General features: G+C 64.1%; 51 protein-coding genes (1 of these 51 only partly in view). 26 read left to right on the top strand and 25 right to left on the bottom strand.

What is annotated here, in order from left to right:
• From A9513_RS17220 to A9513_RS17200, 5 genes are all read right to left on the bottom strand, one after another.
• Positions 1–1,730 carry the 5' portion of a TonB-dependent receptor gene (locus A9513_RS17220; RefSeq protein WP_065327684.1) on the bottom strand. The gene continues 655 nt to the left of window position 1, outside the view, so 1,730 of the gene's 2,385 nt are visible here — the first part of the coding sequence; its start codon is at positions 1,728–1,730; the stop codon falls past the left edge of the window.
• A gap of 231 nt (positions 1,731–1,961) precedes the next feature.
• Positions 1,962–2,903, bottom strand: a complete 942-nt coding sequence (locus A9513_RS17215) for a FecR family protein (protein ID WP_065327683.1) — start codon at positions 2,901–2,903, stop codon at positions 1,962–1,964.
• On the bottom strand, positions 2,900–3,421 hold the full coding sequence (locus A9513_RS17210; protein WP_054907549.1) for a sigma-70 family RNA polymerase sigma factor: 522 nt from the start codon (positions 3,419–3,421) through the stop codon (positions 2,900–2,902). Before A9513_RS17210 ends, A9513_RS17215 begins: the two co-directional genes overlap by 4 nt.
• 103 nt (positions 3,422–3,524) lie before the next feature.
• Positions 3,525–3,863 carry a DOPA 4,5-dioxygenase family protein gene (locus tag A9513_RS17205; protein WP_024763665.1) on the bottom strand — a complete coding sequence of 113 codons (339 nt, stop codon included), beginning with the start codon at positions 3,861–3,863 and terminating at the stop codon, positions 3,525–3,527.
• Positions 3,860–4,771, bottom strand: coding sequence for a LysR family transcriptional regulator (locus tag A9513_RS17200; protein ID WP_065327682.1), 912 nt, complete (start codon positions 4,769–4,771; stop codon positions 3,860–3,862). Before A9513_RS17200 ends, A9513_RS17205 begins: the two co-directional genes overlap by 4 nt.
• A 114-nt stretch (positions 4,772–4,885) precedes the next feature.
• Between A9513_RS17200 and betC the strand changes: the two genes are divergently transcribed.
• From betC to A9513_RS17185, 3 genes are read left to right on the top strand one after another with little or no spacing between them, the layout of a single operon-like run.
• Entirely contained in the window at positions 4,886–6,397 is a 1,512-nt protein-coding gene (gene betC, locus A9513_RS17195) for a choline-sulfatase (protein WP_065327681.1), read from the top strand.
• A 30-nt stretch (positions 6,398–6,427) separates the two neighbouring features.
• Positions 6,428–7,363 carry a choline ABC transporter substrate-binding protein gene (locus A9513_RS17190; protein WP_065327680.1) on the top strand — a complete coding sequence of 312 codons (936 nt, stop codon included), beginning with the start codon at positions 6,428–6,430 and terminating at the stop codon, positions 7,361–7,363.
• 7 nt (positions 7,364–7,370) lie between these two features.
• A complete protein-coding gene (locus A9513_RS17185; RefSeq protein ID WP_065327679.1) occupies positions 7,371–8,930 on the top strand; it encodes a SulP family inorganic anion transporter in 1,560 nt (519 codons plus the stop codon).
• A 40-nt stretch (positions 8,931–8,970) separates the two neighbouring features.
• On the opposite strand, the gene aroE is transcribed toward A9513_RS17185, so the two are convergent.
• On the bottom strand, positions 8,971–9,792 hold the full coding sequence (gene aroE / locus A9513_RS17180; protein WP_065327678.1) for a shikimate dehydrogenase: 822 nt from the start codon (positions 9,790–9,792) through the stop codon (positions 8,971–8,973).
• Positions 9,793–9,950: 158 nt separating this feature from the next.
• A complete protein-coding gene (hemF, locus tag A9513_RS17175) occupies positions 9,951–10,865 on the bottom strand; it encodes an oxygen-dependent coproporphyrinogen oxidase (RefSeq protein WP_065327677.1) in 915 nt (304 codons plus the stop codon).
• 182 nt (positions 10,866–11,047) lie between these two features.
• On the opposite strand from hemF, the gene A9513_RS17170 reads away from it, so the two are divergent.
• Positions 11,048–12,025, top strand: a complete 978-nt coding sequence (locus A9513_RS17170; protein ID WP_065327676.1) for an NADPH:quinone reductase — start codon at positions 11,048–11,050, stop codon at positions 12,023–12,025.
• 117 nt (positions 12,026–12,142) lie between these two features.
• Here the strand turns inward: A9513_RS17170 and A9513_RS17165 are convergent, their stop codons facing one another.
• The 3 genes from A9513_RS17165 to A9513_RS17155 form a co-directional block, all read right to left on the bottom strand.
• The gene (locus A9513_RS17165) at positions 12,143–12,700 is read right to left on the bottom strand and encodes an L-threonylcarbamoyladenylate synthase (RefSeq protein ID WP_065327675.1); all 558 of its coding nucleotides are present in this window, start codon (positions 12,698–12,700) and stop codon (positions 12,143–12,145) included.
• 41 nt (positions 12,701–12,741) lie between these two features.
• Positions 12,742–13,842, bottom strand: coding sequence for a DNA-processing protein DprA (gene dprA, locus A9513_RS17160; RefSeq protein ID WP_065327674.1), 1,101 nt, complete (start codon positions 13,840–13,842; stop codon positions 12,742–12,744).
• 131 nt (positions 13,843–13,973) lie between these two features.
• On the bottom strand, positions 13,974–14,999 hold the full coding sequence (locus tag A9513_RS17155; protein ID WP_038803456.1) for a LysM peptidoglycan-binding domain-containing protein: 1,026 nt from the start codon (positions 14,997–14,999) through the stop codon (positions 13,974–13,976).
• A gap of 28 nt (positions 15,000–15,027) precedes the next feature.
• Here A9513_RS17155 and A9513_RS36555 point away from each other — a divergent pair, with 28 nt between their 5' ends.
• The 7 genes from A9513_RS36555 (at position 15,028) to A9513_RS17125 (ending at position 21,328) form a co-directional block, all read left to right on the top strand.
• Complete coding sequence (locus A9513_RS36555) at positions 15,028–15,150, top strand: hypothetical protein (RefSeq protein WP_255302870.1); 123 nt, start codon at positions 15,028–15,030, stop codon at positions 15,148–15,150.
• Positions 15,138–15,644: a peptide deformylase gene (gene def / locus A9513_RS17150; protein WP_024763655.1), complete on the top strand. Its 507-nt coding sequence runs from the start codon at positions 15,138–15,140 to the stop codon at positions 15,642–15,644. Before A9513_RS36555 ends, def begins: the two co-directional genes overlap by 13 nt.
• 54 nt (positions 15,645–15,698) lie before the next feature.
• Positions 15,699–16,658 carry a methionyl-tRNA formyltransferase gene (gene fmt / locus A9513_RS17145; protein WP_065327673.1) on the top strand — a complete coding sequence of 320 codons (960 nt, stop codon included), beginning with the start codon at positions 15,699–15,701 and terminating at the stop codon, positions 16,656–16,658.
• Entirely contained in the window at positions 16,655–17,965 is a 1,311-nt protein-coding gene (gene rsmB, locus A9513_RS17140; RefSeq protein WP_065327672.1) for a 16S rRNA (cytosine(967)-C(5))-methyltransferase RsmB, read from the top strand. The genes fmt and rsmB overlap by 4 nt, the downstream gene beginning before the upstream one ends.
• Positions 17,966–18,010: 45 nt before the next feature.
• Positions 18,011–19,384 (top strand): Trk system potassium transporter TrkA, encoded by a 1,374-nt coding sequence (trkA, locus tag A9513_RS17135; protein WP_024763653.1) that lies wholly within the window; start codon positions 18,011–18,013, stop codon positions 19,382–19,384.
• 127 nt (positions 19,385–19,511) lie between these two features.
• Positions 19,512–20,963, top strand: coding sequence for a TrkH family potassium uptake protein (locus A9513_RS17130; RefSeq protein ID WP_037016202.1), 1,452 nt, complete (start codon positions 19,512–19,514; stop codon positions 20,961–20,963).
• A 47-nt stretch (positions 20,964–21,010) separates the two neighbouring features.
• Positions 21,011–21,328 carry a tetratricopeptide repeat protein gene (locus A9513_RS17125; RefSeq protein ID WP_065327671.1) on the top strand — a complete coding sequence of 106 codons (318 nt, stop codon included), beginning with the start codon at positions 21,011–21,013 and terminating at the stop codon, positions 21,326–21,328.
• Between the two features lie 162 nt (positions 21,329–21,490).
• Here the strand turns inward: A9513_RS17125 and A9513_RS17120 are convergent, their stop codons facing one another.
• From A9513_RS17120 to A9513_RS17080, 9 genes are all read right to left on the bottom strand, one after another.
• Positions 21,491–22,870 (bottom strand): aspartate aminotransferase family protein, encoded by a 1,380-nt coding sequence (locus tag A9513_RS17120; RefSeq protein ID WP_065327670.1) that lies wholly within the window; start codon positions 22,868–22,870, stop codon positions 21,491–21,493.
• 16 nt (positions 22,871–22,886) lie between these two features.
• A complete protein-coding gene (locus A9513_RS17115; protein ID WP_065327669.1) occupies positions 22,887–24,344 on the bottom strand; it encodes an NAD-dependent succinate-semialdehyde dehydrogenase in 1,458 nt (485 codons plus the stop codon).
• Between the two features lie 134 nt (positions 24,345–24,478).
• Positions 24,479–25,126 carry a 7-cyano-7-deazaguanine/7-aminomethyl-7-deazaguanine transporter gene (locus A9513_RS17110; protein ID WP_054907568.1) on the bottom strand — a complete coding sequence of 216 codons (648 nt, stop codon included), beginning with the start codon at positions 25,124–25,126 and terminating at the stop codon, positions 24,479–24,481.
• 259 nt (positions 25,127–25,385) lie between these two features.
• Entirely contained in the window at positions 25,386–25,874 is a 489-nt protein-coding gene (locus A9513_RS17105; RefSeq protein WP_054907569.1) for an Lrp/AsnC family transcriptional regulator, read from the bottom strand.
• A gap of 13 nt (positions 25,875–25,887) precedes the next feature.
• Entirely contained in the window at positions 25,888–26,904 is a 1,017-nt protein-coding gene (gene doeB / locus A9513_RS17100) for a N(2)-acetyl-L-2,4-diaminobutanoate deacetylase DoeB (protein ID WP_065327668.1), read from the bottom strand.
• A gap of 4 nt (positions 26,905–26,908) precedes the next feature.
• Positions 26,909–28,099 (bottom strand): ectoine hydrolase DoeA, encoded by a 1,191-nt coding sequence (doeA, locus tag A9513_RS17095; protein ID WP_065327667.1) that lies wholly within the window; start codon positions 28,097–28,099, stop codon positions 26,909–26,911.
• A 212-nt stretch (positions 28,100–28,311) separates the two neighbouring features.
• On the bottom strand, positions 28,312–29,304 hold the full coding sequence (locus A9513_RS17090; RefSeq protein WP_065327666.1) for a cyclodeaminase: 993 nt from the start codon (positions 29,302–29,304) through the stop codon (positions 28,312–28,314).
• Complete coding sequence (gene eutB, locus A9513_RS17085; RefSeq protein WP_024765023.1) at positions 29,297–30,271, bottom strand: hydroxyectoine utilization dehydratase EutB; 975 nt, start codon at positions 30,269–30,271, stop codon at positions 29,297–29,299. Before eutB ends, A9513_RS17090 begins: the two co-directional genes overlap by 8 nt.
• Positions 30,272–30,470: 199 nt before the next feature.
• Positions 30,471–31,865: a PLP-dependent aminotransferase family protein gene (locus tag A9513_RS17080; RefSeq protein ID WP_065327665.1), complete on the bottom strand. Its 1,395-nt coding sequence runs from the start codon at positions 31,863–31,865 to the stop codon at positions 30,471–30,473.
• Between the two features lie 407 nt (positions 31,866–32,272).
• Between A9513_RS17080 and ehuB the strand changes: the two genes are divergently transcribed.
• From ehuB to ehuA, 4 genes are all read left to right on the top strand, one after another.
• Positions 32,273–33,127 carry an ectoine/hydroxyectoine ABC transporter substrate-binding protein EhuB gene (gene ehuB / locus A9513_RS17075; RefSeq protein ID WP_065327664.1) on the top strand — a complete coding sequence of 285 codons (855 nt, stop codon included), beginning with the start codon at positions 32,273–32,275 and terminating at the stop codon, positions 33,125–33,127.
• Between the two features lie 77 nt (positions 33,128–33,204).
• Positions 33,205–33,861 carry an ectoine/hydroxyectoine ABC transporter permease subunit EhuC gene (gene ehuC, locus A9513_RS17070; protein WP_024765020.1) on the top strand — a complete coding sequence of 219 codons (657 nt, stop codon included), beginning with the start codon at positions 33,205–33,207 and terminating at the stop codon, positions 33,859–33,861.
• The gene (ehuD, locus tag A9513_RS17065) at positions 33,861–34,517 is read left to right on the top strand and encodes an ectoine/hydroxyectoine ABC transporter permease subunit EhuD (RefSeq protein ID WP_024765019.1); all 657 of its coding nucleotides are present in this window, start codon (positions 33,861–33,863) and stop codon (positions 34,515–34,517) included. Before ehuC ends, ehuD begins: the two co-directional genes overlap by 1 nt.
• Before the next feature lie 56 nt (positions 34,518–34,573).
• Complete coding sequence (gene ehuA / locus A9513_RS17060) at positions 34,574–35,398, top strand: ectoine/hydroxyectoine ABC transporter ATP-binding protein EhuA (protein WP_051445661.1); 825 nt, start codon at positions 34,574–34,576, stop codon at positions 35,396–35,398.
• Positions 35,399–35,474: 76 nt separating this feature from the next.
• Here the strand turns inward: ehuA and A9513_RS17055 are convergent, their stop codons facing one another.
• The 3 genes from A9513_RS17055 to A9513_RS17045 all read right to left on the bottom strand — a co-directional run bounded on the left by A9513_RS17055 (position 35,475) and on the right by A9513_RS17045 (position 38,094).
• Entirely contained in the window at positions 35,475–35,741 is a 267-nt protein-coding gene (locus A9513_RS17055; RefSeq protein WP_024765017.1) for a PilZ domain-containing protein, read from the bottom strand.
• Positions 35,742–35,798: 57 nt separating this feature from the next.
• Positions 35,799–37,109: an Nramp family divalent metal transporter gene (locus A9513_RS17050; protein WP_065327663.1), complete on the bottom strand. Its 1,311-nt coding sequence runs from the start codon at positions 37,107–37,109 to the stop codon at positions 35,799–35,801.
• Positions 37,110–37,206: 97 nt separating this feature from the next.
• Positions 37,207–38,094 (bottom strand): lysophospholipid acyltransferase, encoded by an 888-nt coding sequence (locus A9513_RS17045; protein WP_024765015.1) that lies wholly within the window; start codon positions 38,092–38,094, stop codon positions 37,207–37,209.
• 159 nt (positions 38,095–38,253) lie between these two features.
• Between A9513_RS17045 and A9513_RS36115 the strand changes: the two genes are divergently transcribed.
• Positions 38,254–38,415, top strand: coding sequence for a hypothetical protein (locus A9513_RS36115; RefSeq protein WP_176707259.1), 162 nt, complete (start codon positions 38,254–38,256; stop codon positions 38,413–38,415).
• Between the two features lie 336 nt (positions 38,416–38,751).
• Here the strand turns inward: A9513_RS36115 and A9513_RS17040 are convergent, their stop codons facing one another.
• Positions 38,752–39,306, bottom strand: a complete 555-nt coding sequence (locus A9513_RS17040) for a DNA-3-methyladenine glycosylase I (RefSeq protein ID WP_065327662.1) — start codon at positions 39,304–39,306, stop codon at positions 38,752–38,754.
• A 189-nt stretch (positions 39,307–39,495) separates the two neighbouring features.
• Between A9513_RS17040 and glyQ the strand changes: the two genes are divergently transcribed.
• From glyQ to A9513_RS17020, 4 genes are all read left to right on the top strand, one after another.
• A complete protein-coding gene (gene glyQ, locus A9513_RS17035; RefSeq protein ID WP_015474809.1) occupies positions 39,496–40,443 on the top strand; it encodes a glycine--tRNA ligase subunit alpha in 948 nt (315 codons plus the stop codon).
• Complete coding sequence (glyS, locus tag A9513_RS17030; protein WP_065327661.1) at positions 40,443–42,497, top strand: glycine--tRNA ligase subunit beta; 2,055 nt, start codon at positions 40,443–40,445, stop codon at positions 42,495–42,497. The genes glyQ and glyS overlap by 1 nt, the downstream gene beginning before the upstream one ends.
• Before the next feature lie 101 nt (positions 42,498–42,598).
• Positions 42,599–43,129 carry a D-glycero-beta-D-manno-heptose 1,7-bisphosphate 7-phosphatase gene (gene gmhB, locus A9513_RS17025; protein ID WP_065327660.1) on the top strand — a complete coding sequence of 177 codons (531 nt, stop codon included), beginning with the start codon at positions 42,599–42,601 and terminating at the stop codon, positions 43,127–43,129.
• 13 nt (positions 43,130–43,142) lie between these two features.
• Positions 43,143–43,916, top strand: a complete 774-nt coding sequence (locus tag A9513_RS17020; protein ID WP_065327659.1) for a 1-acyl-sn-glycerol-3-phosphate acyltransferase — start codon at positions 43,143–43,145, stop codon at positions 43,914–43,916.
• Between the two features lie 210 nt (positions 43,917–44,126).
• Here A9513_RS17020 and A9513_RS17015 read toward each other — a convergent pair whose 3' ends face one another.
• Positions 44,127–45,203, bottom strand: coding sequence for a sel1 repeat family protein (locus tag A9513_RS17015; protein WP_065327658.1), 1,077 nt, complete (start codon positions 45,201–45,203; stop codon positions 44,127–44,129).
• Between the two features lie 302 nt (positions 45,204–45,505).
• On the opposite strand from A9513_RS17015, the gene A9513_RS17010 reads away from it, so the two are divergent.
• The 6 genes from A9513_RS17010 (at position 45,506) to A9513_RS16980 (ending at position 55,278) form a co-directional block, all read left to right on the top strand.
• Complete coding sequence (locus tag A9513_RS17010; protein WP_065327657.1) at positions 45,506–46,138, top strand: hypothetical protein; 633 nt, start codon at positions 45,506–45,508, stop codon at positions 46,136–46,138.
• Between the two features lie 366 nt (positions 46,139–46,504).
• The gene (locus A9513_RS36550; RefSeq protein ID WP_065327655.1) at positions 46,505–47,290 is read left to right on the top strand and encodes a hypothetical protein; all 786 of its coding nucleotides are present in this window, start codon (positions 46,505–46,507) and stop codon (positions 47,288–47,290) included.
• 431 nt (positions 47,291–47,721) lie between these two features.
• Positions 47,722–49,950 carry a hypothetical protein gene (locus A9513_RS35620; protein ID WP_141678449.1) on the top strand — a complete coding sequence of 743 codons (2,229 nt, stop codon included), beginning with the start codon at positions 47,722–47,724 and terminating at the stop codon, positions 49,948–49,950.
• 457 nt (positions 49,951–50,407) lie between these two features.
• Positions 50,408–52,813, top strand: coding sequence for a DEAD/DEAH box helicase (locus A9513_RS16990; protein ID WP_065327725.1), 2,406 nt, complete (start codon positions 50,408–50,410; stop codon positions 52,811–52,813).
• 74 nt (positions 52,814–52,887) lie between these two features.
• Complete coding sequence (locus tag A9513_RS16985; RefSeq protein WP_065327654.1) at positions 52,888–54,684, top strand: DUF262 domain-containing protein; 1,797 nt, start codon at positions 52,888–52,890, stop codon at positions 54,682–54,684.
• A gap of 18 nt (positions 54,685–54,702) precedes the next feature.
• Positions 54,703–55,278, top strand: a complete 576-nt coding sequence (locus A9513_RS16980; protein WP_065327653.1) for a hypothetical protein — start codon at positions 54,703–54,705, stop codon at positions 55,276–55,278.
• A 158-nt stretch (positions 55,279–55,436) separates the two neighbouring features.
• Here A9513_RS16980 and A9513_RS16975 read toward each other — a convergent pair whose 3' ends face one another.
• The gene (locus tag A9513_RS16975; protein ID WP_065327652.1) at positions 55,437–56,051 is read right to left on the bottom strand and encodes a hypothetical protein; all 615 of its coding nucleotides are present in this window, start codon (positions 56,049–56,051) and stop codon (positions 55,437–55,439) included.
• Positions 56,052–56,361: the final 310 nt, after the last annotated feature.

The following is a 56,361-nucleotide window of genomic DNA, read 5'->3' as shown; positions in this document are numbered from 1 at the left end:
GGGTCGGGCAGGTCGAAGCCTTCGCTGTAGTTGGTCCAGACCTGATGGCCGTTCTTGAAGTCGTAGATCGCGCCGAGGTTGAACAGGTTGACCTGGTAGTCGTTGCTGCCGCCGGGCACGCCTTTGAAGTCATCCACCTCGACGTCCATCTTCTGGTGGCGCGCGCCGCCGGAGAGGGTCAGGTTGTCGGTGACCTTCCAGTCCAGCTGGCCGTAGAAGGACAGGCCATCGACGACGTAGCTCGGATAGCGCGGAGCGCTGCTGGCGGTTTCCAGGTTCAGGCCGCCGCTCTCGGAGGACAGACGCTGGTCGAAGACCTTCTGCTCGGCGTTGAAGCGCTCGTGGTCGAGGTCCACGCCGTAGGTGAACTTCAACGCATCCCACTGCTTGCTGAACAGGCCCTTCAGGCCGCTGACCTCGAAGTTCTGCTGCGAGCCGGCGAAGTACACACCCTTGGAGCCGGTCGGCTTGCCGGTGTTGTAGTAGGGGAACGGATAGAAGTTGTCGTCTTCCTTGCGGTAGTACGCCTGCAGGTAGAAGTCCTGCTCCAGCAGGTTGCTGTGGTGGTAGTTGGCGTTGAGCAGCACACGGCGCGAGCGCGGCTCCAGGTCGGTGTCCAGGCCGCTGCGGATTTCCGCATCTTCCAGGTTCGACGGGCCCTGGTACTTCAGGTTGGGGAAGTAGATGCCGGTGCTGCCGTCGTTGCCCGAATCGTAGTACTGCGCCAGCAGGTCGAGGCTCTGCTCGTCGGTGAACTGCGCGGTGAGGTTGCCCATCACGTCGACGGTGCGGTTGTACTGCAGGTCGGTCTGGGTGTTGTCGATGAAGATCTGGTTGCCGCCGCCATCGTAGAAGGCTTCGTTCTTCTCCGCTGAAATCCCCAGGCGGCCGGCCACGCGGTCATTGCCGCCGCTGACGGACTGCGCGGCGCGAGTGGACAGGTCATCGCTGTTGTTGAAGCCGCTGGTGGCGCCCAGTTGCGTCTCGAAGCGCGTATCACCGGCCGCGCCCTTCTTGGTGATGATGTTGATGATGCCGCCGGTGGCGCCGCCGCCGTAGATCGCGCTGGCGCCGGAGAGCACCTCGATGCGCTCGACGTTGAACGGCGATATGCTGTCGAACTGGCGCGACAGGCCGCGCGAACTGTTCTGGCTGACGCCGTCGATCATCACCAGCACGTTGCGCCCGCGCATGTTCTGGCCGTAGTTGGTGCGGCCCTCGGGCGCCAGGTCAAGACCGGGAACCAGCTTTCCCACGGCCTCCTTCAGGCTGACGCCGGTATCGAGCTGTTCGCGCAGCTGGGTCTGGTCGACCACCCAGACGGTGCCGGGGATCGAGCTGATATCGGTGGGCGTGCGCGCCGCCACGCTGATCTGCATCGGCGCCAGGCTCAGGGCAGCGGAGTCGTCCTTCTCGCGCTTGAGCAGCACGGTGCGCTCGTCGGTGAAGCGCCAGCTCACACCGCTACCGGAAAGCAGTTGGTTGAGCGCTTCCTCGGTGGTGTAGGTGCCGTCTAGCCCTTCGCTCTGCAGGCCCTGGATGTCCTCGGAATTGAACAGCAGGTGCAGCCCGGCCTGGTCGGCGAACTGGGTCAGCGCACTGTCCAGGCTGCGCGGGGCGATATGCAGCTCGACGGCGGCAGCGTTCGCGGCATGGACGACGGGCGCGGCGGCGCCAAGCAGGGAAGCGAGCAGGATCGCGCGGTGCAGCGGGGAAGGACGGTAATGCATGCGGGTGAAATCCGTTCTTGTGTGGGCAGGGTCGCGTATTGAGAATTTTTCGCGTTCCTGCCTACGACGAAACGGTCATGCAAACCTTGCAGTGCTGAATGAAAAATATTTTCATTTTCTTGTCACAGAACGAGACTTCACCTGTAGGAGCGAGCTTGCTCGCGAACCGCCCTGCCTCGGAGTCGCCGGGAAATCCGTTCGCGAGCAAGCTCGCTCCTACACGAAGAACGGTCAGGTTTTTGGGGCGGGGCGGATCAGCACCAGCCAGGGCATATGGGTGACCTTCACCGGCTGCAAGCGCTCCAGGGTCTTGAGCAAGGCGCCGGGGTCCTGCAGGTCGAACACGCCGCTGACCTTGTGCTGGCGCAGCGCGCTGTCGGTCAGCACGATGCGGCCCGGCACGTAGCGCTCCAGCTCGTCCAGCACCTCGCCCAGCGGGCGCTGGTTGAAGATCAGCTTGCCGCGCTGCCAGGCGCTGGCACTGGACAGGTCCAGCGGCTGCGCCGGCTCGGGCGCGGCGCGCTCGCGGTAACTCAGGCGCTCGCCGGCGGACAGCCGCACCGGCGCGCTGCCGGCGCTGTTCACCTGCACCACGCCTTCGGTCACGTCGACGCGCACCTGCGGCCCACGGCTGTCCACATCGAAGCGCGTACCCACGGCGCGCACCTCGCCGCCCCTGGCCTCGACGATGAAGGGCCGCGCGGCATCCTTCGCCACCTCGAACAAGGCTTCGCCGGTGTGCAGGCGCAGGCGCCGCTGCTGCGGGCTGAAGTCGACGGACAAGGCGCTGTCACTGTTCAGCCACACGCGGCTGCCATCGGCCAGCTGCAGCATCCGCCGCTCACCCGTGCGGGTCGCGTAGTCGGAATACAGCCCGGCCAGCGGCTCGGGCAGTGCGATGGTGACGGCGATTGCCGCGACACAGGCGGCAGCGGCCAGCGCCAGCCAGCGACGCGGGCGCCGGGCGCGGCGGCGGTAATCCTCGGCGTGGCGGGTTTCCGGCAAGGCCCCCCACAGCGCCTCGGCCTCGCGAGCAGCACGCTCGTGTTCCGGGCTCTGCCCGCGCCAGCGCAGGAACTCCATGCGCTCGCCAGCACCGGCGCTGCCCGCATGCAGCTGCACCAGGCGCTCGATGGCTTCATCGCCCAGCAGGTTCTGTTCGACGCGGCTCATGGCGCGTCTCCCTGGCGCTGCGCCCAGTCGCGGCAATGGCGCATGGCCTGGACGATGTACTTGCCCACCATGCTCTCGGAAACGCCCAGGCGCTGGGCGATCTGCGCGTGGGTGAGGCCGTCGAGGCGGTTCATCAGCAACGCCTGGCGGGCATTGGCGGGCAATTGGTCGAGGGCGGCGTCGAGGTGCTCCAGCGCCTCATGGGCGAGCAGGCGGTGCTCCAGCCCGGACGCGGGATCGCTGAGGTCATCCGCGGCGGCTTCATCGACATGCAGCTCGGCCAGCCGGCCCTCGCGGCGCAGGTTGTCGATGGCGATGTTGCCGGCGACGCGGAACAGGTAGGCGCGCGGGTCCTGCACCTCGGCTTCGGCAGGGTGGTCGGCCAGGCGCAACCAGGTGTCCTGAGCCACGTCTGCCGCGCGCTGGTTATCGCCCAACCGCCGCGCAAGGAAGCGCATCAGGTCCGCGTAATGCGCCTGGAAGCTCTGCAGCAGGGAGGAGGAGGCGAAGCGCCGCATGATGGCCGAAATACCCCGAAAAACCGGCCAACGTCTGTCAGACCGATGCGAAGGGACGGCAGCATACACCGAATCGAGAATTATTATCGAATGCAAAAACGTGTCAGCTCGTGAACGGCGAGAGGTCCAGCGGACGTACTTCGCCCATCCATAGACCGTGATCGCGGTGATCGCGCAGGTCATCGCCCGTGTTGGGGTGGACGAAGATCACCAGGCCATCGCGATTCAGCGCCAGCCACGGCACCAGGGTGGCGAAGGTGGCGTTGTCGAAGGCCAGCTGGCAGCTCCAGTCCGGATGCGGCCCCACCGGGCGCTCGTGCACCCGGCCCATCTTCGCGCCGAAGCGGCTGGCCGCCTCTTCGCACAGGGCGCGGGCACGCGCGAGGCTGCTCGCGTCGAAATAGACGTGGGCGTGGAAATCCTTGATCGGGGTGTCGTTCATCGGTCCTGCTCCAGTTCCGCCTGCAGCCAGTCGACGAAGCGCTGCACCAGGCGCATGCGCCGTTTGCGTTCGGGCAGCACGGCGTAATAGCCGAATCGCGATTGCAGCGACCCGGCGATGGGCCGGCACAGTAACCCCTGTTCCAGCAGTTCGTCGACCAGGTGCCGCCAGCCGATGGCCACGCCCTGCCCGGCGATGGCCGCCTGGATCAGCAGCGTGTAGTTGTCGAAGCGCAACCCGGCCGGGCCCGGCGCCGAGTCGATGGCCAGTTCGCGATAAACGCCAGTCCAGTCGAACCACCGACTGGAGGCTTCGGGTTTCAGGTGCAGCGTCGGCAAGGCCGTGAGCGCCTGGGGCGACAGCGGCAGTTCGCGGCCTGCCACCAGGCGCGGGCTGCACACCGGGAATACTTCCTCGCTGAACAGCCGCAGCGCTTCGCCATGCTTGAAGCGCCCGTCACCGAAGGCAATGGCGACATCGATGTCGCTGCGCAGGGAAATCGGGCTGCGATCACTGCTGATCAGGCCGACATCCAGCTCCGGGTGTGCCTGGCGGAAGCGCGGCAGGCGCGGCATCAGCCAGTAGGCGGCGAAGGCGAAGTCGGTGGCGACCTGCAGCACTTCGTGGGGGTTTTTCGCGGTCACCGCAGCGATGCCGGCGTCGATGCTCTCCAACCCCGCCTGAACGTGCTGCTGCAGCACCTGCCCACTTTCGGTCAAGGCGATGCCGCGGTGGATGCGGTCGAACAGGCGCACTGCCAGCAGCTTCTCCAGGCGCTTGATCTGCTGGCTGACCGCCGGCTGGGTGGTGCCCAGCTCACCGGCGGCGGCGGTGAAGCTCAGCAGCCGGGCCGCGGACTCGAACACGCGCAGCAGTTCCAGCGGCACGCTCAAGACGGGCTCACACATAAGTGGACGTTATCCGAAGCATGCCGTGCCATGCGCTTTACCCCGTATTCAGCAGGAAACAGACTCATGACCAATAGCATCCCATAACAGCGCCAACAGGATAAGCCCAACGCCATGAAGCGCCCGAACATCCTCTTCATCATGGCCGACCAGATGGCCGCGCCGCTCCTGCCCTTCTACGACGCCCAGTCGCCGATCAAGCTGCCCCACCTCTCGCGCCTCGCCGGTGAAGGCGTGGTGTTCGACTCGGCCTACTGCAACAGCCCGCTCTGCGCGCCCTCGCGCTTCACCCTGGTCAGCGGCCAGTTGCCGACCAAAATCGGCGCCTGGGACAACGCCGCCGATTTTGCCGCCGACATCCCCACCTACGCGCACTACCTGCGCCGCCTGGGCTACCGCACCGCGCTGTCGGGCAAGATGCACTTCTGCGGTCCGGACCAGTTGCACGGCTACGAAGAACGCCTGACCAGCGACATCTACCCCGCCGACTACGGCTGGGCGGTGAACTGGGACGAGCCGGATGTGCGCCCGAGCTGGTATCACAACATGTCCTCGGTGCTACAGGCCGGCCCGTGCGTGCGCACCAACCAGCTCGACTTCGACGAGGAAGTGGTGTTCAAGGCGCGCCAGTACCTCTACGACCATGTGCGCGAACACCCCGAGCAGCCGTTCTGCCTCACCGTGTCCATGACCCACCCGCACGACCCCTACACCATCCCGCGCGAGTACTGGGACCTGTACCGCGACGAGGACATCCCGCTGCCCTCGGTAGAGATCGCCCAGGGCGAGCAGGACCCGCACTCGCAGCGGCTGCTCAAGGTGATCGACCTGTGGGGCCAGAAGATGCCCGAGGAGAAGGTACGCGCCGCCCGCCGCGCCTACTTCGGCGCGTGCAGCTATGTCGATGCGCAGATCGGCGCGCTGCTGCGCACCCTGGAGGATTGCAACCTGAGCGATGACACCCTGATCGTGTTCTCCGGCGACCACGGCGACATGCTGGGCGAGCGCGGCCTCTGGTACAAAATGCACTGGTTCGAGATGGCCGCCCGTGTGCCGCTGCTGGTGCACGCGCCCAGGCGCTTCGCCCCGCGCCGGGTCGGCGAATCAGTGTCCACCGTCGACCTGCTGCCAACCCTCGTCGAGCTGGCCGGCGGGCAGGTCGAGCCCGGCGTCGACCTCGACGGCCGCTCGCTGCTGCCACACCTGCAAGGCGTTGGCGGCCACGACGAGGTGATCGGCGAATACACCGCCGAAGGCACCGTCAGCCCGCTGATGATGATCCGCCGCGGCGACTTCAAGTTCATCTACTCCGAGCAGGACCCGTGCCTGCTGTTCGACGTGAAGAACGACCCACGCGAACTGGAAAACCTCATGGATTCGCCGGCCCACGCCAATCGGGTACGCGACCTGCTGGGTGAAGCCCGCGCGCGCTGGGACGTGCCGGCCATCACCCGGCAAGTGCTGGCCAGCCAACGCCGTCGCCGGCTGGTGGCCGACGCGCTGACCCATGGCACGCTGAAAAGCTGGGACCACCAACCCATGGTCGACGCCAGCCAGCAGTACATGCGCAACCACATCGACCTCGACGATCTGGAGCGCCGCGCGCGCTATCCGCAACCGAAATAACAACCACAACACGCCGAAGGGGAAGGGAGCATGAAGAACACCGTACGAAGAGCATCGACGCTGTTGCTGGCCGGCGCACTCGCGCTGGGCGGCCCGCTGGCCCGGGCCGAAGATGAAGCCTGCAGTACGGTGAAACTGGCCGATCCGGGCTGGACCGACATCGCCGTCACCAACGGCATCGCCGCCTTCCTCCTCGAAGGCCTGGGCTACCAGGTGAAGATCGACACTCTCTCGGTGCCCATCACCTACGGCGGCCTGCGCGACGGCCAGGTGGACGCCTTCCTCGGCAACTGGATGCCGGCGCAGCAGGGCTTCTTTGATCAGTTCATCGCCAGCAAGCAGGTCACCCAGTTGGCGAAGAACCTACAGGGCACCGAGTTCACCCTGGCCGTACCGACCTACGTGTGGAACGCAGGCGTGAAAACCTTCGCCGACCTGGGCCAGCACGCTGACCAGTTCAACAAGAAGATCTACGGCATCGGCTCCGGCGCGCCAGCCAACCAGTCGATCCAGAAGATGATCAGCGGCGACGAGTTCGGCCTGGGCGGCTGGAAGCTGGTGGAGTCCAGCGAACAGGCGATGCTCGCCGAGGTGGGCCGCGCGGTGAAGCGTGATCGCTGGGTGGTGTTCCTCGGCTGGACGCCGCACCCGATGAACGTCAAATACGACATGAAATACCTCACCGGCGGCGAGAAGTACTTCGGCAGCACCGGCAGCGTGTTCACCGTCACCCGCAACGGCTACGCCGAGCAGTGCCCGAACAGCGGCAAGTTGCTGGCCAACCTGTCCTTCGACCTGAAGATGGAGAACGCCATCATGGCCGAGGTGCTGGAGAAGAACGTGAAGAACCCCGACGCGGTGAAGGCCTGGATCAAAGCCAATCCGCAGAGCCTGGACACCTGGCTGCAAGGCGTGAAGACCCGCGACGGCGGTGACGCGCTGGCCGCCGTGAAGGCCAAGCTGTAGGCCTTCGATGGAACGTCTGATCCGCCTGTTGCCCTTCATTGCCTGGTTGCCGCAGGTCACGGGGCGCGATGTGCGCCGTGACCTGGGCGTCGGCCTTTCCGGTGCAGTGCTCGCCCTGCCGCAGTCCATGGCCTATGCGCTGATCGCCGGGCTGCCGGCGGAGTACGGCTTGTACGCAGCGATGCTGCCGGTGCTGATCGCCTGCCTGTGGGGCTCGTCGAAGCACATGGTCGGCGGGCCGACGGCGGCGATCTCGGTGGTACTGTTCACCGCCATCGCCCCGCTGGCGCCGCCGGGCAGCGCGCAGTTCATCCAGTACGCGCTGCTGCTGACCTTCCTCGCCGGATTGTTCCAGTGGTTGCTGGGCATGCTGCGCTTCGGCGTGCTGGTGAACTTCGTCTCGCACTCGGTGCTGCTGGGCTTCACCTGCGGCGCCGCGCTGGTGATCGTCATCGGCCAATTGCCCTATCTGCTCGGCATCACCACGGGCGGGCAGGGCACGGCGCTGACCAGTGCCGCCGCGCTGTGGTGGAAGCTGGCGGATTTCCACGGGCCTTCGTTGCTGGTCGGCCTGCTCAGCCTCGCACTGAGCCTGCTGATGAAGCGCTTGTGGCGGCGCGGACCGGCGCTGCTGGTCGGCCTGATCGGCGCCAGCACACTGGTCTGGACGATGCCGGCGACCTTTGCCGGTGTCGCCAGGGTCGCCGCCTTCCGCAGCGCACTGCCGCCATTCAGCCCGTTGCCGTTCGACCTGTCGGCGATTGCCCAGTTGCTCCCCGCCGCCGTGGCCTGCGGCATGCTCGGGCTGGTGACCAGCCTATCGATTGCCCGCGCACTGGCGACCCGCTCGCATCAGCCGCTGGATGCCAATCAGGAGGTGCGTGCACAGGGGTTGTCCAACCTGATCGGGCCGTGGCTGTCCGGCACGCTGTCCGCTGGCTCCTTCACCCGCTCCGGGCTGAACCAGGATGCCGGCGCGCGCACGCCGCTGGCCGGGGTCTTCTCGGCACTGTGGGTGGCGCTGCTGGCGGTGGCGGGCGCTGGATTGATCACGCACATTCCGTTGCCGGCCATGGCCGCCGGCATCCTGCTGATCTGCTGGAATCTGGTTGATCGCCCGGCTTTGCGCGCCTTGTGGAAAGGCAGCCGCGCGGAATCCCTGGTGATGCTGCTGACCCTCGGCGCCACGCTGCTGCTGCCGCTGCAGAATGCCATCTACGCGGGCGTGCTGGCCTCGCTGTTCTTCTACCTCAAGCGCACCTCGCAGCCGCGCGTGCAGCACTGGGAGCGCGAGGACGAGGAGGTGCTGCGCATCGAAGGCTCGATCTTCTTCGGCGCCTGCGACTACCTGCAGAAACGGATGCAGCACAGCCGCAGCGAACGCCTCGTGCTGGACGCCCACCACGTCAACTTCATCGATTTCGCCGGCGCGCAGATGCTTCAGCAGGAGGCTCGGCGCCTCGCGAGCGAAGGCCGCTGTCTGGTACTGCGCAACGCCCGGCCACGGGTGCGCGCGGAGCTGGAAAGGCAGATGGGGAAGGGCGCAGTGTTGCAGGTCGAGGAATAGAGCCGGCAGCCACTGTCGGAGCCCACTCCCAAATCGGTGTTCAGCCCTTGAGCTGCGCCCTCAGCTCATCCAGCACCGGCGCCGAATCCGGCCGTACGCCGCGCCACAGCAGGAAGGCTTCCGCCGCCTGTTCCACCAGCATGCCCAGCCCGTCGATGCAGCGCGCCGCACCGTGTTCGGCAGCCCAGCGGTTGAAGGCGGTCACGTCCTTGCCGTACATCATGTCGTAGCAGACGGTGTGGCCCGGCTCGATCAAAGCGGGAGCAATGGGCGGCAGCTCGCCGGCAAGGGAAGCCGAGGTGCCGTTGACGATCAGGTCGAAGGGCTCGGCGCGCAGATCGAATCCGCCGCCGCGCACATTACCCAGGTCCTTGAACTCCTCGGCCAGTTGCTCAGCCTTGAACGCGGTGCGGTTGGCAATGACGATGCAGGCCGGCTGCTCGGCGAGGAAGGGTTCGAGAATGCCGCGTACCGCGCCGCCGGCGCCCAGCACCAGGATGCGCGCGCCGCGCAGTACGACCCCGTGATTCACTGTCAGGTCGCGGGTCAGCCCGGCGCCATCGGTGTTGTCACCCAGCAGGCCGCCGCCTTCCAGCTTCTTCAGGGTATTCACCGCACCGGCCCGGCGCGCGCGTTCGCTCAGCTCGGTGGCCAGGCGGTAGGCGTCTTCCTTGAACGGCACGGTGACGTTGCCGCCCAGGCCCTCAACGAAGAACTCGCGGGCGTTCCCGGCGAAGTCATTCAGCGGCGCCAAGCGCGTGTCATAGCTCAGCACCTGGCCGGTCTGCTCGGCGAACAGGCGGTGAATCTGCGGCGACTTGCTGTGGCCGATGGGATTGCCGAAGACGCAGTAGCGGTCCATGGGAAGTCCTGGAGCGAGAAGATTGGAAAGGGCAGGAGCTTGCCGGGTTTTCTATCGGGGTGCCAGACCAGGTTCGCGAGCAACCTCGTTCCTACTGGCAGCTCCGAAGCCGCTCTTGTAGGAGCGAGCCTGCTCGCGAACGCCCCGAAAGATGACGGTCAGGCCTGCGCTAACCAGTCCCGATCCGTGAGGAAGTACTCGGTCAGGCGCGCTTCCTCGCTGCCCGGTTCCGGCTTCCAGTCGTAGCCCCAACGTACCTGCGGCGGCAGGGACATGAGGATCGATTCGGTGCGCCCGCCCGACTGCAGGCCGAACAGGGTGCCGCGGTCGTAGACCAGGTTGAATTCGACGTAGCGGCCGCGGCGGAAGGCCTGGAACTCGCGCTGCTGCTCGGTGTACGGGGTGTTCTTGCGCTTGCGCACGATGGGCAGGTAGGCGGAGAGGTAGGCGTCGCCGATGGCCCGCAGGAAGGCGAAGCTGGTGTCGAAGTCCCACTGGTTCAGGTCGTCGAAGAACAGGCCACCCACACCGCGCGGCTCGTTGCGGTGCTTGATGTGGAAGTAGCGGTCGCACCATTCCTTGTAGCGCGGGTAGACGTCCTCGCCGAAGGGCGCGCAGGCGTCGCGGGCGACCCGGTGCCAGAGCACGCAGTCTTCTTCGTGGGCGTAGTAGGGCGTCAGGTCGAAACCGCCACCGAACCACCACACGGCCTCTTCCCCTGCCTTCTCGGCGATGAAGAAGCGCACGTTGGCGTGGGAGGTCGGCACGTGCGGGTTGGTCGGGTGGATCACCAGCGACACGCCCAGCGCCTGGAAGCCGCGGCCGGCCAATTCGCGCCGGTGTGCGCTGGCGGACGGCGGCAAACCGCTGCCGAATACATGGGAGAAATTCACCCCGCCTTTCTCGATCAGGGCACCGTCGCCGATCACCCGCGTACGACCGCCGCCGCCGGCCGGACGCTGCCAGGCGTCTTCGACGAAGCGTGCGCTGCCGTCCTCGGCTTCGAGTGCGGCGCAGATGCGGTCTTGCAGGTCGAGCAGGTAGGCCTTCACGGCCTCGATGCGGTCGGTCACGAGAATCACCTTGGAGCGGGAAAGCCACGCGTGGCGCGGGCCGGAGCGGGATTTAAGAGCGAAAACGGGCGCAAGCATACCATCGCCGCCGGCAAAGCTGGTCTTGACGGCCGTCAAGCTGGCGGCTTGGATGAAAGTCTTTTCCCCGGCGAGGCAGAGCCTCGCGCCATCAGGAGAGCGACATGGCCAAGCGTGTTCAATTCGCCAAGACCGGCGGTCCGGAAGTCCTCGAAATCGTCGACTACACCCCCGCCGAGCCCGGTCCCAACGAGGTGCGGGTGCGCAACCGCGCCATCGGCCTGAATTTCATCGACACCTACTACCGTAGCGGCCTGTATCCCGCACCGGCGATGCCGTCCGGGGTTGGCACCGAAGGCGCCGGCGAGGTGGAGGCGGTGGGCAGCGCGGTGACCAACGTGAAGGTCGGCGACCGCGTCGGCTACGCCACCGGCCCGCTGGGCGCCTACAGCGAGCAGCACACGCTGCCGGCCGCCAGCGTGGTGAAGCTGCCCGATGCGATCACCTTCGAGCAGGCCGCCGCCGTCATGCTCAAGGGCCTGACCGTGCAGTACCTGCTGCGCCAGACCTACAACGTGCAGCCGGGCCAGACCATCCTCTGGCACGCGGCCGCCGGCGGCGTCGGGCTGATCGCCTGCCAGTGGGCCAAGGCCATCGGCGCACACCTGATCGGCACCGTCAGCTCGGCGGCCAAGGCGGCGCTGGCGAAATCCCACGGTGCCTGGCAGACCATCGACTACAGCCACGAGAACGTGGTCGAGCGCGTGCTGGCGCTGACCGACGGCAAGAAGTGCCCGGTGGTCTACGACTCGGTGGGCAAGGATACCTGGCTGACTTCGCTGGACTGCACCGCGCCGCGCGGCCTGGTAGTGAGCTTTGGCAACGCCTCCGGCCCGGTGGACGGGGTGAACCTGGGCATCCTCTCGCAGAAGGGCTCGCTCTACGTCACCCGCCCGACGCTGTTCGGCTACGCCAGCACGCCGGAGCGCCTGCAAGCCATGGCGGACGACCTGTTCGACATGATCACCAGCGGCAAGGTGAAGGTGGAGATCAACCAGCGCTTCAGTCTGGCCGAGGCGGCCAGGGCGCAGACGGAGCTGGCGGCGCGGCGTACTACCGGCTCGACCATTCTGCTGCCCTGACCGGAACAGCGCTCGCGAGCAAGGGCTAGGCGCCCCCTCGGTCCTACAGGGTGCGGCGGTATCGCTTTTTGTAGGAGCGAGCTTGCTCGCGAACCGGGTCGCGTCGTGGTGACCGGCTTACGACGGGCGAACGGTCTCGCCGGTGCGCAGGTCGCGGATCAGGCTGGGATTGCGGCGCCCGCCCAGGGCGCCGCCGAGCACGCCGTCCAATTCGCCCCGGAAGTACTGCTCGACGCGCAGGCGGCTGCGCGCGGCGGGGCGGCCGGCGGGGTTGGCCGATGTGGAGATCAGCGGGCCGGTGTAGCGGCACAGTTCGCGCACCAGCGGATGATCGGTGACGCGCAGGGCAACGGTCTCGTGCTCGCCGGTCACCCACTCGGGCAGGCGCCCCTGGTGCGGCACCAGCCAGGTGTTGGGGCCGGGCCAACTGGCGGCGAGCTTGTCCTGCCAGGCTCCGGGCAAGTCGTCGAGGAGGAAGTCGAACTGGCGGATATCGCCGGCCACCACGATCATGCCTTTTTCCACCGGCCGCGCCTTGATCGCCAGCAGGCGGTACACGGCGTCGGCGTTCCACGGGTCGCAGCCCAGGCCCCAGACGGCTTCGGTCGGATAAGCGATCACACCGCCATCGCGCACGACCTGAGCCATGCGCTGGGTACGCCAGTTGCTGTACATCGGGAACTCCTCGGATCTGCGATGCGCGGCAGTTTACGTGCTCAGGGAGCGCGATGCACCCAGACCCCAGCTTCGCAGGTAACCCGTCCCTCCAGCTCCAGTTCGGTCAACGCCACCAGTACGTCAGGCAACGCCAGGCCGCTGCGCAATGCCAGCTGCTCGCTGCTGTGTGGCGCGGCGCGGAGCAGGTCGACCAGCGGGTGGGGCGGCAGAGCCGGCGCGCGCTCCAGCGCCGACGCGCTGCGTGTCCAACCCTGCAGGCCGTCGAGGATGTCCTCGACTGTCTCCACCAGCGTCGCGCCCTGGCGGATCAGTTCGTGGCAGCCACGGGCGCCGGGATGATGGATCGAGCCGGGAATCGCATACACCTCGCGGCCCTGCTCAGCGGCCAGGCGCGCCGTGATCAGGGAACCGCTGGACGGGCTGGCCTCCACCACCAGGGTGCCCAACGACAGGCCACTGATGATCCGGTTGCGCCGGGGGAAGTTCGAAGCCTGGGGCGCGCTGTTCAACGGCAGCTCGGAAATCACGGCGCCGCCTTGCTCGACGATGCGTTTCGCCAGCCCGAGATGACGACGCGGATAGAGGCGCTCCAGGCCTGTACCCAGTACGGCGACGGTCTTTCCGCCGGCCTCCAGCGCACCTTCATGGGCTGCACCATCGATCCCCAGGGCCAGCCCACTGGTGATCACGAAACCGCCGCCGGCCAGGCTGCGAGCGAAGGCTCGCGCCGTATCCAGCCCCGGTTTGCTGGCCCGGCGGCTCCCGACCATCGCCAGTTGCGGCCGCTCCAGCAGGTTCGGCTCGCCGGCCAGGAACAGCAGCGGCGGCGCATCGCCCAGCTCGGCGAGCAGGGCGGGGTAGCCGGGTGCATCCCACATGACCAGATGATGCTCGGCGGCCTCCAGCCAGTGCAGCACCTCTGCTGCCTGCTCGCGGATGGACGCATCGCGGCGCGGTTCGGCGCAGGCGGCCGGCAACCCGAGCGAACGCCAGGCGGCCGCCGGCGCACTGAGTGCAGCGGACGCCGAACCGAAGGCCTCCAGCAGACGATGAAAACGACGCGGTCCCAGCTCGGGCAGGGCGTGCAGGCGCAGCCGCGCTTCGAGCTCCGCGGGTGAAAGGGTCGGGGCAACGGGCATGGCGCAATCCTTGGCGTGCGGAAGACCCCCGGACTATGCCGCGCCGGCCTGGGCCTTCGCTGTCGGACCCTTCCGGATCACCCCCAACAAAAAACCCCGCCGGAGCGGGGTTTCTTCAAGTCACTTGCGCATCAGGGGTTCAGGACGCGGTCGTTGACTTCCAGCGAGCGGGTAGCGGTCAGCACCAGCCCGTAGCTCAGGCGGTTGTAGGTGCGGAAGACCATCACCAGGCCCGAGCGCTCGTCCGGGATCTTCACCATTTCGTCGGTGACACGATCGCGGACGGTCTCGCCCAGCTTGTAGATGGCCAGCACGTTGCCTTCGGCCAGGCCGTCGCGGGTGCCCTTGTCGATGGTCACCACATCGTACTTGCCGATCTGGGTCACGCCGCGCGGCACATCGATGATGGTGCCCTTGATCGGGGTGCTCGGCTCGCTGGGCATGAAGGTGGAGGTGATCGCGCGCTCCTCGGTGGGGAACAGTCGATCGCCCGAACGGACTTCCTGGGTGGTGCGGGTCAGCATCAGGGTGGCGACGTCGCCTTCCTTGGCCGTGACGTTGGCACCGCCTACGTCCATGGCGTCAATGCCCAGGACTTCGTTGGTCTCCGGGTCGGTGTAGACCTTGGCCTGGCGGAAGATGCCATAGCTGTTCTCTTCCGACAGCGAGTTACCGCGAGCGTAGGCACGGTCGCCGGCGCCGCTGATCACGCTCTCCTGGTCGCCAGCGACCACGTAGGGGGCGTTGGAGAAGTCAGCGTCGCTATCGACGATGCGGTTGGAAAGCAGGAAGGCGTTGATCTTGTCCAGCGGGATGGTCGGGATCGCCTCGGCGATCGGGGTGCTGCGCACCCGCGGCGACAGCTTGATGGTCCCGCGCGACTCGCCGCGATTGAGCATCAGGCGCGGCTGGCCATCGATGTACACCAGGCTCAGCACGTCACCCGGGTAGATCAGGTGCGGGTTCTGAATCTGCGGATTCACCTGCCAGATTTCCGGCCACTTCCACGGCTTGCTGAGGAACTTGCCGGAGATGTCCCAGAGGGTGTCGCCCTTCACTACGGTATAACGATCCGGATGGCCGTCCTTGAGCTGCACGGCAGCCTGCGCCACCCCGCCTGCGGCGAGCAGCAGCAGGGCGAGTAGTGTTTTCCTCATGCGGTGAATCCCTTTATTATGTGTACACATGAAACGCCTGGAAGCCGCCCCTACCGCGCTTTCCAGCCGTTTTTCGATGCTGCTCAGCATATTAGCAGCCGATTTTGACTTTATTCCACAAGTGCATCACAAACGCATATGGCCATTCTGAACATTCTCGAATTCCCCGATCCGCGCCTGCGGACCATCGCCAAGCCGGTCACGGTCTTCGATGACGCCCTGCGCACGCTGATCGACGATATGTTCGAGACCATGTACGAAGCGCCCGGCATCGGTCTGGCGGCGACGCAGGTCAACGTGCACAAGCGGGTCGTGGTGATGGACCTGTCCGAAGACAAGTCCGAGCCCCGGGTCTACATCAACCCCGAGTTCGACTACCTCACCGAGGAAATGGACCAGTACCAGGAAGGTTGCCTGTCGGTGCCCGGCTTCTACGAAAATGTAGACCGCCCGCAGAAGGTGCGGATCAAGGCCCAGGACCGCGACGGCAATTCGTTCGAGGAAGAGGCCGAGGGCCTGCTCGCCGTGTGCATCCAGCACGAATGCGATCACCTGAACGGCAAGCTGTTCGTCGACTACCTGTCCAACCTCAAGCGCGACCGCATCCGCAAGAAGCTGGAAAAGCAGCACCGGCAACAGGCGTGACCCCATCTCCCAAAGGCTTGCCCCGGCAAGCCTTTTCTTTTTGAAGAGCCCGATATGAGCCAAGCACTGCGCATCGTCTTCGCCGGCACCCCGGAATTCGCCGCCGAGCACCTCAAGGCCCTGCTGGATACGCCGCACGAGATCGTCGCCGTCTACACCCAGCCGGACCGCCCGGCCGGCCGCGGCCAGAAGCTGATGCCCAGCCCGGTCAAGCAGCTTGCCGTGGACCATTGCCTGCCGGTTCTGCAGCCGCCGACCCTGCGCGACCCAGCCGCCCAGGCAGAGCTGGCCGCGCTCAAGCCGGACCTGATGGTGGTGGTTGCCTACGGGCTGATCCTGCCGCAGGCGGTGCTGGATATCCCGCGCCTGGGCTGCATCAACAGCCACGCCTCGCTGCTGCCGCGCTGGCGCGGCGCAGCGCCGATCCAGCGCGCGGTGGAAGCCGGCGACGCCGAGAGCGGCGTGACCGTGATGCAGATGGAAGCCGGCCTGGACACCGGGCCGATGCTGCTCAAGGTCGGCACGCCGATTTCAGCCGAGGATACTGGCGGCAGCCTGCACGACCGCCTCGCCGAGCTGGGCCCGAAGGCGGTGGTCGAGGCCATCGCCGGCCTCGCCGCCGGTACGCTCAGGGGCGAGGTGCAGGACGATACCCTGGCCACCTACGCACACAAGTTGAACAAGGAAGAGGCACGCATCGACTGGTCGCGCCCGGCCGACGAGCTGGAGCGCCGCATCCGTGCCTTCACGCCGTGGCCGGTTTGCCACACCACGCTCGGTGACGCCGCGCTGAAAGTACTTGGCGCCAAGCCCGCGCCGGGCAAGGGCGAACCGGGCAAGATCCTCGACGCCAGCCGCGACGGCCTGCTGGTCGCCTGCGGGGAAGGCGCGCTGCTGCTGACCCGCCTGCAATTGCCTGGCGGCAAGCCGCTGGCCTTCGCCGACCTGTTCAACAGCCGCCGCGAACAGTTTGCCGCTGGCCAGACGCTTGGCCGGCAAGGGCCGGACGCATGAGTACCAATCCTCGCCTGGCGGCGGCCCGCGCGCTGGCCGCCGTGCTGGCCGGCCGCGCCTCGCTGGGCAGTTCGCTGCCGACCCAACTGGAGAACGTCGAGCCGCGCGACCGTGGCCTGGTGCAGGAGCTGGCCTTCGGCAGCGCCCGCTGGCAGCCGCGCCTGTCCACCCTCGCCGCGCGCCTGCTGCAGAAGCCGTTCAAGGCCGGCGACCGTGACGTCGAGGCGCTGCTGCTGGTCGGCCTGTACCAGCTGCTCTACACCCGCATTCCACCGCACGCGGCCATTGGCGAGACCGTCGGCTGCGCGGACAAGCTGAAGAAGCCCTGGGCCAAGGGCCTGCTCAACGCCGTGCTGCGCCGCGCCCAGCGCGAGAGCGAAGCCCTGCTGGCCGAGGTCGACAAGGACCCGGCTGCACGCCTGGCGCATCCACGCTGGCTGCAGAAAGCGCTGAAGAAATCCTGGCCGGAGCAGTACGAGGCCATCTGCGCCGCGAACAACGCCCACCCGCCGATGACCCTGCGGGTGAACCGCCGCCACGGCAGCCGCGATGCCTACCTGGAAGAGTTGAACCGCGTCGGCTTCGAAGCGACCGCCTGCGAGTTCAGCCGTGACGGCATCAACCTCGTGCAGCCCTGCGACGTGCGCGAACTGCCCGGCTTCGCCGAAGGCCGCGTCAGCGTGCAGGACGAAGCCGCACAGCTGGCCGCCGACCTGCTCGAGCTGGCGCCGAACCAGCGCGTGCTGGACGCCTGCTGCGCTCCCGGCGGCAAGACCTGCCACCTGATGGAGGCCGAGCCCGCACTGGCTGGCGTGGTCGCCGTGGACCTGGAAGAAAGCCGCCTGGTGCGCGTGCGCGAGAACCTCGCACGCCTGCAACTCGATGCCCAACTGTTCGCCGCCGACGCCCGCGACACGGCCAAATGGTGGGACGGCAAGCCGTTCCAGCGCATCCTGCTGGATGCACCCTGCTCCGCCACCGGGGTGATTCGCCGCCATCCGGACATCAAGCTGACCCGCACCGCCGAGGACATCGAGGCGCTGGCGAAATTGCAGGGCGAATTGCTCGACGCGCTGTGGGCGACCCTCGAAGTCGGCGGCGTGATGGTCTACGCGACCTGCTCGGTGATGCCACAGGAAAACAGCGAGCAGATCGCCGCGTTCCTTGGTCGCACCCCCGGTGCCCGCGAGCTGGACCTGTCCGGGCCGTGGGGCCTGAAGCAGCCCCATGGCCGCCAGTTGCTGCCGCAGCAAGGCGGGCATGACGGGTTCTACTATGCCAAGCTGATCAAGATTTCGGCCAAGTAACAGGCGCCGACTCCCAACGGATCGAAACGGAAAGCACCCCGCTCCATGAAGATCATCATCCTCGGTGCCGGCCAGGTCGGCGGCACTCTGGCCGAGCATCTGGCCAGCGAAGCCAACGACATCACCGTGGTCGACACCGACGGCGAACGCCTGCGTGACCTCAACGATCGCCTGGACATCCGCACCGTCCAGGGCAAGGCCTCGTTCCCCACCGTGCTGCGCCAGGCCGGCGCCGACGACGCCGACATGCTGGTGGCGGTGACCAACAGCGACGAGGTGAACATGGTCGCCTGCCAGGTCGCCTACACCCTGTTCAACACCCCGACGCGGATTGCCCGCGTGCGCGAGGCGGCCTACCTGACCCGCGCGGGGCTGTTCGACAACGAAGCGATCCCGGTCGATGTGCTGATCAGCCCCGAACAGGTGGTGACCAACTACATCAAGCGCCTGGTGGAATACCCCGGCGCCCTGCAGGTGATCGACTTCGCCGAGGGCAAGGCACAGCTGGTGGGTATCCGTGCCTATTACGGCGGCCCGCTGGTGGGCCAGGAGCTGCGCCAGCTGCGCGAGCACATGCCCAATGCCGATACCCGCGTGGCAGCGATATACCGGCGCAACCGGCCGATCATCCCCCAGGGCGACACCGTGATCGAGGCCGACGACGAGGTGTTCTTCATCGCCGCCAAAGCCCATATCCGCGCGGTGATGGGCGAGATGCGCCGCCTGGAGGACAGCTACAAGCGGATCATCATCGCCGGTGGCGGCAACATCGGCGAGCGCCTGGCCGAGGCCATCGAGAGCCGTTACCAGGTGAAGATCATCGAGATGAACCCGGCACGCTGCCGACACCTCTCGGACAACCTCGACAGCGCCATCGTGCTCCAGGGCAGCGCCTCCGACCGCGACCTGCTGCTGGAAGAGAACATCGGCGATACCGACCTGTTCCTCGCCCTGACCAACGACGACGAGGCCAACATCATGTCCTCGCTGCTGGCCAAGCGCCTGGGCGCGCGCAAGGTGATGACGCTGATCAACAACCCCGCCTACGTGGACCTGGTGCAGGGCGGCGAGATCGACATCGCCATCAGCCCGCAACTGGCCACCATCGGCACCCTGCTGACCCACGTGCGCCGCGGCGACATCGAGAGCGTGCACTCCCTGCGCCGTGGCGCCGCCGAGGCCATCGAGGTGGTCGCCCATGGCGACGCCAAGTCGAGCAAGGTGATCGGCCGCAGGATCAACGAAGTGCAGCTGCCGCCGGGCACCACCATCGGCGCGGTGATTCGCGACGACGACGTGCTGATCGCCCACGGCGAGACGAAGATCGAGTCCGGCGACCACGTGATCCTCTTCGTGGTGGACAAGAAGCGCATCCGCGACGTCGAGCGGCTGTTCCAGGCCGGCCTGACCTTCTTCTGATCGACCCGGGGCCGCCACAAGGCGGCCCTGCCAGCTAATTCCGAGGCTCTTTCAGACAGGTCCTACTGCGCCAGCCAGCCTCCCTTGTCACCCTGCGCGGCCTGTTCCTGCTTGTCTGCCTCGGGTCATGCGCTACTCCTCCATCGGTCGAATCCTCGGCGTACTGCTGATGCTGTTCAGCGTTACGCACCTGCCGCCACTGCTCGTGGACCTGCACTACGCCGAGCGCTCCTGGCAGCCCTTCGCGCTGTCGTTCCTGGTCACCCTGCTGACCGGCTTCACCCTCTGGTGGCCATGCCGCCAGCACAAGCAGGACCTGCGCATTCGCGATGGCTACCTGGTTACGGCGCTGTTCTGGATCGTCCTGGGGTCGTTCGGCGCCTTGCCCTTCGCGTTGTCCGACGCACCGCACATGGGCCTGGTCGACTCGCTGTTCGAGTCCTTCTCGGGCCTCTCCACCACCGGTGCAACCGTGCTCACCGGCCTCGATGCATTGCCCCATGCCATCCTCTACTACCGTCAGCAGCTGCAGTGGCTGGGCGGCATGGGCATCGTGGTGCTGGCGGTGGCGGTGATGCCGATGCTCGGCATCGGCGGCATGCAGTTGTACCGCGCGGAGATGCCCGGGCCGCTCAAGGACCACAAGCTCTCGCCGCGTATCGCCGATACCGCCAAGACCCTCTGGCTGATCTACTGCGGCCTGACCCTCGCCTGCGCTCTGGCCTACTGGGCTGCGGGAATGAACCTGTTCGACGCCGTCGGCCACAGCTTCTCCACCATCGCCATCGGTGGCTTCTCCACCCACGATGCGAGCATCGGCTACTTCGACAGTCCGCTGATCGAGCTGATCTGCATGACCTTCCTGGTGGTTTCCGGGATCAACTTCAGCCTGCACTTCCTCGCCTGGCGCCAGCGCAAGGTCAGCCACTACCTGAAGGACCCGGAATGCCGGGCCTACCTGGGCATCCTGCTGGTGCTGTTCCTGATCACCGCGGCAACGCTGATCCTCAAACACCACTACGACTCGCCCTTACAGGCGATCCGCTACGCGGCGTTCATGGTGATTTCGGTGGCGACCACCACCGGCTTCGGTCTCGCCGACTTCAGCACCTGGCCGACCCTGCTGCCGTATCTGCTGCTCTACAGCACCTTCATCGGCGCCTGCGCCGGCTCCACCGGCGGCGGCATGAAAGTGATGCGCATGCTGCTGGTGTACCGCCAGGGTATGCGCGAATTCCTGCGCCTGCTGCATCCCAACGGGGTATTCCTGGTCAAGCTGGGGCGGCGCACGGTGTCCGACCGGGTGGTGGAGTCGGTGTGGGCGTTCTTCTCCATCTACCTGCTGACCTTCGTGACCCTGATGCTGGTGCTGCTGGCCCTGGGCGTGGACCAGCTCACGGCGTTCTCCACGCTCGCCTCCTGCCTGAACAACCTGGGCCCGGCGCTGGGCGAAGCGGCCGTGCATTACGGCCATCTGCCGGGCAGCGCCAAGCTGGTGCTGAGCCTGGCGATGGTACTGGGGCGGCTGGAGGTATTCTCGCTGCTGATCCTGCTGACGCCCGCCTTCTGGCGCACATGAGGCACTGATCTTGGGGCAGAATGGCGACCTGCTGACGGAGGCCCGCCATGATCGATTCACTGGAAAAGATGCTCGCCAAGGGCGTGGACAACTCGCTGCTGCGCTTCGGCCTGGGCAAGGGCTACCTGGATGCCGGCGACGCGGCGAAGGCCGCCGAGCACCTGCGCCGCTGCGTGGAGCAGGACCCGAAGTACTCCGCCGCCTGGAAGCTGCTGGGCAAGGCGCTGCAGGCCGAGGGAGACCTGGACGGCGCCCGCACCGCCTGGACCGACGGGCTGGCTGCCGCCCAGGCCCATGGCGATAAGCAGGCAGAGAAGGAAATGACGGTGTTCCTGCGCAAGCTGGAAAAGGCAAAGGGCGCCTAAGCGCCCTGTTCGGTGCCGCCACGCAATCTGGTGCGGGATACCTGCAGGACCGAGGGGAGCGCCTAGCCCCTGCTCGCGAACGGACCTCTCGGCGGCTAGGGTGCCAAGCCCGTTCGCGAGCAAGCTCGCTGCTACAAAGAGCAATGCTCCTACGCAAAGTCTCTACAGCACCTCGGCAGCCACCGCATCCACTGCCGACCTGGCGATGCCGACAATCTCGTCCGCCTCGGCGCGAGTGAGCACCAGCGGCGGAGCGAAGCCGAGGATGTCGCCATGGGGCATGGCGCGGGCGATCATGCCGCGTTCCAGGCACGCGGCGGACACCTTCGGGCCGACCTTCAGCGCCGGGTCGAAGGGCGTGCGCGCCTCGCGGTCGGCCATGAACTCCAGCGCGGCCAGCATGCCGTCGCCGCGCACTTCACCCACCAGCGGGTGGCCCTCGAAAGTCTGGCGCAGTTGCTGGTTCAGGTAGCCGCCGATCTCCGCGGCGTTGGCGGTGATGTTCTCCCGCTCGAGGATGTTCAGGTTGGCCAGCGCCGCCGCGGCGCAGATCGGGTGGCCGGAGTAGGTCCAGCCGTGGCCCATGGCGCCTTCGCGGCTGGACGCGCTATCGATCACGTCCCAGACCTTCTCGCCGACGATCACCGCCGACAGTGGCGCATAGGCGCTGGTCAGGCCCTTGGCCGTGGTGATCAGGTCCGGGCGCATGCCGTAGCGCTGGCTGCCCATCTTGTCGCCGACGCGACCGAAGGCGCAGACCACCTCGTCGGCGATCAGCAGCACGTCGTACTTCGCCAGCACCGCCTGGATCGCCTCCCAGTAGCCCTTGGGCGGGACGATGATGCCGCCGGTGCCCATCACCGGCTCGCCGATGAAGGCGGCCACCGTATCCGGGCCTTCGGCGAGGATCAGGTTTTCCAACTCCTGGGCGCAGTGGCGGACAAAGCTCACCTCGTCCATGCCCGCCGGCGCCTTGTAGAAGTGCGGGCAGAGAGTGTGCTTCACACCTTCCACCGGCAGGTCGAAGTGCTGGTGGAAGCTCGGCAGCCCCGTCAGGCTGCCGGTGACGATGCCCGAGCCGTGGTAGCCGCGCTGGCGCGAGATGATCTTTTTCTTCTGCGGCCGGCCCAGCACGTTGTTGTAGTAGCGCACCAGCTTGACCTGGGTTTCGTTGGCGTCGGAGCCGGAGAGGCCGTAGTAGACCTTCTTCATGCCGGACGGCGCCCAGTCGCGGATGATCCGCGCGGACAGCTCGATGATCGCCTCTGAAGAATGCCCCACGTAGGTGTGGTAGTAGGCCAGCTGCGTGGCCTGTGCATGGATGGCGTCGGCGACTTCGGTGCGGCCGTAGCCAATGTTCACGCAGTACAGGCCGGCAAAGGCATCGAGCAGCTCGCGACCCTGGTGGTCGCGGATGCGCACGCCGGAGGCACCGGTGATGATCCGCCCCGGCAGCGAGCCGCTGGCGTGATCGTGGGCGTGGGTCGAGGGGTGCATGAAGTGCGCGCGGTCCTCGATGAACAGCTTGGCGTAGTCGGTCATGGCGGTGTTCTCCCGGTCAGATGGCGCCGTGGTGCAAGGCGAAGTACTTGGTTTCGACGAAGGGCTCGAAGCCCTCGCTGCCGCCTTCGCGGCCCAGGCCAGAGGCCTTCATGCCGCCGAAGGGAATGGGGTGGCCGGTGAACTTGGCGCCGTTGACCGCCACCATGGCGAACTCCAGGCGCCGCATCAGCGGCCAGATGTGATCCAGACGTTGTCCACAAAGGTAGGCAGCCAGGCCGTACTCGGTGTCGTTGGCCTGCCGGACGGCTTCGTCCAGGTCGTCGTAAGCGCTCACACCGGCAATCGGCGCGAAGTTTTCCTCACGCCAGATACGCATCTGCGGGGTGACGTCGGCCAGCACGGTTGGCTGGTGGAACCAGCCGCCGAGTGCATGGGGTTCGCCGCCGGCGAGCAGGCGTGCGCCCTGGTCGATGGCGTCCCGCACGCGCTCGCAGGTCACGTCGAAGGCGCCCTGGTGCATCAGCGGGCCGATCTGGCTGCGCGCATCGCTGGCCGGGCCGACGCGCAGCTCACGCACGGCGCGGGCGAAACGCTGCAGGAAGGGCTCATAGAGTTCGCGAGCAACCAGGATGCGGTTGGCCGCGCAGCAGTCCTGCCCGGAGGTCTGGAATTTGGCGTCGATGGCGAACTTCACCGCCTGCTCCAGATCGGCGTCCGGCAGGACGATGAAGGGCGCGTTGCCGCCCAGCTCCAGGGCGACTTTCTTCACGTCGCGGGCGGCGGCTTGCAGCACCAGCTTCCCCACGCGGGTCGAGCCGGTGAAGCTCACGGCGCGCACGCGGCTGTCGCCGACCAGGGTTTCCATGGCCATCTGCGGCTCACCCAGCACCACGTTGAACACGCCGGCGGGGAAGCCGGCTTCTTCGGCCAGCTGAGCCAGGGCGAACGCGGAATAAGGCGTTTCGTGTGCCGGTTTGACCACCACGCTGCAACCGGCGGCGAGGGCGGCGGCGGCCTTGCGGGTGATCATCGCCGAGGGGAAGTTCCACGGCGTCAGCAACGCGGCGACGCCCACCGGCTCGACCACCGTGCCCAGGTGCGCATTGGGGATGTGGCTGGGGATGTTGCGGCCGTTCAGCCGGCGAGCCTCTTCGGCGAACCAGGGGATGAAGCTGGCGGCGTAGTCGATCTCGCCAAGGGCCTCGGCCAGCGGCTTGCCCTGTTCCAGGCTGAGGATCTGCGCAAGGTCGTCGCGGTGCAGGAGGATCAGTTCGGCCCAGCGGCGCAGCAGGGCGCCACGCTCATCCAGGCTGCGCGCTCGCCAGGCCGGGAAGGCCGCGGCGGCGGCGTCAATGGCACCGACGATCTGTTCGCGGTCGAGCAGCGGCACGTGGCCGATGGCTTCGCGGGTTGCGGGGTTGTCGACGGCGATGCTGGCGCCGCTGGCGCTGTGCAGCCAATGGCCGTTCACGTAGCAGAGCGACTTGAACAGCAGGGGATGGGCGTAGGACATGGCGGCGGCTCCTTGGCGGATGGCATGGGAACCATCCTAGGGGCCGCGGGCGCGCGGTTTTTTCCTAAGCGGGGGACGGCGGCGGCAAATCTTTTTGCAGTTCTGCCGCCGCTGTTGGGCTTTTTCGGGTGGCGTCAGGCCGTTGCGGCGCGACGCAGGTTGCGGGTGATGGCGCTGAGCAGCATGCCGTAGAGCGGTACGAAGAGCATCAGCATGACCGCGAGCTTCACACCGTAGTCGACCCAGGCGATCTCCACCCAGTGCTCGGCCATGAAGGCGTTGTCGCTGTGCCAGAAGGCGATGGAGAAGAAGGTGAAGGTGTCCAGCAGGTTGCCGAACAGCGTCGAGACCACCGGGGCGATCCACCACTGGCGCATGCGGCGCAGGCGATCGAATACCTGGATGTCGAGGATCTGCCCGAACACGTAGGCCAGGAAGCTGGCCAGGGAAATCCGCGCCACGAAGGTGTTGAATTCGCCCAGCGAGGCGAAGCCTCTGAAGGCGCCTTCCTGAAAGATCACCGAAATGACGTAGGAAGCCAGCAGCGCCGGGATCATCACCCGCGCGATGACCAGCCGTGCCGGGCGCTTGCCGAGCAGGCGGACGGTGAGGTCGGTGGCCAGGAAGATGAACGGGAAGCTGAACGCGCCCCAGGTGGTGTGCCAGCCAAAGAGGGTCATTGGCAGCTGCACCAGGTAGTTGCTGGCGATGATGATCAGGATGTGGAACGCGACCAGGCCGGCGAGTGCGCCGCGCCGTGCCGCCGGAAGGGATGCCGACATGCTTGGGCCTTTTTCGTCGATGGGGTGAGGGAACCCATGCCCGGCACCATGCCGAGCGGCGCGCATTGTATACGATCCGGACCTCAAAGTCAGGTTTTGTTGTGCAATTTTTGTTCAGCTGAATTTAGGTGCACGGGGCCTTCTTCGCCCCAGCCCTCTCCCGCGGGTCAGCGGTCTTTGGTTTTGTAGGAGCGAGCTTGCTCGCGAACGGATTCACCGGCCGCGCTGGAGCTGGGCGGGTTCGCGAGCAAGCTCGCTCCTACAGGGAACCTGCCTCTAGCGCCTCGGCGGGAATCGCCGCCTCCTGGGTCTTGATCACCTTGGTGACGATATAGGTGAAGTAGCGCTCGATCCCCACGTCCTCCAGCAACAGCTGGTCGATGAAGCGCTGGTAGTGGTCGATGTCGCGCGCCTGGATCATCGCGATGTAATCCACCCCGCCACCGGTGGCGTAGCAGAAGCCGACCTCCGGCGACTGCTGCAGGCGCTGCTCGAAACGCCTCATGTCCTGCGCGGTATGCCGCGCCAGGGTGATCTCCACCAGCACCTGCTGCTGCTTGAACAGCGCCGGCCAGTCGATCTGCGCGCGGTAGCCCTTGATCAACCCGGCTTCCTCCAGCTTGCGCACGCGCTCCCAAGCGGGGCTGACCGAGAGGTTGATCGCCTCGGCCAGGCTCGACTTGGTGATGCGCCCGTCGCCAGCGAGGATGCGCAGGATCTTCAGGTCGTAGCGGTCGAGCTTGATCATGACGGGCTCCCGTTCAGTCCAGTACCTCGGCGACCACCGCCAGGGTGTCGCCACTCTGCACCAGGCCGGGGAAATGCCGCGCGGCGAGGATGCCGCTGCGCTTGGCGCGGTACTCCACCGGCGCGGCGCCGGTGCGCAGCACGTCGTGCACCCGCGCCAGCACTTCGCCACGCTCGACATGCTCGCCCAGGTCGCGGCACATCTCCAGCAGGCCGCCGTGCTCGCTGGCGACGAAACAGTCACCGTCGGGCATGTCGAGCATCGCCGAATTCGCCGGCTCGATCTCGCCGCGCAAAATGCCAGCCTCAACCAGCAGGTTGCGCACACCCCGCCGGGCGATGGCCACAGTGCGCGCGCTGCTGGTGCCACCGCCACCCAGTTCGGTGGTGACGAACAGCTTGCCCTGTTCCTCGGCGGCGCTGTCGTACATGCCCACCGCATCCAGCTCCAGCATGCGCATGGCGTAGGGCGCGGCGAAGGCGCGCATCAGCGCCTCGCTGGCTTCCTGCTGGGCCTTGTCCGGCAGCACGTGGCAGGCGGCGAAGGGCAGGAAATCCAGGGTCCGGCCGCCGGAGTGGATGTCCAGCACCACGTCCGCCAGCGGCAACAGGGTGCGCTGGAAGTAGTCGGCGATCTTCTGCGTCACCGTGCCGTCCGGGCGGCCGGGAAAGCTGCGGTTGAGATTGCCGGCATCGATGGGCGAGGTGCGCTTGCCGGCGTGGAACGCCGGGGTGTTCATGAACGGCACGATGATCACCCGGCCGCGCACGTCCTCGGCACGCAGCTCCTGGGCCAGGCGGCTGAGCGCCACCGGGCCTTCGTATTCGTCGCCGTGGTTGCCGCCGGTGAGCAGCGCGGTGGGGCCGTCGCCGTTCTTCACCACGCAGACCGGGATCATCACTGCGCCCCAGGCCGAATCGTCCCGCGAGTAGGGCAGCTTGAGGTGGCCGTGCTGCACGCCGTCGCGCTGGAAATCGACGCTGGCGGCGATGGGGTTTTCGCGCAGCGCTTTATCGAGGGACTGTGTCATCGCCTCACTCCTTCACGAACAGCTGGCGCGGGTAGTCGCAGAAGGTCTCCACGCCGCGCTCGGTGATGAGGATGCTCTCGGTGATCTCCAGACCCCAATCATCCATCCACAGGCCCGGCATGAAGTGGAAGGTCATGCCCGGTTCCAGCACGCTGTTGTCGCTCGGGCGCAGGCTCATGGTGCGTTCGCCCCAGTCCGGCGGATAGCTGATGCCGATGGGATAGCCGCAGCGGCTGTCCTTGTGGATGCCGAACTTCTCCAGCACGCCGAAGAAGGCGCGGGCGATGTCGCCGGTGGTGTTGCCCGGCTTCGCTGCGTCGAGGCCCGCGGCGATGCCTTCGACCACGGCTTTTTCCGCATCGAGGAAATGCTGCGGCGGCTTGCCGAGGAACACCGTGCGCGACAGCGGGCAGTGGTAGCGCTTGTAGCAGCCGGCGATCTCGAAGAAGGTGCCGGCGCCGCGCTCGAAGGGCGTGTCGTCCCAGGTCAGGTGCGGCGCGCTGGCGTCGGCACCGGTGGGCAGCAGCGGGACGATAGCGGGGTAGTCGCCGCCGTGGCCGTCGGCGCCGAGGATGCCGGTGCTGTAGATCTCGGCGACCAGCTCGTTCTTGCGCATACCCGGCTCGATGCGCTCGACGATGTGCGCATGCATCTTCTCGACGATGCGCGCGGCGACGCGCATGTACTCGATCTCGCGCGGCGACTTCACCGCGCGCTGCCAGTTCACCAGGGCCGTGGCGTCGACGAACCTGGCGTTCGGCAGGTTCGCCTGCAGCGAGCGGAAGGCGGCAGCGCTGAAGTAGTAATTGTCCATCTCCACGCCGATGGTCTTGTTCGCCCAGCCGCGCGCCGCGATGACCTCACGGGACAGGTAATCCATCGGATGGCGTTCGGTGGACTGCACGTAGTGGTCGGGGTAGCCGACGATGTTGTCCGCCTGCATGAACACGGTGCGCCGCGCGCCGTTGGCGTCCTGGCCGCGGCCGAACCAGACCGGCTCGCCGTCCAGCGCCAGCAGCACGCACTGGTGCACGTAGAAGGACCAGCCGTCGTAGCCGGTCAGCCAGGCCATGTTCGATGGATCGGTAACCAGCAGCAGTTCAATGCCGCGCTGTTGCATGCTGGCGCGGACCTTGGCGATCCGCTGGGCATACTCCTCCCGGCTGAAGGGGAGGTTGACGACGATTTCGGACATGCGGAAATCCTCTTGGGGGAATCGTTGTCGGGCTTCGTCGGGATAGCCCGAGACTTTTGGTTCCCCTCACCCCAACCCTCTCCCAGAGGGAGAGGGGGCAGTCCGAGCCGGCTGACGCCGCGGCTTCATCCTGCACCTGACGGTCCCCTCTCCGGCTTGCGGGAGAGGGTTAGGGCGAGGGCGCTCTTCCCGCGAAGCGGGACGAAAAATTCTCAGCTGCTGAAACGGAATCCCTTGCCCATCCGCTGTGCCCGCTGGAAGGCAAGGCCGGCGATGGCCGTGTCCTGGGCGCCGGTGCCGGTGAGGTCGCAGAGGGTGATGTCCTCGGCGCGCTCACGGCCCTGGCGCAGCCCGGCGATCACCTGGCCGAGCTCGGCGAAATCGGCGTCGAGGCTGACCTCGCCGGCCGCTACCGCGTGGTGCATCTCGCCCAGCACGAGGGTCTGGCTGAGGCGGTCGGCGACGTAGTGGTCGACGGCGGCCAGCGCTTGGGCGGCGATCTCGTTCTTGTGCTCGGCGTCGGAACCCATGGCGGTGATGTGCAGGCCGGGGCGCAAGTGTTTTTTCTGGATCAGCGGTTCGCGGCTGGGCGTGGTGGTGATGGCGATGTCGGCGCCTTCCAGCGCTTCGTCGACGCTGGCGCAAGGCGTGACCGCAATGCCCAGGCTGCCGCTCAGCTCTTCCGCACATTGCCGCGCCTTGGCGATGTCCCGCGCCCAGACGCTGGCGCCTTCGATGGGCCGCACCAGGCACAGCGCCTTGAGCTGCAGCCGCGCCTGTTCCCCGGCGCCGATCAGCGCGACCTGGCGCGAATCCTCGCGGGCCAGCCATTTGGCCGCCACTGCGCCGGCGCAGGCGGTACGCACGGCGGTGAGGTAGCCGTTATCCAGCAGCAGCGCGTCGAGCAGGCCGGTTTTCGAGGACAGCAGCATCATCATGCCGTTGAGGCTGGGCAGGCCCAGCTTGGGATTGTCGAAGAAGCCGGGGCTGACCTTGATGGCGAAGCGCGGCAGGCCCGGCAGGTAGGCAGTCTTCACGTCGACTTCGCCGTTGTGCTCGGGCACGTCCAGGCGAAGGATCGGCGGCATCGCCACCGGTGCCGTGGCCAGCAGGCGGAAGGCCTGTTCGACGGCGTCGAGGCTCTCCCGGTCTATCGCCACGCAGGCGCGCAGGTCGGCTTCGCTGAGCAGGGTGACGTCAGCCATGGGCAGTTTCCTCGAGGATCTGTTGGTGTTGTTCGATGGCGATGTTGCGGCCGCTGACCACCACCACCACCGGGCCGACCGGCGCGATCAGGCCGTCCAGCAGCGCGGCGATGCCGACGGCGGCGGCGCCTTCGACCACCTGCCGCTCCTCGCGGTAGGCGTGACGGATACCGGCGGCAATGGAGGGCTCGTCGAGCAGGTGCAACTGGTCGCAGTAGTCGCGGGCGAGTGCGAAGGTGTAGCGGTTGTCCAGGCCGATACCGCCGCCGAGGGAGTCGGCCAGGGTCGGCAACTCTTCCACGTCCACCGGGTGACCGGCGGCAAGGCTGGCGGCCATGGCGGCGCCTCGGCGCATGCTGATGCCGTGCACGCGGATGCTCGGGTCCGCCTGCTTGAGCGCCAGCGCCACGCCACCGAACAGGCCGCCGCCGGAGAGCGGTACCAGCACCTGGCGCACGTCCGGCAGTTGTTCGAGGATTTCCAGGCCCAGGGTGCCCTGGCCGGCGATGATCTGTGGGTGATCGAAGGGCGGCAGCAGCGCCGCGCCCTGCTCACGGGCAATGCGTTCGGCTTCGGCCTGGGCGTCGTCCTGGCTGTTGCCGATAATGCAGACTTCAGCGCCCAGTTCGCGGATGGCCTGCACCTTGTTCGCCGGCACCAACTGCGACAGGCAGATGCTGGCGTGCACGCCGAGCACGCGCGCGGCGTGGGCCAGCGCCCGGCCGTGGTTGCCGGTGGAGGCCGCGACCACGCCCTTGGCCTTCTGCTCATCGCGAAGCTGAGCGATCGCGTTGCTGGCGCCGCGCAGCTTGAAGCTGCCGGTGATCTGCTGGGATTCGAGCTTGAGGTACACCGGCGCCCCGAGCAGACGCGACAGGCTGGGCGAATGCTCCAGCGGCGTCTGCCGCACCAGGCCCTGGATGCGCTGGCGTGCTCGGTACAGCTCGACGAGGGGAATCGGCTCCATCTCGACCTCCGGGGAATGCAGTGGGGTCGAGTGTAGGGGCGGGAAATTGTCGCGATGAATGTACTAGGACGATGTCGCTCGCAGAGGGATTTTCGTAAGAGCGAGGGGGGCGCCTAGCCCTTGCTCGCGAACCGGGCTCCCCGGCGGCTCTGGCGCTGGGCGGGTTCGCGAGCAAGCTCGCCTCTACAAAACAGCCACGTCAGAAATCGTGAATCTTCGGGTACTGCCCGAACAGCTCGCGCATGTCCTCCAGCGCGGACACCATGCGCTCGTCGCTGCACTCCGCCCCCATGCACAAACGCACCGCGCGAGGCCTGGGCGTGCCGCGCACCATGAAGGGATCGGGTGGCGTGACGGCGATGTGCCGATGGCGCAGCTCGCGCACCAGGCTGTCCAGCTCCCAATGCTCGGGAATGCCGATCCAGGCGCTGAGGGAATGCGGATCGCAACCGCGCAGATACTCGCCAAGATGGTCGCGCACCAAGCCCTGGCGCTTCTCCAGCACCTGGCGCTGCAGGCCGATCAGCGCCTGGGCGTTGCCATTGCGAATCCACCGCGAGGCGACTTCCGCCAGCAACGGCGTGGCCATCCAGCTGTTCACCCGCAGGATGCTCTCGGTGCGCAGTGCCAGCCGCCGCGGCATGGCCAGGTAACCGATGCGCAGGCCGGTCAGCACGCTCTTGGTGAAGCTGGTGCAGTAGAACGACAGGTCCGGCAGGTAGTGGCTGAGTGGCAGCGGGCGGCGCTCACCAAGCAGCGGGCCGTAGACGTCGTCTTCGATCACGTGAACGCCGTAGCGCTGGGCGATGGCGGCGATCTCGCGGCGGCGCGCGTCGGGCATCAGGCAGGAGGTCGGGTTGTTCAGGTTGGGCGTGCAGACCAGTGCGGTGATGCGCTCGTTCGCGCAGAGGTCTTCGAAGTGCTCGGGGTCGATGCCCTGCTTGTCGATCTCCACGCCCTTCAGGGTAAAACCCAGTACCTGGGAATTGCCGATCACGCCGTGGTCGGTGAGCTGTTCGCAGAGCACCACGTCATCCGGCCCGGCCAGTGAGGCGAGCGCGAGGAAGATGCCGTGGGCGGCGCCGTTGGTGATCAGCACGTCATCGCGCTCGCGTTGCAGGCCCAGCTGCGCCAGCCATTGCACACCGGCATCGCGGTGCGCATCGAAGCCGGCGACCGGGCGGCAGGCGCGCATCCAGGGCTGGTCGGTTTCCTGCGCCAGCGCGCGGCAGGTGTCCTGCCAGAGGCGGTCGTGCTCGCGCGTGTGGACGATGCTGGCGATGGAGAAATCCACCAGTGCGCGCTCGGGGTGGTCGACCATGTAATGGGCCATGCCCTCGGTCATCCGCCGCGAGACGAAGCTGCCACGCCCCACCTCGCAGCGCACCAGACCCTGGCGCTCCAGCTCCTTGTAGGCATTGGTCACCGTCTGCACGCTGATCCCCAGGCCATCGGCGACGTGGCGCTGCGGCGGCAAGCGCTGGCCGTCGCTCAGGCGGCCCTGCTCGATGTCGCCGGCAATGGCCTGCACCAAAGTCTTGTACTTGGATTCGCCGACCCGCAGGTCGGCCAGGGCGCGACGCCAGGCTTCCATCTTCAGCGCTCCGTCTGGTCAGGGGTGCAGAGTGACCGACCGGCACACCGGCGGCAATTGTCCTAGTGCAATGTCGATAAAGAAGTGGCTTGCGTATGCTCGGGCGCAGGACACCGCATGGCACACCGGGTCGCATTGTCAGGCCCGCGCAGAAAAAACCTTCGGATGCGTTCGTCGCGACGGTGGCTTTTTCCCGCCGCGCAGCTGTCGATCGGGAAGAGCCGCAAGGCGCCCGGCCTTAGTCTGGCGTCGAGCTTCTCGGCAACGTCTGCGACAGCGCCGAGAGAACTTCGGAAGGCCCCACCCGGGGCCCGACCTACAAGAACAACAGTCGTACGACATTGCTACCTGCCATCCATCGCCGCGCGCCATGAGCGTTCGGCAAGAGAAGTCCAGGAGATCCGAAGATGAGTACCGCCCCTGTTTTCCTGCGCCGCCTGAGCCTCGCCTGTACCCTCGCCGCCGGCGCCCTGGCCAGCGCCGGCAGCTACGCCGAAACCACCCTGGAGCGCATCCAGAGCACCGGCACCGTGCGCATCGGCTACGCCAACGAAGCGCCCTTCGCCTACACCGAGACGTCCGGCAAGGTCACCGGGGAATCCCCGGAAATCGCCACGCAGATCTTCACCAAGATGGGCGTGAAGAAGATCGAACCGGTGCTCACCGAATGGGGCGCGCTGATCCCCGGCCTGCGCGCCGGCCGCTTCGATGTGATCGCCGCCGGCATGTACATCACCCCGCCGCGTTGCCAGCAGGTGATCTTCACCGATCCCCACTACCAGATTCCCGACACCGTGCTGGTGAAGAAAGGCAACCCGAAGAACCTGCACAGCTACACCGACGTGAAGAACAATCCGGACGTGAAGCTGGCGATCATGTCCGGCACCGCCGAGATGGGCTACGCCCGCGCCGAAGGCGTGGCGGAAGAGCAGATCGTCCAGGTGCCGGATACCACCGCACAATTGCAGGCCGTGCGTGCCGGCCGCGCCGATGCCAGCGTCGGCACCGCGCTGACCATGAAGGGCCTGGCAGCCAAGGGCGGTGACGCGGTGGAAGCCATCAGCGACTTCAAGGACGACCCTTCGCACATCGGCTACGGCGCCCTGGCCTTCCGCCCGGAGGACAAGGACCTGCGCGACGCGGTGAACCAGCAACTCAAGGGCTGGCTGGGTGGCGCCGAGCACCTGGCGACGGTGAAACCGTTCGGCTTCGACAAGTCCAACGTCACCGACAAGACCGCTGCCGAGCTCTGCAAACAGTGACCGTCGCGGGCGCGCGCCTGCCATAGGACGCGCCCGACCGGCCATTGAGTCGAACCTGTCGTTACAGGATGCGCATCATGGGTGAATTACTTCCTCTGCTGCTGCAGGGCGCCTGGGTCACCGTCCAGGTGACTGTCTTCGGTTCCCTGCTGGCGGTGGCCGCCGCCATTCTTGCCGCGCTCGGCCGGCTCGCACCGTGGCCGGCGGTACGCTGGCTGGCGATCGGCTACATCGAGCTGTTCCGCGGCACATCGCTGCTGGTGCAGCTGTTCTGGCTGTACTTTGTGCTGCCGCTGCCGCCGTTCAACCTGGAGATGAGCGCCTACAGCGTGGCGATCATCGGCCTGGGCCTGCACATCGGCGCCTACGGCGCGGAAGTCATGCGCGGCGCCATCGGCTCGGTACCCAAGGGACAGTACGAGGCGGCGCTGGCGCTGAACATGACACCGTTCACGCGCTTTCGTCGGATCATTCTGCCGCAGGCGCTGCTCTGCGCGATTCCGCCGGGCACCAACCTGCTGATCGAGCTGCTGAAGAACACCTCGCTGGTGTCGCTGATCACCCTCTCGGACCTGACCTTCCGCGCGCGCCAGCTGGACCAGGCGACCTTCGAGACCATGAAGATCTTCGCCCTCACCCTGGTGCTGTACTTCGTCATGGCCCAGCTCATCGTCTTCCTCATGCGGCGCCTGGAGCGCTGGCTGGGGCACGGCCGCATCCACGGAGGCCTGTGATGAAACTCTTCGACTGGGACTTCGCCTGGCAGATCCTGCCGCAACTGCTGCACGCCTCGCTGCGCACCATCGCCATCACCCTGGTGGGCTTCGCCCTGGCGGTGGTGTTCGGCCTGCTCTTCGCCATCGCCCGGCGCAGCCGCCACGCCTGGCTGTCGTGGCCGGCGGCCTGGCTGATCGAATTCATCCGCAGCACGCCGCTGCTGATCCAGGTGTACTTCCTGTTCTACGTGCTGCCGCTCTACGGGCTGAGCATGACCGCACTGGTGGCCGGCACCCTGGGCATCGCCCTGCATTACGCCTGCTACACCGCCGAGGTCTACCGCGCCGGTCTGGAAGCGGTGCCGCGCGGGCAATGGGAGGCGGTTACCGCGCTGAATTTCTCGCCCTTCAAGGCCTACCGCGAAGTGATCCTGCCCCAGGCCATCCGCCCGGTATTGCCGGCGCTGGGCAACTACCTGATCGCCATGTTCAAGGACACCCCGGTGCTCTCCGCGATCACGGTGGTGGAAATCATGCAGCAGGCGAAGAACATAGGCTCCGACAGCTTCCGCTACCTGGAGCCGATCACCCTGGTCGGGGTGTTCTTCCTGCTCATCTCCATCAGCCTGGCCAGCGTCGTGCGCCAGGTGGAAAAACGCACGGCGCTGCCATGACTGACTCTTCCGGAGGAAAACCGATGACTGTTCACTCCCTGCAAACTGCCGGAGCCATGTCCTCCCGCATCGCCACCGAGGATTCGCCGACCGCGCGCGCCGAGGCAGCCCAGCCCATGGTCAGCTTCCGCAACGTGTGCAAGAGCTACGGCAGCTTCAGCGTGCTCAAGGACCTCAACCTGGAAGTGGGCGCCAATGAGAAGGTCGCCATCATCGGCCCCAGCGGCTCGGGCAAGTCGACCCTGCTGCGCGCGCTGATGACCCTGGAGACCATCGACAGCGGCGTGATCGAGGTGGACGGCGAACCGCTGACCCACCTCAAGCGCAACGACGCCCTGGTGCGCGCGCCGGAAAGCCACGTGCGCAAGGTGCGCAGCAAGATCGGCATGGTGTTCCAGAGCTTCAATCTGTTCCCGCACATGAGCGCGCTGCGCAATGTGATGGAAGCGCCGGTGCAGGTGCTCGGCATGCGCCGCGACGAAGCGCGCGAGCGGGCGATGGAGCTGCTGGAGATGGTCGGCCTGGGCAACAAGCTCGAGCACTATCCTTCGCAGCTTTCCGGCGGCCAGCAGCAGCGCGTGGCCATCGCCCGTGCCCTGGCGATGCGGCCCAAGGTGATGCTGTTCGACGAGGTGACCTCGGCGCTGGACCCGGAGCTGTGCGGTGAAGTGCTCAACGTGGTGCGCAAGCTGGGCGCCGAGCACAACCTGACGATGCTCATGGTCACCCACCAGATGGGCTTCGCCCGCGAGTTCGCCGACCGCGTGTGCTTCTTCCACCAGGGCAGCATCCTCGAGCAGGGCAGCCCGCAGCAGTTCTTCGGCAACCCGAAGCACGAGCGGACGCGGGCGTTCCTGAGTGCGGTGAACGAGGCGAACTGATGGATTCGGAGGCTTTGCCTTACCTGTAGGACCGAAGGGACGCCTAGCCCTTGCTCGTTCCTACAAAAAGCTGCCTTCAGGCGTCTGCGACGAAGCGGAAGCCGGCGCCCTCGGCGTCGGTGCGCATCACTTCCATCTCAAGAATCGGTGCATCGAAGGGCATGTCCTGCACCTGGCCGGTGACGCGCGTCCCCGCGGGCAGTGCGGCGAGTACTTCATGGCGAACGTAGACGCCGCCGTCCGACAAGTCACGGGTGTGGCCGAACACGTCGCCGAAGTCGGGGTGGCTGATCTTGATCCGGCACTTCATCGGGGTCCGAGGGTACTGCCTTTGGTTGGCCATGGATGGCATCCGTCCTGAATGTCAGCGCATTAATGGGCCTCAAACCCATGGGTCAGGTCAAGCCAGCAGTTGCAGCAGCCAGAGATTGGCGGCGCTGATGACGCAGAACAAGGTCCACGCCAGCACGCGGGTCAGCAGGCTGTTGACGAACTCGCCCATCAGCGCGCGATCGCTGGTGAAGCGGATCAGCGGCCAGAGTGCGAAGGGCAGTTGCAGGCTGAGCACCACCTGGCTGAGCACCAGCAGCTTGCCGATCGCCTTGTCGCCCAGCATCAGAACGCCGATCAGCGCCGGGATCAGCGCCAGCGCGCGGGTGATCAGGCGGCGCTGCCAGCAGGGAATCTTCATCTGCAGGAAGCCTTCCATGATCACCTGCCCGGCGATGGTGCCGGTGAAGGTGGAACTCTGCCCCGAAGCGAGCAGCGCAACGCCGAAGAGAATCGCCGCCAGGCCGGTGCCTACCAGCGGCTCAAGCAGGCGGTAGGCGTCCTGGATCTCGGTGACGCCGGTGTGGCCGGTCTCGTGGAAGGCCGCGGCGGCGAGGATCAGGATGGCGGCGTTGATCAGTAGCGCGAGGCTCAGCGAGACCACGGTGTCGATGCGCGTCAGGCGGATCGCCGCAGCCTTGCCGTTGCTGCCGCTGACCTGGCGCGTCTGCACGATCGAAGAGTGCAGGTAGAGGTTGTGCGGCATCACCGTGGCGCCGAGGATACCGATGGCCAGGTACAGCGGCTCGCGTTGGCTGATGGCGTCCCAGCTGGGCAGGAAGCCGACGGCAACGTCCGGCCAGTGTGGCTTGATGAGAATCAGCTCGACCAGGTAGCAGCCGCTGATGGTGATGATCAGGCCGAGCATGATCGCTTCCAGGTGGCGGAAGCGCTGGCCCTTGAGGCCGAGCACGATGAGCGTGTCGAAGGCGGTGAGGATGACGCCGGTGACCAGGTCGACACCCAGCAACAGGTGGAAGGCGAGGGCGCAGCCGAGCACTTCGGCAAGGTCCGTGGCGACGATCGACAGTTCCGCCAGCAGCCATTGCAGGCGAGCGCCGCCCAGGCTGTAGCGACTGCGCGACAGCTGCGCCAGGTCCTGGCCAGTGACGATTCCCAGACGCATGGCCAGGCACTGCAGGACCATCCCCGCGAGGCTCGACAACAGCACCACGAACAGCAACTGGTAGCCGAAACCGGAGCCGGCCTCGATGGCGGTGGCCCAGTTGCCCGGGTCCATGTAGCCGATGGAGACCAGCAGGCCGGGGCCGGCGAACTGCAGGATGCGCTTCCACAATGGCGCGCTGGCCGCAACCTGGATGCTGCCTTTGACTTCCGAGGGACAGAACGGCGCGGTGGCGGTGGTCGGCAGGCCGAGCATGGGGGGGGTTCCTGGAGCGTGGGACGTTCAGCCTGACGCCCCACGCTTCAATAATCCAGGGGCGCCGTGCCTATCGGGTCGATTGAGCGACGCGCGCTCAGTACCACTTCGCCTCGCCTTCGGGCCGCTTCTTGAAGCGCTTCATGGTCCACATGTACTGGCTCGGGTAGGCGCGCACGTACTTGGCCAGCTCACGGCTGAGGGCTGCCACCGACACTGCCATGTCCTTGTCGTACATGTCCGCCGGCGCCGCTTCGAGGATCACCTTGTAGCCGCTGCCATCGGGCAGGCGCACGGCGTGGAAGAACACCCCGCGCGCCTTGCCGCGCGAGAGCAGCGACGGCACGAACTTGCTGGTCAGCGCGGTGGTACCCAGGTAGGGCACGAACAGGCCCGAGCCGAGGTCCGGTTCCGGGTCACAGGGAATGCCGACGCAGCCGCCATTCTTCACTTCCTTGATCACGCTCTTGATGCCTTCGGGCGTGGACGGCGCTACGCGGTTGCCCAGCTGCACGCGCTGCTTCTTCAGCAGGTCGTCCACCGCCTTCAGCTTGGGCGGGCGGTAGAAGATGATCGGCTTGGCGTAGGAGCAGTAGAAGTGGTTGAGCACTTCCCAGTTGCCCAGGTGGCTGGTGATGCCGACCAGGCCGTCACCGGAGGCCAGCGCTTCTTCCAGCACTTCCATGCCTTCCACTTCGCGGATGTACTGCAGCGATTTCTGCGGCGACCACATCCAGGCGCAGGCGCTCTCGGTGAGCGTGCGGCCGATGTCCATCAGGCTCCGGCCGACGAGCTTTTCCAGCTCGGCTGCGGACAGCTCGGGGAAGCAGTGCGACAGGTTGATCCGAACGATCTCGCGGGAGCGGTTGGGCAGCTTCCACATCAGCCAGCCAATACCCGCGCCCAATGCGCCCACCGCGCGCCACGGCAGCATGGCGAACAACCGCAGGAAGCCCACCACCAGTGCGCCCTTGAATTTCTCCACGGAAAACTCCTTCAAGCAGATGGCGGCCATTGTAGCCGCTCGCGCCGGCATTTCGGGCATCGCCGGCCGCCTCCACTCGATCAGCACAGAGCGAACACGCGGCGCCCACACCGCGCGCGCAACCTGCGACCATCCGATCCACAGGCCCGGAGGTCCGCGATGCGTCCCCGAACCTTACTTGCACGGCTGTGCTGCCTGCTGGCGATGGGCGCCAGCCTGACGGCGCTGGCTGCCGACGACAGCTCCTCGAATGAAAACAAGGCCAGGATCCGCAGGCGAGCCAGCCCGTCGATCAACCCCTGCCATTGCCCCAAGGCGTGAACAACAGCGCCATCGGCAGCGCGGTGCCGGGCACACCCGATCCCGGCGCCTGGGGCTCACTGGGCTCAGTGCGTGGTGGTGGCGGAGGAGGGCGGCATGACGCGCCGCCTGTGCGGCTGGAGGTGGTTGCTGCTCGCCGCGCTGGCGGCCTGGCCCAGTGGGCTGCGGCCGACGCGCAAGCTGCACCCGGCGGAAGACTGCTTCCGCGCAACCGGCTACCGCATCGAGCAGATCCAACTGCGCAAGCGCGTGGGAGCAGAAGGTTTGCAGCGCTGCTTCGTCGTCACGCGCGACGGCGTGACGTTGCAGGTCTGCGACTACATCCAGGACGCTGCCTTAGGCGCGGGTCAGCTGGTTGTAGCGGTCGCAGTCGGTGGTGTGGTCCATCACCATGCCGGTGGCCTGCATGAAGGCGTAGCAGATGGTCGGGCCAACGAAATTGAAACCGGCCTTGCGCAGCGCCTTGCTCATCGCCTCGGCCTCGGGCGTCACCGCCGGCACCTGGCCGCGTTCGCTGAAGTGATTGACCTTGGGCTTACCGCCGACGAAGGACCAGAGGAACGTCACCGGGTCATCCAGCTCCAGCCAGGCCCGGGCGTTCTGCCGCGCCGCCTTGAGCTTGGCGAAGTTGCGGATGATGCCCGGGTCCTGCATGCGCTCCTCGATCTCCTCGTCGCTCATGCGCGCCAGGCGCTCGGGATCGAAGCCGAACAGCACCTCACGGTAGCGCTCGCGCTTCTTCAGCACGGTGATCCACGAAAGCCCCGCCTGCGCGCCTTCGAGGATGAGCATCTCGAACAACGCCCGCGGATCGTGCTGGGGCACTCCCCATTCGGCATCGTGGTAGGCGATGTACAGCGGGTCGTCGTTACACCAGAAGCAGCGGGGCATGGCGATCGTCCTGACAGGGAAAGCCCGACTATAGACAATTCACTGTATGAAAATACAGTCATCCGGCAAATTTTCCGGTCGATTCGTGAACTTCCGCCGGGCGGCCGGAAATCGCTGAGAAGCCCAAGCTGCAGGCGTCTTGGGGTATACTGCCGGGTTTTAGTCGCATATCCAGCACAGGTGAAATTCGTGAGCCAGACTACGCCCGCCGTGCCCACCTTCCAGGACCTGATCCTCGCCCTGCAAAAATACTGGGCCGATCAGGGCTGTGTGGTGCTGCAGCCCTACGACATGGAAGTAGGCGCCGGCACCTTCCACACTGCTACCTTCCTCCGCGCCGTGGGCCCGGAAACCTGGAACGCGGCCTACGTGCAACCCAGCCGCCGCCCCACCGACGGCCGCTACGGCGAAAACCCCAACCGCCTGCAGCACTACTACCAGTTCCAGGTGGTCCTGAAGCCCAACCCGGAAAACTTCCAGGAGCTGTACCTGGGCTCGCTGCAGGCCATCGGCATCGACCCGCTGGTGCACGACATCCGTTTCGTCGAGGACAACTGGGAATCGCCGACCCTCGGCGCCTGGGGTCTGGGCTGGGAAATCTGGCTGAACGGCATGGAAGTCACCCAGTTCACCTACTTCCAGCAAGTGGGCGGCATCGAGTGCTACCCGGTCACCGGTGAGATCACCTACGGCCTGGAACGCCTGGCCATGTACATCCAGGGCGTCGACTCGGTGTACGACCTGGTGTGGGCCGATGGCCCGTTCGGCAAGGTCACCTACGGCGACGTGTTCCACCAGAATGAAGTGGAGCAGTCGACCTACAACTTCGAACACGCCAACGTCGAGAAGCTGTTCGAGCTGTTCGACTTCTACGAAAGCGAAGCCAACCGCCTGATCGAGCTGCAACTGCCGCTGCCGACCTACGAGATGGTCCTCAAGGCCTCGCACACCTTCAACCTGCTGGACGCCCGCCGCGCCATCTCGGTGACCGAGCGTCAGCGCTACATCCTGCGCGTGCGCACCCTGGCCCGCGCCGTGGCGCAGAGCTACCTGCAGGCCCGCGCCCGCCTCGGCTTCCCGATGGCCACACCCGAACTGCGTGACGAAGTACTGGCCAAGCTGAAGGAGGCCGAATAATGAGCGCGAAGGATTTCCTCGTCGAACTGGGCACCGAAGAGCTGCCACCCAAGGCGCTGAAGAGCCTCGGTGAAGCCTTCCTGGCCGGCATCGAGAAGGGCCTGAAGGCCGCCGGCCTGACTTACGCCGCCGCACGCTGCTACGCCGCGCCGCGCCGCCTGGCCGTGCAGATCGACCAGCTTGCCGTGCAGCAGCCCGACCGTACCGTGAACCTCGACGGCCCGCCGCTGCAGGCTGCCTTCGACGCCAGCGGCAACCCGACCCAGGCCGCCCTGGGCTTCGCCAAGAAATGCGGCGTGGACCTGGAGCAGATCGACAAGAGCGGCCCGAAACTGAAGTTCAGCCAGACCATCGCCGGCCAGCCGGCCGTTGGCCTGCTGCCGGGCATCGTCGAAACCTCGCTGAACGAGCTGCCGATTCCCAAGCGCATGCGCTGGGCTGCCCGTCGTGAAGAGTTCGTGCGTCCGACCCAGTGGCTGGTGATGCTGTTCGGCGATGACGTCGTCGACTGCGAGATCCTCACCAAGAAAGCCGGGCGCGAATCCCGCGGCCATCGCTTCCACAATCCGGCCAACGTGCGCATTAGCGCTCCGGCCAACTACCTGGAAGACCTGCGCAGCGCCCACGTGCTGGCCGACTTCGCCGAGCGCCGCGAGATCATCTCCAAGCGCGTCGCCGAGTTGGCCGCCGAGCAGAAGGGCAGCGCCATCGTCCCGGCCGACCTGCTGGACGAAGTGACCGCGCTGGTCGAGTGGCCGGTGCCACTGGTGTGTTCCTTCGAGGAGCGTTTCCTCGCCGTGCCGCAGGAAGCACTGATCACCACCATGCAGGACAACCAGAAGTACTTCTGCCTGCTGGACGCCAACGGCAAGCTGCTGCCGCGCTTCATCACCGTGGCCAACGTCGAGAGCAAGGCACCGGAGCACATCGTCTCCGGCAACGAGAAGGTGGTGCGCCCGCGCCTGACCGACGCCGAGTTCTTCTTCAAGCAGGACCAGAAGCAGCCGCTGGAAGCCTTCAACGCCCGCCTGAAGAACGTGGTGTTCCAGGCCCAGCTCGGCACCGTGTACGAGAAGGCCGAGCGCGTCTCCAAGCTGGCCGCCTACATCGCCGAGCGCATCGGCGGTGACGCGGCCAACGCCGCCCGCGCCGGCATCCTCTGCAAGTGCGACCTGGCCACCGAGATGGTCGGCGAGTTCCCGGAGATGCAAGGCATCGCCGGTTACTACTACGCCACTGCCGGTGGCGAAGACAAGGATGTCGCCCTGGCGCTGAACGAGCAGTACATGCCGCGCGGCGCTGGCGCGGAATTGCCGGGCACCCTCACCGGCGCCGCAGTCGCCGTGGCCGACAAGCTCGACACCCTGGTCGGCATCTTCGGCATCGGCATGCTGCCCACCGGCAGCAAGGACCCCTACGCCCTGCGCCGTGCCGCCCTGGGCGTGCTGCGCATCCTCATCGAGAAGCAGCTGGACCTGGACCTGGTCGACGCCATCGGCGTGGCTGTGGCCCAGTACGGCGACAAGGTGAAAGCCGAGGGTCTGTCCGAGCAGGTACAGGACTTCGTCTTTGATCGCCTGCGTGCCCGTTACGAGGACGAGGGCGTGGACGTCGCCGTGTATCAGGCCGTCCGCGCGCTCAAGCCGACCGCTCCGCTGGACTTCGACCAGCGCGTGCAGGCCGTCCAGGCGTTCCGCCAGTTGCCAGAAGCCGCAGCCCTGGCCGCTGCCAACAAGCGCGTGTCGAACATCCTGGCCAAGGCAGAAGGCGAGGTGCCTGCCACCGTCAACGCCAGCCTATTCGCCGAGACCGCCGAGAAGGCCCTTGGCAGCGCCGTGGCAAGCGCCGAAGCGGAAGTAGCTCCGCTGGCCGCGGCTCGCGATTATCGCGCAGCCCTGGCCCAACTGGCGGCCCTGCGCGCGCCGGTCGATGCCTTCTTCGAGGAAGTACTGGTCAACGCGGACGACAGCGCCGTGAAGGCCAACCGCTACGCACTGCTGGCCAAGCTTCGCGGGCTGTTCCTCGGCGTCGCCGACATCTCGCTGCTGGGCTGATGCCTGCCTGAGGAAGCCGGGAGTTCGAAACGGTTCACCGTAACGGACTCCCGGCTTTTTCGTTTCCGACTTCTCCACGCGCCTGACTTACCGAAGCCCCCATGAAGCTACTGATCCTCGACCGTGACGGCGTCATCAACCAGGACTCCGACGACTACATCAAATCCCTTGCCGAGTGGATTCCGATCCCCAGCGCCATCACTGCCATCGCGCGCTTCAGCAAAGCCGGCTGGACCGTAGCCGTGGCCACCAACCAGTCCGGTATCGCCCGGGGCTATTACGACCTGGCCACGCTGGAAAGCATGCACGCGCGCCTGCGGGAATTGGTGGCGGAGCAGGGGGGTGAACTCGGGATGGTGGTCTACTGTCCCCATGGTCCCGACGACGGCTGCGACTGCCGCAAGCCGAAACCCGGTATGCTGCGGCAGATAGCCCAGCACTACGGCGTAGATCTGAAGGGCGTCTGGTTCGTTGGTGACAGCCGGGGTGACCTGGACGCCGCGCTGGCCGTCGATTGTCTGCCTGTGTTGGTAAAGACCGGCAAGGGCGAGCGTACGTTGGCCAAGACGTTGCCAGAAGGCACGCTGGTATTCGACGATCTGGCAGCGGTTGCCGACCACCTACTTTCCTGAGGATCCATCTCCCATGTCGATAGTGCAGGCCATCAGAACCGTTCTCTTCTACCTGCTGCTGTCGTCCAGCGCCTTCGTCTGGGGCACCCTCAGCCTGCTCATCGCGCCCTTCCTGCCATTCCGCGCGCGCTACCGCTTCATCGCGCAGGCCTGGTGCAAGTTCGCCGTCTGGCTCGCCGGCGTGATGGTCGGCGTGCGCTACGAACTCAAGGGTGCGGAGAACATCCCGGACCAGCCCTGTGTGATCCTCGCCAAGCACCAGAGCACCTGGGAGACCTTCTTCCTCACCGGCTACTTCGAGCCGCTCAGCCAGGTACTCAAGCGCGAGTTGCTGTTCGTTCCCTTCTTCGGCTGGGCCATGGCGCTGCTCAAGCCCATTGCGATCAACCGCGAGCAACCGAAGCTGGCCCTCAAGCAGATCGCCAAACAGGGTGACGAGCGCCTCAAGCAGGGCGCCTGGGTACTGATCTTCCCGGAAGGCACCCGCGTCCCCACGGGTCAGATCGGCAAATTCTCCCGCGGCGGCGCGGCACTGGCGGTCAACGCCAACTTGCCGGTTCTGCCGATCGCGCACAACGCCGGGCACTGCTGGCCGAAGAATGGCTGGGCGAAGTTCCCCGGCACCATCCAGGTGGTGATAGGCCCGGCCATGTATGCAGAAGGCGAGGGCGCACGCGCCATTACCGAGCTCAACCAGCGCGCCGAGAACTGGGTTGCGCAGACCCTGCGCGAGATGGGCGAGCTGCCGGTCGATGCCACGCCACAGGCAGTTGCCGAAGCCTCCTGACGCTCCCGCCGACAAAAGAAAAGGGCCCCCGAAGGGCCCTTTCTTTTTGCCTGTCGCTTTCCCGATGTCGAGGGGCACATAACCTGTCGCTACCCCCTTCAGAAAAATCAGGGGTTTCAGAGGCGTTATGGGCGCTAAAAGTGTCGCGTCCCGACCGGAATTAATGTCCTTTCCCAGCACTCTGGCTTCAATAAATGTCGCTTTGCGCAGCTACCTGCCGGCGGGATCGATGCGGCTGAAGTACTCGTCCGCTAGACGCCTCGCTTCAGCATCATCTGCGGCGCTCAGCGGCTCAAGCTCGACACCCTCATGTCCTGCAACATACATCGGACCGCCTTGGTCGTCATCGTAGTCTTCGTCGGCGAACATGCCGCCGTCGTGATAGGCATGCAAAGAGCTTTCTCGCAGGTCCTCTCCCAAGAGCGCCGATAGGTACACCCAGACCCAATTCTGCTTCGTGTTCTCCTGATCATAGACCTCGATCAGCTCCAGCATCGCCTCGACATCGCCTAGCTCAGCAGCTTCCAGATAAAACTGCTTCGCTTCTTCGAAATCCTCCTCGCTTTCAGCATTGTGGGCGCCGTTAACAGCTCTAGCTAATCGAGCGGCCCGATGCCCCAATTTGGCAGCCTCGGCCAGATGATACGCATGACGCTCCGCCTGCATTCTCTCGCGCTCGTAGGCCAGAGCCCACTCCAACTCGATCCCCTGAAGAGGGCGCCCCTGCTTCAAGAGGGAGTACCAGTACTCTGATCCTTCGAGGTCAGAATGCTCATCCCTTCTATATATATGTGCCAACGCGAAATGCGCAGACGCATTTCCTCGTCGAGCCGCCGCTTCAAGCCCTTCCATCAACAGCTCAACTCCGTCGAGATCGATGGCGGGAGTGAAATCCTCGTAGGGCGCTTGCTCGAAATCATCCTCATCTTCCCACTCGGCGTCTTCGGGCTCCCAGGGGGCGCCGTCAAGCAGGTCTGGGACTCGCTCGATTGCAGCGGCACCAAGTCGATGTTCTCTGATGATATGTAGCAACACGCTCCCAGCAACACCAGCTGCCGCCTGATAACCCAGAGCCACTAGCCGTGATTGGAGTACTAGTAAGTCGCCTGGGCGAGGCTCAACGGCATTGCGCAAATTCACGATGATGTGATTTGCCGCTAACGCCGCGCTGGACTTGAACCCAAAGCTCGCCGCCAGTAGCTCGATGACGTGGGAATGGCGAAACGCTAGATGAGTCGCCGACTCAAGCTGTTGCTTCGTTGCGTACGCGAGATTTTTGATAGCCATGAAACCGTCCTCGTCGCCTGACGTACGCGGAGCAGTCGGCACACGTTTAAGCCCCGGACGGCAGGCTTGGAAAGTTTCTCAGCGAGGAGAGAAGAAAAGCAGAAGGTGAATCGCCGTTTTTAACTCGTGTGCAAGTTGGGCTGGCGCCTGCCCGCGATTCTATCGAGCGGTCCAGTCTGCGTCGAGTACGCCGCTACCCAGTGCAAATCAGGCAGTGAAAAATTCCAACCAGAATAGAATATTCCATTGACAATGGAACATCTTGTATCTATCTTACAAATATTCCAGCCGGAGTGGAACAAATGCGACTCGAAGACCTGATCGGCCAATTCGCCAAACCCGATACCAAAATCACCCTAGAAGAGATGATCCAAGAAGTGAAGGCCGCTTATGAGGGGCACCTACAAGCTGAGTCTGAGAAGTACTGCTGCAATGCTAAGGCTCTTGGCGAGGTCCTGGGGGGAGCCAGCCGCTTCATAGGCATTGCCGAAAGCTACTACGCCTACGCAATTGACGGAGTCCTAAACACTTCCGAAGCAGTCATACAGGACAGCAACTGGCTCGACTTCTCTTCCTTTATTAATCAGGCGCGCTGGGATGCTGAATTCCACGCCACCAACTCTCTGGCCCCTGGCCTGGAAAAGCTGTTCAAGCTGGGAGCCATTCGGGCACGACTCGACATCGACACACTCGGTGATGCAGCTGAAGCAGCGCTCCCAGAGGTTCTCCGGAATACCGCTTGCGGCTACCTGACTCTGCTTGAGATCGCCTTCCTGGCGCAAATGAATGAGAAGTCTGTTCGCAATGCCACCCAGCCGACAGCGCCGGACCGGCTCTACACCCGCAAAGAGGGTGTGAGAACAGTCGTCGACTCCCAAGAAGCGCTGCGCTGGCTGAAGGGACGCCGGAACTTCAAGCCAACCACCTTGGTATGAGGCCAGTCACATGCATCTGACCCGACATGCAGAAGAGCGGATCCAACACCGGAAAATCAGCGAACAGCAGCTGGATTGGTTGTTGAGTTACGGAAGGGTGGGCCACCACAAAGGCGTCTGCTTGTACCTCTTCGACAGAGATGGGTTCGAACAACTCCTGAGGGAGATCGAGCCGACCAGTCAGACAACGGCCCTGAAGTGTCGGCACATCTATGCGGTCGTCGCCAACGACGCAGTGGTAACAGTCGGTCACCGAGACGACAGGCTGAAGTCGCAGAAACCACACCGTCGAATTAGACGCGGCGTGCCATCGCATCCCGCTTCTCGCCGAATTCATCACAGCAACTACTGAGTCAAGGACGCGCCATGAGCCACTTTGCGCAATTCAGCCAGCTTCTAGCCGACCCCACCTTCGAGTTATCTGGAACTCCACTTTCGAAGCAACTGCTGCTCTCTTCAGACGGCGATCTCGAAACCTTTTACGCACCGTTTGACCATATCAACACGCAAGCGCGCGTCACCATCTGTGGCATCACTCCGGCTTACCAACAAGCGATCAAGGCCTTAAATGAGGCAAGAAAGCAGCTCGTTGCTGGAGCCAGTACCGAGGAGGCCATGCAGCGTGCAAAGGAAACCGCGAGCTTCGCGGGTTCGATGCGAAACAACCTGATTGCCGTGCTGGATCACATTGGCCTGAACCAGTTGCTGAACATCGACAGCTGTGAACGCCTTTTCAGCACCCACAAGCACCTGGTGCATTACACCTCCGCCCTACGGTACCCGGTCTTCATCAACGGTGAAAATTACAGTGGAAGCCCTGCCATGCTGAGCCGCGTCTCACTTCGGCATCAGGTCGAGACGCACCTCGCTCAGGAGATACGAGTCCTTGATGAACACTGCATCTACGTCCCTCTCGGCCCCAAGGTAGCCGAGATACTTTTGCAACTTCAGGCACAAGGTCTCCTCAAGCCGGAGCAAGTGCTGGATGGCTTACCCCACCCATCTGGCGCAAATTCCGAACGGATCAGCTACTTCCTCGACCGCAAAGCACGGGAGAACCTGTCATCCAAAACCAATGCGGAGGCTTTGGACAAATCAAAAGCTCAGCTGAAGCACAAGATTGCTCAGCTGAGCCAAGGTCTATCCAGATGAGCGAGCAATGCGTCTCATCCATCCGCTGGGGTGGATGAGACGAGCAGCGGGTGCAACACCCAACCTGCCCCAAAAATCGACAGTTAACCGCTAATGGCACCTCACCTTTCCCGTTGCATGCCATCGAGGATGCGCGGGTGCGCGGGTGCGCGCTGTTCCCGTCACCTCGGCCCGCGCTTGACGATGAGGCTCCTGATCCAAAAGTTTACCTGTGTATGTAAACAATATTTCCACGTCAGACATCCCTACATAAGGTGCCGGGAAGATCTGACGGGAGCACCACCCCTAATAGCAATCTGCCTTTACCCATAACAACAGTCTGGATATTGTGACGATCAACGCAGGCCGAAACGCCCTATCGGGGAAAGTTGTCTCCCGGTAACGCACTCTTGGGCAAGGATGGGCTGTGTTGTCACGGAGTAGGCATAGAAATGGATTGGGAATCGCTTTTAGATGAACTCTGGAGCTACGTTGCCTCTGAGCCCAGCGACTTGGCATCGAAGATCCGCCTGTGCCTCAAAGGCCATTCCTCCGAGGGCTTACTGGAAGCTCTGTCACTGTTGATTGCCCAAGGACAGCACACCACAGCCAAGACCCTGCTTAGCGATTTCCTGAAGAACCACCAAGCAGTCAGGGAGATTCAGCGCCGGCTTGAGTTAGTGCTTCATTTCAAAAAGCACCGCGAGCCACAGGCACAATCCTTCAGAAGCAAGCAACGTGGCAAGGAGGCATTGCTCCGTGAGGCGAACGAGCTTGTCGCATCTGCCAAGTTGCAGGCTGCCGAATCTCTCCTGCTGGCGGCTATCGAGTCATCTGAAGAACCTGACTACCTGAATGTGCTCAGCCGCATTTACATGATGCAGCGCCGCCCGGTTGAAGGGGCCAAGGCCATGCAACGCTCGATGCAGCTCAAGCGCCAGCAGCAGGCATTTGCCGAACCAGCCCTGATGGAGACGCAGCCCGACGGTCTTCCCACAGCTGATGACCTGGCATACCTCAACTCTTCGGCAGAAATTCTCACGTCGCTCGACGACGCCCCCTTGTCTCCCTGCGCTACGCTGGCCGGCGAAACTCAGGATCCGATGAGTTTCATCCAGGACACGTCTTTCTCGTATCCCGAACTGAATGAGGGCAACTGGTGGGAGACACATTCGGCGTCACCTTCTCCCAGGCTGGTGACAGGGCTTGCGGAACCCCAGACGCCGGAATCCTCCAGTGAAGTGGAGGCGAGGCCAGCCCTGGAATGGGAACAGGCGCCCACAGGTTCCGAACCAGCTGCGGAGGCTTCGAACTCGGCATCAACCAAGCCAATTTTGAGACTCACACTGCGCCGCAGGACTGCGACTGCCGATCCAGAGACCAACAAGGTCAAGGTAGTCACTAGAGCTAGCCGCGCTTCTGCGGTGGCCCCATCAGTTGAAGCGAGCGAAGCGCTCACTGCTCCCAACTCATCTTCCGCAGTCACCGTTTCGCCAGAGCCGGTCGAACCTTCTGCGCAGGCCCCGGCTGCTCCTCGCGATGCAATGGAGCTTGAGCAAGATGAAGACCTTCTACTGCCAGATGTACTCGAACTGAACGTTCCAATCCAGAACGACAGAGGCTTCGGACTTGATGATTTGGACGTCGAATCGGAGCTTGATCATGACCTACAGGGCATGTCGATCATCGAGCCCGAGGAAGAATACGAAGAAGAAACCCTCAACGCTCAGGACGACTTTCGAGACCTGGACGACGACTATGCCGCCTACGCCTTTGACCCCGATGAGGTTTTTGATAGCGACGAGTACATGGCAAACGAGCCTGACGACTGGCTCGCTGACCGACTCTCCCGTGAGGATCGGGCACTGCAAAAGGCAGCGGAGCTAGTCGGACAGGCAGGTTGGCCGCACAGCACATTGCCCCTGGTTCAACAGATCTTCGTGATGAGTGGCTGGGGAGCGACACGTCTCGCGCTCGAACGGGAAATCGAAAAAGGCCTGACCCCCGATGAGCTGATCCTTGCCGCTCATATCAAGGTGATCTGGTCGGAGAACGACATCTACTGGATTGCGTTCGACAAGACTGGCAGCAGCCGGCTGTCACACCACGTTCTTTCCTGGCCAACTGCGCTGCTGGTCGTTCGGTCTTTCGAGTCGCTACCCCAGATAGAAGAGATCGAAGTGTTCCTCGAAGAACTCTTTGCATCCTGGTACGAGAACACCAACCTGCGGCGATCTTTCAAAGCTTTTGCAAGGTACCTGTGGTTCCGACTCTCCAACCTGCAAGGGTGCTTGCCTGCTAATCAGCCGTTTGATTTCTGTGATCCTTCCAAGCTTCCCGCTGAGGAATACAGCGATCTGGGTTTGCACGACCTACTGGAAATTGAAAGAACCGCACTATTGCGGGCTTATGGCGTTTTCCAGACCAAACACCCGCAAGAACCAGGTTGCTACTTCAGTGACAAGCCCGCAGCTGAAGAGGACAAGGATTGCAATGCACCAGCGGAAAAGGAAGAACCTGCCGAGGCAGAAGAGGATGCGGGCACAGTAGCAGTTGATGAATTGCCCTCTGACGACAACGAGGTTGCTGCCGCCTCCCAGTGGTCAGCTCCTCCTCTGCCTTCTGCCCTACGTGCGAAGGCTGATCCGAACCTCTACCGACCAGACTTCGCCAAGAACTGAGCCGCAACAGATAAAGGACTAGCGCATGAAGCCCCTCAGACTTAATCACGTTCCGGGTTGCTGGGTCAGCCAAAAAACTCCAAGCGGCCAGGATCAGCGCCGAGGCATCGTCAAAATGACCATTGCCAAGGAGTCCGGAAATCAGCTCCAGGTGCATTGGTTCAGTCCGGAACGAATGATCGCCACGGTCGATGCATCCGCAGTCCAATCAGGCTTTCAGAATGGCATGGACGTCGTGGATGACACGCCAGGAAGTGGAATCCGCTCACTGGGCCAAGGCATCATCATGCAGCAACGCCTCCTGGCCGGAAGCGAACAAGCGCTGGTGGAGTTTCCAGAGCGCGGCGAACGTCATTGGCTGCCCTATCAGTACCTGCGACAGGTAAAGGGCGTCAAACACCGCTTTGTCACTACCAGCCAAGGTGAGCCCACCGATGTGGAACGCCTGCGTCTTCGCATGTTGGCCCACGCCATCAAGGTGTGGAATGAGAACACCGGCTCTCTGTCCCACCTGGACATTGAGCCTCTTCCACACCAGATACACCTCGTTCACCACATCCTCGCATCCGGCAACTTCAATTGGCTGATCGCTGACGATGTGGGCCTTGGCAAGACGATTGAAACCGGGATGCTGCTGCATGCGTTGCGACAGCGAGATCTGGTCAAACGCATACTGCTGATCACTCCCGCTGGGCTTACCAAGCAGTGGCAGGAAGAGCTGTATCACAAGTTCAAGCTGGAAGACTTTGAGATCTATGGCGAGGACTTTTTCATCAATGAGCCTCGTCAGTGGAAGATGCACGACTGCGTGATTGGGTCAATGGATCGCCTGAAGCAGGCGGCCCATCTTGAAAGCCTGCTTCAAGCGGAGCCGTGGGACCTCGTCATTTTTGACGAGGGGCACCGACTGAGCCGCCGCCAGTATGGGCAAAAGCTGGACAGCTCCGAGCGCTATGACCTAGCCAAGAGCCTGCGGAGCCTGACCAAGCATATGCTTTTGCTTAGCGCGACACCGCACCAAGGCATGCAAGACAAGTTTGTCGCCTTGCTGGAGCTGCTTCGCCCAGAGCGCAGAACCGAGCTTATGATGCTCAATGTGAAGCCCGAGATTCTGCGCGACATGGTGTTTCGTAACCATAAGGCCGATGTGACCGATGCTGAGGGTAATTTCATTTTCCAAGGGAAGATCACTCGTGCATTGCAAGTACCCAGCAGCAGCGAATCCATCGAGTTCGATAGGACCCTTCAAGACTACTTGCGCAGGGGCTATGACGCCGGTGAAGCGCTAGGTCGTACCGGCAACGCAATCGGTTTCGTTATGACGGTGTATCGCAAGCTGGCCGCCTCCAGTGCTGCGGCAATTCACCGGGCCCTCTGCAATCGTCTTCAGCGCCTTTTGGACGATGCAGCCGCAAACCAATCCACCGATGAGCCCAGCGATGAACGTTACCTCGGGGAATGGGAGGAACAATTCACCAGCGATGCTCGCGAGTTCTTTGCAGGAGAGGTGCAGCTGCTGAAAAACCTCATTGCCGAAGCCGATGCGCTAAAAGCCAACGACCTCAAGCTGAAGCTGTTTGTCGAAGACATCATTGGGAAGATTCATGCAGCCAATCCCAACGAAAAGGTTCTGATCTTCACCGAGTACCGCACCACTCAGAAGTACTTGTGCGATGTGTTGGCTAGCCATTATGGCGAGGGGCAGGTTGAGCTGATCAACGGCTCCATGCAGCACGCCGAACGACGTGACGCCATCTCTCGATTTGAAGAGAACGGCCGATTCCTCATCTCAACCGAAGCGGGCGGCGAGGGGATCAACCTCCAACGCAACTGTTACATCATGGTCAACTACGACCTGCCCTGGAACCCGATGCGCTTGGTCCAGCGGATTGGTCGTCTTTATCGCTACGGGCAAACAAAAAAAGTCGTGGTCTTCAACATCCAGCAAACCGACAGCCTGGATCAGAGCATCGTCAATTTGATGTACAGCCGCATCGACAGCGTCGTGACCGACTTAGCGCAGGTTCAACGCGATGAGTTCAACGATGGGTTGAAGGACGAGATCCTCGGTGAGCTAGCTGAGCTGATCGATGTCGATGACATCCTGCAACAGGCCACCAAACTCGGAATTGAACGGACTCGCGAGCGCATTGATGAGGCCTTGAAACAGGCACGTACTGCTGCGGCAAAGCAGCGCGAACTGTTTGCCCACGCCGCCACCAGCGATCCACATGAACTGCGCGACGAGCTGGCCATCACCATCGATCATCTACGTAGCTTTGTGCTTGGGATGTTCGAACAGCTAGGAGTTGAAGTTATAGAGCAAACCCATAAAGAGCGGATCCTGCGCATTCGTTTGCCAGAAAACGTCCTGCTTGAGATGGGCTTGTCGGCTAGAACAACGCAACGCATCGACGTGACCTTGGACCGTGCTCTGGCAAGTAACCGTCCCAATACTCAAATGCTCGACCTGAACTCCAAGCTCATGCAATACCTCTTGAGCAAGGCTTGTGAGCATGACTTCGGCGGATTGACGGCGACAATCAGAGCCCCCGATTTAGGCGATGGAGCACTGCTCGGAGCGATGCTCCGCTGGCAGAGTCCACAGGGCAAGCGCATGCGGCAAGAATTCGTCGCCATTCAGGTGAACAATGGTGTGGCCACACTGAACACCGCAGCGGCCAGCCAATGGCTGCTTGCTCCAGCAGAGCACAGTGTGATGTCCGCTGATCCCCAGGTATCCAAGCGGTTGTTCGAGAGTGCCGACGGTATCGCCAACCTGCGCTTGGCCAGCGCCAGCAATCGCTACTTGATACCCGAGAATCTCGACTGGGCCGCTGCTGGCTGGACGCAAGAGCGCTAGGCAAGAGCCTTGGTCGCAGCAGCCGTATTTGGAAGTCCAAATAATCCCCTTTCACGTCTGTAAGGACACAGCACATGGCGACCCAGCGCTATTCCGTCACCCCCCATCCCATTGAAACCCTCCTGACCTGGGTAAAATCGGGTGAGATTGCGATTCCTGAAATTCAGCGCCCCTTTGTCTGGGAGGCCACCAAGGTACGCAACCTGCTCGATTCGCTCTATCAAGGCTATCCGGTGGGTTACCTGATCGCCTGGCGCAACCCGCAGGTCAAGCTCAAGGACGGTTCCACTTCCGTCGGCAAACGCATTCTCATCGACGGTCAACAGCGGGTCACGGCGCTCATGGCCTCGCTACTCGGCGTTGAAGTCCTCACGGATGACTACGAGAACGTGCAAATCCGTATTGCCTTTAACCCGCAAGAGGAGCGGTTCGAGGTCGCCAACCCGGCCATCCGCAAAAATGCTGCATGGATTCCCGATGTCGCTGAGATTTTTCGGTCCTCGACCAGCCTGTTCCAATTGGTCGGCAGCTACTGCCAGGCAAACCCTGCCTGCTCACAGGACGAGATCTTCAGCGTCATCGAGAAGTTGCGCGGCATCATCCACAACCATGTGGGAATCATCGAGCTGGCCGAAGACCTCGACATTGAAACGGTCACCGAGATTTTCATCCGGGTGAACTCCGCAGGAAAGCAGCTCTCCCAAGCCGACTTCGCGATGTCGAAGATCGCCGTCAACGAGACCTACGGCGGGAATCTTTTGCGCAAGGCTATCGACTATTTTTGCCACCTAGCCGTCGCGCCTGAGTTTCTGAGCAAGATTCAGAAGGGTGACGCTCAGTTCGTCGACTCTGAGTTCTTCGACAAAATGAAATGGGTTGCCAACGTCAATGACGACATTTACGACCCAACCTACACCGACATGCTGCGGGTCGCATTCACGTCAGAGTTCGGGCGCGGCAAATTGCAGGACCTGGTGGCTCTGCTTTCGGGACGAAATTTCGAAACCAAGCAGTACGAAGAGTCCATTGCTGAAGACTCCTTCCTCCGGCTGAAGAACGGTATCCACGCCTTCATCAACAAGACCCACTTCGATCGTATCACTATGATCCTGCGTTCGGCGGGCTTCATTACCAGCGACATGATCAGCAGCCAGAACGCGGTAAACTTCGCCTATATCGTCTATCTGCAAGGTCGGAAAGCCAGCGTGCCGGCTGCTGATCTAGAGCGTCTGGTCCGTCGCTGGTACGCCATGTCGATCCTCACTGGCCGTTACAGCGGCTCTCCAGAATCCACCTTCGACTTCGACATTCGCCAGATTGCCAGCAAAGGCGTCATCGACTACGTCGAGTCGGTGATTCCCAATGAGCTGCCCGACAGTTTCTGGACCGGGATGCTGCCGCAGTTCATGGACACCTCCTCGATCAAGAGTCCCTATTTCCTCTGTTACAAGGCGGCCCAGGTCAAGCTTGTGGACAAGGGTTTTCTCTCACGGGACATCACCGTCACCGATTTGCTGCTGAATCGTGCCGATGTGCATCACGTCTACCCACGGCAGCACCTCAAAGGGCAGGGCATGAGCAGCGGCACCTACAACCAGATCAGCAATTACGTAGTTGCCCAGAGTGAGATCAATATCGCCATCGGCGCCAAGGCACCGGACCTCTACTTCGCGGAACTCGCCGAACAATGTAGCGGCGCCGAGAAAAAGTATGGTGGTATCACTGATCGCAATGACTTGCTGACCAACCTCCGCATGAACTGCATTCCGGAAGGCATGCTGGACGGCGAAATTAAGGATTTTCGCGACTTCCTTGAGGAACGCAGGAAGCTGATGGCTTTGAAGATTCAGTGCTGGTTCGAAGCCCTTTAAACATTGGAGATCGGATTCATGGCTCGTACGCTGCTTGATGTTCAACTCGCGCGATTGTTATACCCCCTACTGATAGAGCTGGCTACGCAGAGGGAGTTGCGTACGTACAGCCAACTCATCGACATTGCCCAAGCGCGATACCCCGATGACCAGCGGATTCAGAATCTCATACCGGTGCGGATGGGACGAATTCTATGGGTAATTTACGACTTCGTCGCAGAACGTGACCTACCCCGGCTGACCCTAATCATCGTCAGCGCGACGGATCAGTATCCGGGTAGTGCCATGTGGCATCACGATTGCCAAGCCGAGCAACAACGCTGCTTCGAGTTTGACTGGTCCACTGTCGACGAAGCGTTCGACTCATATGGCCACACCAGTGAGAAAGCCGTGACTCCGGTGAAACGTATTTCGCGTGAGCAGGCAAAACGACTGATGTCCGAGCACTATGCGGAACATCGCCAAGCCTATCCCACCGCAATCACTTCGCTTAGGGAGACCATCATCGAGAACATCATGAACGGCATGGCAACTGAGGAAGCCTTTCAAGTGGAAGCCGCCCTGCTTCCACGCAGCAAGCTAGCCGATGCTTAGCCAAATTTGGTTGATTAGCTCAGGAGCAAATCAATCGAAAAAAGCAAATCTATCAGCTAGTCGCTGGAATACGCCGGCTACGATGGGGCCCTTGCTCACATACACCCGCTCAAACCACCGAGCGGGTACCTTAGCGTGGAGTGGCAATATTGACCCATCTATAGGCCTTGTCGATCACGAAGAGCCTTCCGAAACTCCTCATTCTTCTCCTCAATCATGGCCATCAGCTCGAAGTGATGCACCTCGTAGATCTGGAACGGTAACAAAAGCGTCCTGAACATGGAGAGCAGCAACAGGCCAATTGTTGCGACAAACAACCACTGACCGAGGACCGTACCCTCTCCGTGACTCTGCACAATCAGCCAAGCTAAGCAACCCAGGATGCAGGAGATGTGCACGGCAAGAGTGACTGCCTGCGAGAAGAGGAGGTAGGTGATTTTTTCGACATAGAGTGGGGCCTGATCGACTGTAAGCAGCTTGGCGCCGCCACTGCGCCCTGTAAAAAGCATCAGAGTGACCATAAACCCAGCGAGCACGGAGATGAACGTCATGATTCCCATCATGATGTCTTTGATAGCGACAAGCTGGGTCGGCGAAATCACACCTTCTGAAAGCCAGTAGCCCGCCATGGCCCCAATCCCAAGAGGAATGACAGCGGCGATTGTTTGCTTGAGCCAGAAGTGCGATGTCTGGCTAACCACTCGAAGCATCTCGGAGCCAGCAGCAGCGGCACTCTGAACTTCATCGGGAAGCAGCCAGTCCCGCACCTTCATGATTACTCTCCCACCAATCTCACGACCTTAAGCGTGCCATCCGTTTTGACCGGGCCATTGTGACTAGGGTCACGCAGCTCACTCATATACGTCTTTAGGGCAACCTCAATCTCGGACACGGCGGGACGGCCATCTGGCGTCAGTTGAATACGCACAGGCTTTCGCTCTCGGTATTCATTTAGATTATTCACGCTGCCGCCATTTCGAAAATGAAGGGCGGTTGCAGAAGCTGAGTGCAACACGGTTACTGGATTGAAGCAGGTGCATCATGCTGCAACGCCACTACCTCTGTCATGACCTCAATCGGGCA

It is taken from the genome of Pseudomonas sp. AU12215, from assembly GCF_001675465.2.
GTDB lineage: Bacteria > Pseudomonadota > Gammaproteobacteria > Pseudomonadales > Pseudomonadaceae > Pseudomonas > Pseudomonas nitroreducens.
The sequence above is the reverse complement of the archived record's forward strand: the minus strand, read 5'-3'. Positions and strand labels throughout refer to the sequence as shown.

What these genes read in the sequence shown, in the direction of transcription:
- A9513_RS17215 (WP_065327683.1), bottom strand. Translation starts at nt 2,903, where the DNA reads ATGAGCCGCGTCGAACAGAACCTGCTGGGCGATGAAGCCATCGAGCGC.
- A9513_RS17210 (WP_054907549.1), bottom strand. Translation starts at nt 3,421, where the DNA reads ATGCGGCGCTTCGCCTCCTCCTCCCTGCTGCAGAGCTTCCAGGCGCAT.
- A9513_RS17205 (WP_024763665.1), bottom strand. Translation starts at nt 3,863, where the DNA reads ATGAACGACACCCCGATCAAGGATTTCCACGCCCACGTCTATTTCGAC.
- A9513_RS17200 (WP_065327682.1), bottom strand. Translation starts at nt 4,771, where the DNA reads ATGTGTGAGCCCGTCTTGAGCGTGCCGCTGGAACTGCTGCGCGTGTTC.
- betC (WP_065327681.1), top strand. Translation starts at nt 4,886, where the DNA reads ATGAAGCGCCCGAACATCCTCTTCATCATGGCCGACCAGATGGCCGCG.
- A9513_RS17190 (WP_065327680.1), top strand. Translation starts at nt 6,428, where the DNA reads ATGAAGAACACCGTACGAAGAGCATCGACGCTGTTGCTGGCCGGCGCA.
- A9513_RS17185 (WP_065327679.1), top strand. Translation starts at nt 7,371, where the DNA reads ATGGAACGTCTGATCCGCCTGTTGCCCTTCATTGCCTGGTTGCCGCAG.
- aroE (WP_065327678.1), bottom strand. Translation starts at nt 9,792, where the DNA reads ATGGACCGCTACTGCGTCTTCGGCAATCCCATCGGCCACAGCAAGTCG.
- A9513_RS17170 (WP_065327676.1), top strand. Translation starts at nt 11,048, where the DNA reads ATGGCCAAGCGTGTTCAATTCGCCAAGACCGGCGGTCCGGAAGTCCTC.
- A9513_RS17165 (WP_065327675.1), bottom strand. Translation starts at nt 12,700, where the DNA reads ATGTACAGCAACTGGCGTACCCAGCGCATGGCTCAGGTCGTGCGCGAT.
- dprA (WP_065327674.1), bottom strand. Translation starts at nt 13,842, where the DNA reads ATGCCCGTTGCCCCGACCCTTTCACCCGCGGAGCTCGAAGCGCGGCTG.
- A9513_RS17155 (WP_038803456.1), bottom strand. Translation starts at nt 14,999, where the DNA reads ATGAGGAAAACACTACTCGCCCTGCTGCTGCTCGCCGCAGGCGGGGTG.
- A9513_RS36555 (WP_255302870.1), top strand. Translation starts at nt 15,028, where the DNA reads ATGAAACGCCTGGAAGCCGCCCCTACCGCGCTTTCCAGCCGTTTTTCG.
- def (WP_024763655.1), top strand. Translation starts at nt 15,138, where the DNA reads ATGGCCATTCTGAACATTCTCGAATTCCCCGATCCGCGCCTGCGGACC.
- fmt (WP_065327673.1), top strand. Translation starts at nt 15,699, where the DNA reads ATGAGCCAAGCACTGCGCATCGTCTTCGCCGGCACCCCGGAATTCGCC.
- rsmB (WP_065327672.1), top strand. Translation starts at nt 16,655, where the DNA reads ATGAGTACCAATCCTCGCCTGGCGGCGGCCCGCGCGCTGGCCGCCGTG.
- trkA (WP_024763653.1), top strand. Translation starts at nt 18,011, where the DNA reads ATGAAGATCATCATCCTCGGTGCCGGCCAGGTCGGCGGCACTCTGGCC.
- A9513_RS17130 (WP_037016202.1), top strand. Translation starts at nt 19,512, where the DNA reads ATGCGCTACTCCTCCATCGGTCGAATCCTCGGCGTACTGCTGATGCTG.
- A9513_RS17125 (WP_065327671.1), top strand. Translation starts at nt 21,011, where the DNA reads ATGATCGATTCACTGGAAAAGATGCTCGCCAAGGGCGTGGACAACTCG.
- A9513_RS17120 (WP_065327670.1), bottom strand. Translation starts at nt 22,870, where the DNA reads ATGACCGACTACGCCAAGCTGTTCATCGAGGACCGCGCGCACTTCATG.
- A9513_RS17115 (WP_065327669.1), bottom strand. Translation starts at nt 24,344, where the DNA reads ATGTCCTACGCCCATCCCCTGCTGTTCAAGTCGCTCTGCTACGTGAAC.
- A9513_RS17110 (WP_054907568.1), bottom strand. Translation starts at nt 25,126, where the DNA reads ATGTCGGCATCCCTTCCGGCGGCACGGCGCGGCGCACTCGCCGGCCTG.
- A9513_RS17105 (WP_054907569.1), bottom strand. Translation starts at nt 25,874, where the DNA reads ATGATCAAGCTCGACCGCTACGACCTGAAGATCCTGCGCATCCTCGCT.
- doeB (WP_065327668.1), bottom strand. Translation starts at nt 26,904, where the DNA reads ATGACACAGTCCCTCGATAAAGCGCTGCGCGAAAACCCCATCGCCGCC.
- doeA (WP_065327667.1), bottom strand. Translation starts at nt 28,099, where the DNA reads ATGTCCGAAATCGTCGTCAACCTCCCCTTCAGCCGGGAGGAGTATGCC.
- A9513_RS17090 (WP_065327666.1), bottom strand. Translation starts at nt 29,304, where the DNA reads ATGGCTGACGTCACCCTGCTCAGCGAAGCCGACCTGCGCGCCTGCGTG.
- eutB (WP_024765023.1), bottom strand. Translation starts at nt 30,271, where the DNA reads ATGGAGCCGATTCCCCTCGTCGAGCTGTACCGAGCACGCCAGCGCATC.
- A9513_RS17080 (WP_065327665.1), bottom strand. Translation starts at nt 31,865, where the DNA reads ATGGAAGCCTGGCGTCGCGCCCTGGCCGACCTGCGGGTCGGCGAATCC.
- ehuB (WP_065327664.1), top strand. Translation starts at nt 32,273, where the DNA reads ATGAGTACCGCCCCTGTTTTCCTGCGCCGCCTGAGCCTCGCCTGTACC.
- ehuC (WP_024765020.1), top strand. Translation starts at nt 33,205, where the DNA reads ATGGGTGAATTACTTCCTCTGCTGCTGCAGGGCGCCTGGGTCACCGTC.
- ehuD (WP_024765019.1), top strand. Translation starts at nt 33,861, where the DNA reads ATGAAACTCTTCGACTGGGACTTCGCCTGGCAGATCCTGCCGCAACTG.
- ehuA (WP_051445661.1), top strand. Translation starts at nt 34,574, where the DNA reads ATGTCCTCCCGCATCGCCACCGAGGATTCGCCGACCGCGCGCGCCGAG.
- A9513_RS17055 (WP_024765017.1), bottom strand. Translation starts at nt 35,741, where the DNA reads ATGGCCAACCAAAGGCAGTACCCTCGGACCCCGATGAAGTGCCGGATC.
- A9513_RS17050 (WP_065327663.1), bottom strand. Translation starts at nt 37,109, where the DNA reads ATGCTCGGCCTGCCGACCACCGCCACCGCGCCGTTCTGTCCCTCGGAA.
- A9513_RS36115 (WP_176707259.1), top strand. Translation starts at nt 38,254, where the DNA reads ATGCGTCCCCGAACCTTACTTGCACGGCTGTGCTGCCTGCTGGCGATG.
- A9513_RS17040 (WP_065327662.1), bottom strand. Translation starts at nt 39,306, where the DNA reads ATGCCCCGCTGCTTCTGGTGTAACGACGACCCGCTGTACATCGCCTAC.
- glyS (WP_065327661.1), top strand. Translation starts at nt 40,443, where the DNA reads ATGAGCGCGAAGGATTTCCTCGTCGAACTGGGCACCGAAGAGCTGCCA.
- gmhB (WP_065327660.1), top strand. Translation starts at nt 42,599, where the DNA reads ATGAAGCTACTGATCCTCGACCGTGACGGCGTCATCAACCAGGACTCC.
- A9513_RS17020 (WP_065327659.1), top strand. Translation starts at nt 43,143, where the DNA reads ATGTCGATAGTGCAGGCCATCAGAACCGTTCTCTTCTACCTGCTGCTG.
- A9513_RS17015 (WP_065327658.1), bottom strand. Translation starts at nt 45,203, where the DNA reads ATGGCTATCAAAAATCTCGCGTACGCAACGAAGCAACAGCTTGAGTCG.
- A9513_RS17010 (WP_065327657.1), top strand. Translation starts at nt 45,506, where the DNA reads ATGCGACTCGAAGACCTGATCGGCCAATTCGCCAAACCCGATACCAAA.
- A9513_RS36550 (WP_065327655.1), top strand. Translation starts at nt 46,505, where the DNA reads ATGAGCCACTTTGCGCAATTCAGCCAGCTTCTAGCCGACCCCACCTTC.
- A9513_RS35620 (WP_141678449.1), top strand. Translation starts at nt 47,722, where the DNA reads ATGGATTGGGAATCGCTTTTAGATGAACTCTGGAGCTACGTTGCCTCT.
- A9513_RS16990 (WP_065327725.1), top strand. Translation starts at nt 50,408, where the DNA reads ATGTTGGCCCACGCCATCAAGGTGTGGAATGAGAACACCGGCTCTCTG.
- A9513_RS16985 (WP_065327654.1), top strand. Translation starts at nt 52,888, where the DNA reads ATGGCGACCCAGCGCTATTCCGTCACCCCCCATCCCATTGAAACCCTC.
- A9513_RS16980 (WP_065327653.1), top strand. Translation starts at nt 54,703, where the DNA reads ATGGCTCGTACGCTGCTTGATGTTCAACTCGCGCGATTGTTATACCCC.
- A9513_RS16975 (WP_065327652.1), bottom strand. Translation starts at nt 56,051, where the DNA reads ATGAAGGTGCGGGACTGGCTGCTTCCCGATGAAGTTCAGAGTGCCGCT.